The organism is Chryseobacterium wanjuense (assembly GCF_900111495.1).
In the GTDB taxonomy this organism is placed as follows: domain Bacteria; phylum Bacteroidota; class Bacteroidia; order Flavobacteriales; family Weeksellaceae; genus Chryseobacterium; species Chryseobacterium wanjuense.
On the sequence record NZ_FOIU01000001.1, the window covers coordinates 1,959,796 to 2,017,466 of the forward strand.

At 39.9% G+C, this 57,671-nt stretch carries 54 protein-coding genes (2 of these 54 only partly in view); 20 read left to right on the plus strand and 34 right to left on the minus strand.

All coding sequences use genetic code 11. The annotated features are described in order from the left end of the window. The 4 genes from BMX24_RS08785 to BMX24_RS08800 form a co-directional block, all read left to right on the plus strand. Nucleotides 1–255: the end of a hypothetical protein gene (locus BMX24_RS08785; protein ID WP_089791649.1), read on the plus strand. 894 nt of this gene lie to the left of the window's left edge; 255 of the gene's 1,149 nt are visible here — the last part of the coding sequence; its start codon lies beyond the left edge, outside the window; the stop codon is at nucleotides 253–255. 10 nt (nucleotides 256–265) lie between these two features. Continuing rightward, nucleotides 266–982, plus strand: a complete 717-nt coding sequence (locus BMX24_RS08790; RefSeq protein WP_089791651.1) for a PRTRC system protein B — start codon at nucleotides 266–268, stop codon at nucleotides 980–982. After that, the gene (locus BMX24_RS08795) at nucleotides 979–1,776 is read left to right on the plus strand and encodes a PRTRC system ThiF family protein (RefSeq protein ID WP_089791654.1); all 798 of its coding nucleotides are present in this window, start codon (nucleotides 979–981) and stop codon (nucleotides 1,774–1,776) included. Before BMX24_RS08790 ends, BMX24_RS08795 begins: the two co-directional genes overlap by 4 nt. Nucleotides 1,777–3,060: 1,284 nt before the next feature. Next, nucleotides 3,061–3,318 carry a hypothetical protein gene (locus BMX24_RS08800; RefSeq protein ID WP_089791656.1) on the plus strand — a complete coding sequence of 86 codons (258 nt, stop codon included), beginning with the start codon at nucleotides 3,061–3,063 and terminating at the stop codon, nucleotides 3,316–3,318. Between the two features lie 544 nt (nucleotides 3,319–3,862). Here BMX24_RS08800 and BMX24_RS08805 read toward each other — a convergent pair. The 4 genes from BMX24_RS08805 to BMX24_RS08820 form a co-directional block, all read right to left on the minus strand. Further along, the gene (locus BMX24_RS08805; protein WP_089791658.1) at nucleotides 3,863–6,475 is read right to left on the minus strand and encodes an alpha/beta hydrolase family protein; all 2,613 of its coding nucleotides are present in this window, start codon (nucleotides 6,473–6,475) and stop codon (nucleotides 3,863–3,865) included. A gap of 143 nt (nucleotides 6,476–6,618) precedes the next feature. Continuing rightward, nucleotides 6,619–9,255 carry a glycoside hydrolase family 2 protein gene (locus tag BMX24_RS08810; RefSeq protein WP_089791660.1) on the minus strand — a complete coding sequence of 879 codons (2,637 nt, stop codon included), beginning with the start codon at nucleotides 9,253–9,255 and terminating at the stop codon, nucleotides 6,619–6,621. A gap of 52 nt (nucleotides 9,256–9,307) precedes the next feature. Beyond that, the gene (locus BMX24_RS08815) at nucleotides 9,308–10,561 is read right to left on the minus strand and encodes a RagB/SusD family nutrient uptake outer membrane protein (protein WP_170835675.1); all 1,254 of its coding nucleotides are present in this window, start codon (nucleotides 10,559–10,561) and stop codon (nucleotides 9,308–9,310) included. A gap of 190 nt (nucleotides 10,562–10,751) precedes the next feature. Then, entirely contained in the window at nucleotides 10,752–14,090 is a 3,339-nt protein-coding gene (locus BMX24_RS08820) for a SusC/RagA family TonB-linked outer membrane protein (RefSeq protein ID WP_089791664.1), read from the minus strand. A 661-nt stretch (nucleotides 14,091–14,751) separates the two neighbouring features. On the opposite strand from BMX24_RS08820, the gene BMX24_RS08825 reads away from it, so the two are divergent. The 12 genes from BMX24_RS08825 (at nucleotide 14,752) to BMX24_RS08885 (ending at nucleotide 24,613) form a co-directional block, all read left to right on the plus strand. Then, entirely contained in the window at nucleotides 14,752–15,321 is a 570-nt protein-coding gene (locus tag BMX24_RS08825) for an RNA polymerase sigma factor (protein ID WP_089791666.1), read from the plus strand. 55 nt (nucleotides 15,322–15,376) lie between these two features. Beyond that, a complete protein-coding gene (locus BMX24_RS08830) occupies nucleotides 15,377–16,522 on the plus strand; it encodes a FecR family protein (RefSeq protein WP_089791667.1) in 1,146 nt (381 codons plus the stop codon). A gap of 246 nt (nucleotides 16,523–16,768) precedes the next feature. Next, nucleotides 16,769–17,257, plus strand: coding sequence for an RNA polymerase sigma factor (locus BMX24_RS08835; protein WP_170835676.1), 489 nt, complete (start codon nucleotides 16,769–16,771; stop codon nucleotides 17,255–17,257). 59 nt (nucleotides 17,258–17,316) lie between these two features. Beyond that, nucleotides 17,317–17,661, plus strand: a complete 345-nt coding sequence (locus tag BMX24_RS08840; protein WP_089791671.1) for a hypothetical protein — start codon at nucleotides 17,317–17,319, stop codon at nucleotides 17,659–17,661. 567 nt (nucleotides 17,662–18,228) lie between these two features. After that, a complete protein-coding gene (locus BMX24_RS08845) occupies nucleotides 18,229–18,954 on the plus strand; it encodes an ATP-binding protein (protein WP_089791672.1) in 726 nt (241 codons plus the stop codon). Nucleotides 18,955–18,968: 14 nt separating this feature from the next. After that, nucleotides 18,969–19,742: a hypothetical protein gene (locus tag BMX24_RS08850; RefSeq protein WP_089791674.1), complete on the plus strand. Its 774-nt coding sequence runs from the start codon at nucleotides 18,969–18,971 to the stop codon at nucleotides 19,740–19,742. Between the two features lie 172 nt (nucleotides 19,743–19,914). Continuing rightward, nucleotides 19,915–20,691 (plus strand): ATP-binding protein, encoded by a 777-nt coding sequence (locus BMX24_RS08855; RefSeq protein WP_089791676.1) that lies wholly within the window; start codon nucleotides 19,915–19,917, stop codon nucleotides 20,689–20,691. Between the two features lie 48 nt (nucleotides 20,692–20,739). Further along, nucleotides 20,740–21,498 carry a FecR domain-containing protein gene (locus BMX24_RS08860; protein ID WP_089791678.1) on the plus strand — a complete coding sequence of 253 codons (759 nt, stop codon included), beginning with the start codon at nucleotides 20,740–20,742 and terminating at the stop codon, nucleotides 21,496–21,498. 577 nt (nucleotides 21,499–22,075) lie between these two features. Continuing rightward, nucleotides 22,076–22,795 carry a DUF4974 domain-containing protein gene (locus tag BMX24_RS08870; RefSeq protein ID WP_139176798.1) on the plus strand — a complete coding sequence of 240 codons (720 nt, stop codon included), beginning with the start codon at nucleotides 22,076–22,078 and terminating at the stop codon, nucleotides 22,793–22,795. Between the two features lie 9 nt (nucleotides 22,796–22,804). Beyond that, on the plus strand, nucleotides 22,805–23,545 hold the full coding sequence (locus BMX24_RS08875; protein ID WP_139176800.1) for a hypothetical protein: 741 nt from the start codon (nucleotides 22,805–22,807) through the stop codon (nucleotides 23,543–23,545). Between the two features lie 122 nt (nucleotides 23,546–23,667). Beyond that, nucleotides 23,668–24,129, plus strand: a complete 462-nt coding sequence (locus BMX24_RS08880) for a hypothetical protein (RefSeq protein ID WP_139176802.1) — start codon at nucleotides 23,668–23,670, stop codon at nucleotides 24,127–24,129. 31 nt (nucleotides 24,130–24,160) lie between these two features. Beyond that, nucleotides 24,161–24,613, plus strand: a complete 453-nt coding sequence (locus BMX24_RS08885; RefSeq protein WP_089791688.1) for a hypothetical protein — start codon at nucleotides 24,161–24,163, stop codon at nucleotides 24,611–24,613. 152 nt (nucleotides 24,614–24,765) lie between these two features. Here BMX24_RS08885 and BMX24_RS08890 read toward each other — a convergent pair whose 3' ends face one another. The 28 genes from BMX24_RS08890 to BMX24_RS09025 all read right to left on the minus strand — a co-directional run bounded on the left by BMX24_RS08890 (nucleotide 24,766) and on the right by BMX24_RS09025 (nucleotide 53,252). Then, nucleotides 24,766–25,518: a DUF6882 domain-containing protein gene (locus tag BMX24_RS08890; RefSeq protein ID WP_089791690.1), complete on the minus strand. Its 753-nt coding sequence runs from the start codon at nucleotides 25,516–25,518 to the stop codon at nucleotides 24,766–24,768. Between the two features lies 1 nt (nucleotide 25,519). Further along, on the minus strand, nucleotides 25,520–26,182 hold the full coding sequence (locus tag BMX24_RS08895) for an immunity protein Imm33 domain-containing protein (RefSeq protein ID WP_089791692.1): 663 nt from the start codon (nucleotides 26,180–26,182) through the stop codon (nucleotides 25,520–25,522). A 236-nt stretch (nucleotides 26,183–26,418) separates the two neighbouring features. Further along, nucleotides 26,419–26,805 carry a DUF2750 domain-containing protein gene (locus BMX24_RS08900; protein WP_089791694.1) on the minus strand — a complete coding sequence of 129 codons (387 nt, stop codon included), beginning with the start codon at nucleotides 26,803–26,805 and terminating at the stop codon, nucleotides 26,419–26,421. 299 nt (nucleotides 26,806–27,104) lie between these two features. Then, nucleotides 27,105–27,521, minus strand: a complete 417-nt coding sequence (locus BMX24_RS08905; protein WP_089791696.1) for a hypothetical protein — start codon at nucleotides 27,519–27,521, stop codon at nucleotides 27,105–27,107. A gap of 10 nt (nucleotides 27,522–27,531) precedes the next feature. Further along, on the minus strand, nucleotides 27,532–27,765 hold the full coding sequence (locus BMX24_RS08910; RefSeq protein ID WP_089791698.1) for a hypothetical protein: 234 nt from the start codon (nucleotides 27,763–27,765) through the stop codon (nucleotides 27,532–27,534). Between the two features lie 92 nt (nucleotides 27,766–27,857). After that, entirely contained in the window at nucleotides 27,858–28,442 is a 585-nt protein-coding gene (locus BMX24_RS08915) for an SMI1/KNR4 family protein (RefSeq protein WP_089791700.1), read from the minus strand. A gap of 58 nt (nucleotides 28,443–28,500) precedes the next feature. Continuing rightward, entirely contained in the window at nucleotides 28,501–28,884 is a 384-nt protein-coding gene (locus tag BMX24_RS08920; protein WP_089791702.1) for a DUF2750 domain-containing protein, read from the minus strand. 9 nt (nucleotides 28,885–28,893) lie between these two features. Next, on the minus strand, nucleotides 28,894–32,586 hold the full coding sequence (locus BMX24_RS08925) for a DUF6443 domain-containing protein (protein WP_089791704.1): 3,693 nt from the start codon (nucleotides 32,584–32,586) through the stop codon (nucleotides 28,894–28,896). A gap of 8 nt (nucleotides 32,587–32,594) precedes the next feature. Further along, on the minus strand, nucleotides 32,595–35,825 hold the full coding sequence (locus BMX24_RS08930; protein WP_089791706.1) for a hypothetical protein: 3,231 nt from the start codon (nucleotides 35,823–35,825) through the stop codon (nucleotides 32,595–32,597). 9 nt (nucleotides 35,826–35,834) lie between these two features. Next, complete coding sequence (locus BMX24_RS08935) at nucleotides 35,835–37,376, minus strand: T9SS type A sorting domain-containing protein (RefSeq protein ID WP_089791708.1); 1,542 nt, start codon at nucleotides 37,374–37,376, stop codon at nucleotides 35,835–35,837. Nucleotides 37,377–38,230: 854 nt separating this feature from the next. Then, entirely contained in the window at nucleotides 38,231–38,662 is a 432-nt protein-coding gene (locus BMX24_RS08940; protein ID WP_089791710.1) for a TraQ conjugal transfer family protein, read from the minus strand. A 19-nt stretch (nucleotides 38,663–38,681) separates the two neighbouring features. Then, nucleotides 38,682–39,242: a conjugal transfer protein TraO gene (locus BMX24_RS08945; RefSeq protein ID WP_089791712.1), complete on the minus strand. Its 561-nt coding sequence runs from the start codon at nucleotides 39,240–39,242 to the stop codon at nucleotides 38,682–38,684. 24 nt (nucleotides 39,243–39,266) lie between these two features. Continuing rightward, nucleotides 39,267–40,208 (minus strand): conjugative transposon protein TraN, encoded by a 942-nt coding sequence (traN, locus tag BMX24_RS08950; RefSeq protein WP_228404755.1) that lies wholly within the window; start codon nucleotides 40,206–40,208, stop codon nucleotides 39,267–39,269. A 47-nt stretch (nucleotides 40,209–40,255) separates the two neighbouring features. Beyond that, nucleotides 40,256–41,557, minus strand: coding sequence for a conjugative transposon protein TraM (gene traM / locus BMX24_RS08955; protein WP_089791714.1), 1,302 nt, complete (start codon nucleotides 41,555–41,557; stop codon nucleotides 40,256–40,258). Next, complete coding sequence (locus BMX24_RS08960; RefSeq protein WP_089791716.1) at nucleotides 41,544–41,849, minus strand: hypothetical protein; 306 nt, start codon at nucleotides 41,847–41,849, stop codon at nucleotides 41,544–41,546. The genes traM and BMX24_RS08960 overlap by 14 nt, the downstream gene beginning before the upstream one ends. A 26-nt stretch (nucleotides 41,850–41,875) precedes the next feature. Then, nucleotides 41,876–42,289, minus strand: coding sequence for a hypothetical protein (locus BMX24_RS08965; RefSeq protein WP_139176804.1), 414 nt, complete (start codon nucleotides 42,287–42,289; stop codon nucleotides 41,876–41,878). Nucleotides 42,290–42,298: 9 nt separating this feature from the next. After that, nucleotides 42,299–42,922, minus strand: coding sequence for a conjugative transposon protein TraK (traK, locus tag BMX24_RS08970; protein ID WP_089791720.1), 624 nt, complete (start codon nucleotides 42,920–42,922; stop codon nucleotides 42,299–42,301). Nucleotides 42,923–43,028: 106 nt separating this feature from the next. Further along, complete coding sequence (gene traJ, locus BMX24_RS08975) at nucleotides 43,029–44,042, minus strand: conjugative transposon protein TraJ (protein ID WP_089792856.1); 1,014 nt, start codon at nucleotides 44,040–44,042, stop codon at nucleotides 43,029–43,031. 22 nt (nucleotides 44,043–44,064) lie between these two features. Then, entirely contained in the window at nucleotides 44,065–44,694 is a 630-nt protein-coding gene (locus BMX24_RS08980) for a DUF4141 domain-containing protein (RefSeq protein WP_089791722.1), read from the minus strand. 61 nt (nucleotides 44,695–44,755) lie between these two features. Next, nucleotides 44,756–47,257, minus strand: coding sequence for a TraG family conjugative transposon ATPase (locus tag BMX24_RS08985; protein WP_089791724.1), 2,502 nt, complete (start codon nucleotides 47,255–47,257; stop codon nucleotides 44,756–44,758). Next, nucleotides 47,254–47,586: a DUF4133 domain-containing protein gene (locus tag BMX24_RS08990; protein WP_089791726.1), complete on the minus strand. Its 333-nt coding sequence runs from the start codon at nucleotides 47,584–47,586 to the stop codon at nucleotides 47,254–47,256. The genes BMX24_RS08985 and BMX24_RS08990 overlap by 4 nt, the downstream gene beginning before the upstream one ends. An 11-nt stretch (nucleotides 47,587–47,597) precedes the next feature. Then, complete coding sequence (locus BMX24_RS08995; RefSeq protein WP_089792859.1) at nucleotides 47,598–47,903, minus strand: DUF4134 domain-containing protein; 306 nt, start codon at nucleotides 47,901–47,903, stop codon at nucleotides 47,598–47,600. 246 nt (nucleotides 47,904–48,149) lie between these two features. After that, nucleotides 48,150–48,887: a LytR/AlgR family response regulator transcription factor gene (locus tag BMX24_RS09000; RefSeq protein ID WP_089791728.1), complete on the minus strand. Its 738-nt coding sequence runs from the start codon at nucleotides 48,885–48,887 to the stop codon at nucleotides 48,150–48,152. An 11-nt stretch (nucleotides 48,888–48,898) separates the two neighbouring features. Continuing rightward, nucleotides 48,899–50,422 (minus strand): sensor histidine kinase, encoded by a 1,524-nt coding sequence (locus BMX24_RS09005; protein WP_170835677.1) that lies wholly within the window; start codon nucleotides 50,420–50,422, stop codon nucleotides 48,899–48,901. Nucleotides 50,423–51,139: 717 nt separating this feature from the next. Further along, a complete protein-coding gene (locus tag BMX24_RS09010) occupies nucleotides 51,140–51,610 on the minus strand; it encodes a conjugal transfer protein TraD (protein WP_228404757.1) in 471 nt (156 codons plus the stop codon). 164 nt (nucleotides 51,611–51,774) lie between these two features. Further along, nucleotides 51,775–52,065: a DUF3408 domain-containing protein gene (locus tag BMX24_RS09015; RefSeq protein ID WP_228404759.1), complete on the minus strand. Its 291-nt coding sequence runs from the start codon at nucleotides 52,063–52,065 to the stop codon at nucleotides 51,775–51,777. Between the two features lie 7 nt (nucleotides 52,066–52,072). Further along, on the minus strand, nucleotides 52,073–52,480 hold the full coding sequence (locus BMX24_RS09020) for a DUF3408 domain-containing protein (RefSeq protein ID WP_089791736.1): 408 nt from the start codon (nucleotides 52,478–52,480) through the stop codon (nucleotides 52,073–52,075). 4 nt (nucleotides 52,481–52,484) lie between these two features. Continuing rightward, complete coding sequence (locus tag BMX24_RS09025; RefSeq protein ID WP_089791738.1) at nucleotides 52,485–53,252, minus strand: ParA family protein; 768 nt, start codon at nucleotides 53,250–53,252, stop codon at nucleotides 52,485–52,487. Between the two features lie 826 nt (nucleotides 53,253–54,078). Here BMX24_RS09025 and mobA point away from each other — a divergent pair. Continuing rightward, nucleotides 54,079–54,516 (plus strand): conjugal transfer protein MobA, encoded by a 438-nt coding sequence (mobA, locus tag BMX24_RS09030; protein ID WP_449390477.1) that lies wholly within the window; start codon nucleotides 54,079–54,081, stop codon nucleotides 54,514–54,516. 1 nt (nucleotide 54,517) lies between these two features. After that, a complete protein-coding gene (gene mobB / locus BMX24_RS09035; protein ID WP_089791739.1) occupies nucleotides 54,518–55,813 on the plus strand; it encodes a conjugal transfer protein MobB in 1,296 nt (431 codons plus the stop codon). Between the two features lie 23 nt (nucleotides 55,814–55,836). On the opposite strand, the gene BMX24_RS09040 is transcribed toward mobB, so the two are convergent. Further along, nucleotides 55,837–56,295, minus strand: coding sequence for a hypothetical protein (locus tag BMX24_RS09040; protein WP_089791741.1), 459 nt, complete (start codon nucleotides 56,293–56,295; stop codon nucleotides 55,837–55,839). Between the two features lie 235 nt (nucleotides 56,296–56,530). Between BMX24_RS09040 and BMX24_RS09045 the strand changes: the two genes are divergently transcribed. Next, nucleotides 56,531–57,217 carry a nucleotidyl transferase AbiEii/AbiGii toxin family protein gene (locus BMX24_RS09045; RefSeq protein ID WP_089791742.1) on the plus strand — a complete coding sequence of 229 codons (687 nt, stop codon included), beginning with the start codon at nucleotides 56,531–56,533 and terminating at the stop codon, nucleotides 57,215–57,217. A 48-nt stretch (nucleotides 57,218–57,265) separates the two neighbouring features. Then, complete coding sequence (locus BMX24_RS09050) at nucleotides 57,266–57,583, plus strand: DUF6922 domain-containing protein (protein WP_089791744.1); 318 nt, start codon at nucleotides 57,266–57,268, stop codon at nucleotides 57,581–57,583. Nucleotides 57,584–57,665: 82 nt separating this feature from the next. Here BMX24_RS09050 and BMX24_RS09055 read toward each other — a convergent pair whose 3' ends face one another. After that, on the minus strand, nucleotides 57,666–57,671 hold the 3' end of the coding sequence (locus BMX24_RS09055) for a hypothetical protein (protein ID WP_089791746.1). Its footprint extends 198 nt past the window's final position; only the last 6 of its 204 coding nucleotides appear in the window; its start codon lies beyond the right edge, outside the window — the gene reads right to left on this strand; it ends in the stop codon at nucleotides 57,666–57,668.

Below are 57,671 nucleotides of genomic sequence, written 5' to 3' on the forward strand. Positions count from 1 at the left end.
GAACTAGAGGAAGAGGAACAAGACGAAATGGTCGCAATGGACAGGTATGTTTCCTTTTATGCGGATTCAAAGGGATGGCTCAGCGAACAGCTTGAGCAGATGATAAACAATGAATTGCAGGAATACGGGGAACTGGAAGAACCTGCCCTTATAAAAAAATTTGACGGAAACCCGATCACAGAAGGCTCCCTAGATTTTGAAAAAAGACTTTTTGCCCTGATGGAAGAACTGGCATTCCTGCTTAATCACTATTAAATACAAACCCATGAACGATATTACTGAACAATTCACATCACTCTACCACCCCACATCAGCACTGATTGTTTATCAATCTGTCGCAAAATACGACAGTGCCAACACGTATATAGAGCATTTTGATATAGACAGAAACGGAACACTGGTTAATGCCCACCCTTTAACAATCAGGGAAGCAGGGAGGCTTTCCAAAGCACTGAAAATACAACAAGAAAAGGAAACCTTTCTTACCCCAAAGGATATTATAGGGAAACATATTCTGTATCTGGATGCTGTAAAAAGTAAAGCGGTATGGTTTACTCCCACAAAGAAAAGACAGCTTCTTTTTACGGAAAAACTGGGAATTCAACAAGGTGAAGCTTTCCTGCCTTCTTTATTATGGTCAGCAGATAGAAACCACCTCTCAGTATTTGCATTGATCAGTAACCGCAGACCTACGCTAAAGGCAACACTCTACAACGCTCCTTTTTTTAATGTCTATGAAAGCGGGAATGTCTGCATGGGAACAGTGGATATTCGAATACAGAAAACTGCATCCCTTGAAGAGTTTACTACTGCATGGGAAGAGTATTTCTTTAATTCCTATTTCAGTCACCTGATGGGAGATTATAACCCCATTAAAGGGAACTGTGTAAGCCTATGGGAAGAGCTTATCTCTACAGGTAAAGCATTTCCGAAAGAAGTCCTTAAAAAAAGCATCATACCCTTAAAATCTTTATTACAATGATACCCGAAATAACGAAAGTCCATTTTACAGACACAGACCTGATTAACCCGACCAATCCCATTACCATTAATGTTATAGGCAGTGGCGGTACAGGTTCTAAAGTATTGACCGCCCTGTTAGAAATGCACCAAAGTCTCATAGCATTGGGACATGCAGGTCTTTCGGTGCGCCTGTGGGATGATGATACCATAACAGAAGCCAATATAGGGAGACAAAGGTTTGCATCCTGCGAATTGGGACTTTATAAATCTGTTGCCCTTATCAATCGTGCTAACCGATGGACAGGGACAAACTGGAAAGCAGAAACAAAAAAATTTTCTTGGGAAAGACAAAACTATTATCCTGAAAATGTGGAAGCCGATATTTATATTTCCTGCGTGGATAGTGTAAAAGCACGTTTCGAAATTGCCTATATGCTAACCTCCAAAAGAAGGCATAATTCCAAACTGAAATACCTCATTGATTTTGGGAACTCAAAGGATTCTGGTCAGGTTATTCTCTCTACTATTGGGAATATCAGACAGCCAACCTCCAAAAAATATGAAACAGTGGCAAACCTTCCCCTTGTCACCGAGGAATTTGCAGACCTCCTGCAACAATCCGAAGCAGAGGATGATACACCGAGTTGTAGTCTTGCGGAAGCATTAGAAAAACAAGATCTTTACATCAATGGAGCGTTAGCGCAATTAGGATGCTCTCTATTATGGGGGCTGTTTCGTAACGGTCTGACCTTTTACAGAGGATTTTTCCTGAATCTGAAGGATTTCCGTTCCCAACCGATCCCGCTCCCCTGAGCGGGGGTCGGCGCGGCAAAAAGACGCATCCTCCCTCACTGGGGTCGGAACCGTCTTTTTGCCCGAAAAACGGTGCAGCCCTTTGACAGAACACCTTCCTTATTTCTCCAAAGCGTTCTGTCAAAAGGCTGCGGCAAATTTTGACGGAACTTTCGGAGTTCCGTTCTTGATGTCATATTCTACTGCTTCTACAATTCAGATATTTATTTGTAAGCTATTGTTTTTTCCAGTTATTCACTGAATTCTAACGTATATACCCATTATTCAAATTCGCTGTCTCCTAAGTCTAAAACCATGATACAAAGCTACCTTTACAGCATAGAATGAGCACACTCCCAAAAGTGCGTGAATTCTTCTTTAACAATATTAATGGTGTAAATACGTCAACCCTACTTCTGCAGGGTTGCACTTTTTTTTATCGTTTAGAGTTTATGCCTGATAGAGTTACCCTTTAGTTCCCGGAAAACTCTTATATAGAAGAATAGTCATCAGAAAATGCCTTAGCTCACACTGCGTGCCATAATATTCCCGATCTCCTAATTAATTTCTTACCGTACAATCTTACCTTTAAGAACTGCAACTCAGAACGAACGTCCGGTGTAAAAACCGGATCATTTTGCTTTTAATCAACCCTGCGCGAAACAGGGTTGATTTTTTTTTTCGACATAGACGATTCCGGTTCTCCAAAGTTTTACCGTCCATCTCCTAAGTAGTTTTCTACCCATTAATCGATCTTTGTTCTATCAAGAAATCAAGTACCATGTTAACCATAAAATATACATTCAAAAGTAATGCTGAAGGAAAGTCACAATATCAAATACACTTTGTCAAACTTCTATAATAAAAGCCGAACAGAAAAAAGATCATGCTATATGATGCTTCTCATTGTTCAATCACTAGCTAATATTTTAACTATGAATACCTTGCTGAAATTCATACAAATGATTCGCCGCTTTATGGGCAGGAAGTCTGCCTATAATATGGATTCACAGTTTCTTATTTTGACACAATAGGTGGCAGTAAAGCTTTGCCTGAGAAGGTACAAACCCACAAATGAGTTGAGCTATGACAAAACCCAAAAGGATAATATGGACAATGATCATCTTATCTTTCTCAGAAACGCTCAGCTCACTCACTATCTCTTACGTACGAACAAATAATATGGTAAAAATTCTCCATAAAGATATTCTGATCAGAAACAAATGATGAGATCGACCCCGCAGTCTCATTGTTACTATAAAAGCGCGGGTAAAACATTAATCATTCATAAAAAACCTTAAAATTATGAAACGTGCCAAAATCGTTTTAGCAGGTGTAGCCCTGTTTGCAGTAATCGGTGGAGCTTTCGCTTTTAAAGCTTCAAGAGTTCCGCAACCACTGTTCACTGAAAACGCTGCAGGAATCTGTAATGTTCCAACTACGTTGTTCCTTACGCTGACTCCTCCAACTCCTGGACAGCTGCCAATTACTACTACCGATTTGTATTATACAACTCGTCTCACTACATCCTGTCCACTCACTACCTGGTATACAATCAATTGATATAATTGATGAAAAGAAGGGGCTATATTGCTATAGCCCCTTTCTTTTATTACAATAATCAGTTCACTCTTGTTATCTACCCCGGTATCAGACTCTCCTATACAATTCCAGAAGGTCTTCACAAGAAGACCAAAGTAAGCCGCTTCCGCCAATTAATTATTTCTGCCGGCAAAAGTAGATCAACTGCTCATCATTTGTCTTTTACCACAAAAGCATCAAGATTATGAAACGTGCCAAAATTATTCTCTTTGCCACAGTGCTGTTGGCTGTAGTTGGCGGTACTGTAGCTTTCAAAGCAACAAGGATCCCACAACAACTCTATTTCAATAATGCAGCCGGAATTTGTACGCTACCTACTACTTTGCCCTTAACCTTACAGCCTCAGATCCCCGGACAGCCCATTTTTACCGTAACCAATTTATATTACACCACTCGACTCAACACATCATGCCCGTTAACGACCTGGTATACGATCAATTAATTCAATCGACAAAAAGAAGGGGCTATATTGCTATAAACCCCTTCTTTTAATTTCTTGTATAAATCAATTCTCTTTTGTCATCCATTCCGGCATCGGCTTGCCTTTTAGATAATGGTCAAAAAACTCTTGCTGTCTCACACAATAATCCAACGCACTTTCACCGCCTACCCCATGAATCCCTTCCAGATATTCCAAAAACCAAACCTTCTTTCCCTGCCTGCGAAGCGCAGTAAATAACTCGATCGATTGTCCAATCCCAATTAAACCATCATGGGTAGTATTCATCATGAGTAAGGGAGTTTCAATGTTACTGCTTACCATCACGGGGGAGTTTTCTACAAATAAATCAGGTCTTTCCCATAACATGCTCCCCATCCTGTATTGACTAAGCTCATGCTGCGAAAATGTATTTAAACTCAGCGTTCCAAACTGACTGATCAAATCCGTAAGTCCGGCACCTGCACTTGCTGCTGCAAATTTCTTGGTATGAGTCACCAAATAATACGTCAGGTAGCCTGCAAAGCTAAAACCCTCTATCCCAAGCCGTGTACTGTCAACATAAGCAAATTCGCCAAAGTATCCTGCTGCCGATTCCAGCGTTTGAAGCGCACTTTTTCCGGTATATCCCGTCTTAAAATCAATATCAACCAAAGCAACAAGATACCCGCGACTGACATAATAGGGGATATTGATGGATGCTCCATAATATAATGCATCAGGAGTAATATAAGCATGTAATCCATCGGATTTTCTATCGTAATAATGGAAGATAACAGGGTATTTCTTTGTAGAATCAAAGTCATAAGGTTTGTATAATATCCCCTGTGCCAGAGTACTGTCAGGTCTTCGCCAGGAATGGAGTTCTGAAGTATACCAGTTGAATCCCCTCTCAGGATGCAAATCACTTATCTTTTTTAAATGGATAAAGTCTTTTGTCAGGTAAAGGTTTCCAAATTCTGATGCTGTCATTCTCTTTATCAGATACACATCAGCGAACTGAGCCTTTACAGGGACGAAATTACATTCCGCAGGAGGAAAATCGGTTCCGGATTTTACCTGCGAAACATCAAACAAATAAGGTCCGAAAGAGAGTTTTTGCAGATCACCTCCGATGGTAACCTTATAGAACCCGTTGTCTTTGTTGACCGTATTTAGGGCCGTTAATAAAAGCTCATTTCTGTTTTTAAATGGTCGAAGACCGGTCTGATTAAAGCTCAGCGCAAAAACTGTTTTTGTTTTTTCCCCAATTCCGTCAGTCAGACAATATCCATCCTTTTTCCCTGTCGGATCAAAAGCATAAATATCGTACCTGTCGTAGAGTAAAACAAGCTGGTCATCGGGAAGCCACCCGGCCACACCTCTTACCACTTTACTTGCGTGAGAAGTCCAGGTTGCCCCGTTGATACCCTTTGTGACCGGATATATCTGGCCGGTAGAAATACTATATGCATAATATGCTTTCAACCTGTAATCAAAATACAACAGATATTTGCCTTCAGGAGAGGCAGAAACCTGCTGATTATCCAGTGCAGGTATATGGCTTCTTTTAAAATCAGTGGTTGATAAAAGGTAATAACCGTGTGAACATGCCTTATTCCAATTCGCATCACTTACATGACAATCACCTTCCTGCTTTCGGATCAGAATTTTCCCAGGTCCAATCTCTGCAGCCTGCTCATTAGGCTGTTCTATTCTGTGGACTGCCCCGTCAGAAAGGGAGACTGCATATAAATAATATTGTATCCGTCCATGAGTTTGATCACGAACAGTTTTAAGCTGCTGATCCAGATAGCTCCATATTCTTACGTAACGTTGCAGGGTGTCTTTGGTATACCCATTTGTCTCCAACGGATTTCTGGCATAAAAGAATAAAAACCTGGAATCTTTACTCAAACCTTGGATCCGTTCCACCTTCACATTGAGACTATCCAGCCGTCTCCTGAATAAATGGTTTACGGATTGCTCTGTTAATTGGTAAACATCAACATACAGGTTTCCTGACTGATCCTCTGTTCGGGTAAAGAATTGTAACGTTCTTTCATTAGATTCAAAAGACTGAACCTTTTTTCCGCTCCAAATCGTTCTTTGTATTCCATCTCTCAGATTAATATGCTCCAATGTAACGACAGAATCACTCTTTTTTTCGACAATGAGCCTGCGGCCTTCTGCCCAAAAGCGAATACTAGCGATTGAATCATACTCAAAATGCTTACCAGTACTAAGGTTTAATGCTGCCATCACATTCGATAATCCTGATTTTAACATCAACAGCCAGTCATTGGTTCTATCACGGATGAACTGGTAACTCCGTACACTGTCAATCTCCTTTCTATTTTGAGTATTCAAATCAACGATGGTTATCGATTCCTTACCTTCAACGCTATATACCAAAAACCGAGAATTCATTGCAAAATTGAAGTCCCTGACGTTTTCAATTTCAAAAGCAGCAGATTGATCAAAGCTTCTGACACATAGCCTGCTGGTCGGGCCTGCATCCGATCTGATGAGATAGGCTGCATACTGTCCGTCCGGTGAAAGTGAAGGATAATCCAAAACCGGCCAGTTTTTAATATCGGAGAACTCGATAACCTTATGTTGAGCTGAACCACAGAAAAAAGACAATATATACAACAGAAAATGCCAGTTTTTCGCTAATCTGTTAAGGGTTACTATCATATTGAATATTTGTATGAGTAAACAGTTAAAAATTACCGCTCATTGCTGCTATAGGATTTCATGTAAACAGTAGGAGGGCGGACTTCATTAAAAAAGGCACCATACTGCTATAGTGCCTTCTACTTATACAACAGACGAAAACACTACCAGGTCTTTTGACCCAATCTCAGTTTATCCCGGTTGGTGACAAATTGAGCCTGATTATTAGACAGCTTCACCGCCTTTTCTGCCCACCTGATGGCATCATTCTTCATCCCGATCTTAAAGAGGATACCCGCGTAGGTGTCGGCATCATAAGGATTATCCTGTGAAAATTTGTCGATATTATACTTCATCGTCACCAAAGCGGTTTGTAAAACAAGTGGATCTTCAATATGTTCTACCACCGGCCAGCTTATATTATTGATATGATATTCACTCCTTGTGATGGCCGTTTGATAATACAGGGAATAATATTTCCCAAACTTCTCCCAGTTCTTTTTTCCAAAGTAATACATCATCAACTCACCATATAGCTTTTCGGCCCCTACAACACCATACTTATTCGAAATAACAGGGATCATTGATTCCAAACTATCGGAATGACCCGCATCTATTACAGGTTTAATTTCACTTCTGTATACCCACCTTCGAATCATCCCTTCCGCGTAATTGGCGCCGAGGGTAGCATTGATTTGCTGTGTATTGTTGAGAAAGACATTGAAACCCGGATCTTTTACAGATACTGTGACAAACACTAAAAATGTAAGGTTGCCGACTGAGTAAGGATCTCTAATAATACTCAGGTACTCACCGGTCAACTGCCTTGCTTTTACCCAATTGCTGTCTCTAAAAGCTCTCAAAGTCAGTTGCCGGAGAAGAACCGAATCTTTTCTGCCATTCTCATATAGCCTGGAAAGAACTTCATATTTCTTAGCTTCAATATCAGCATCATAAGTAACTGAACCCAAGACCGAGGTAAAAGGACTTTGAGTACCCTCACCGGTTAACTTTCGGTTGATCTCCCATAATTCAGCAGGATGTATTTTGATTACTTTCCGGTCATAGGTCATCAGACCATTCTCTTCACCTTCCACGTCGAATGGTTCAGTGTAGATACTTCCTGAGAGGCCTTCAGATTCCAATCTTTTAACAGAATCAATCATTGCTGAGTATTTGAGTTTGAGATCACGTACTGAAGCCTGGATATATCCCCACCCTTTCAGATCATCCCACTGATGGCCCGTAATGGAAACACCGGTTCCCCCGTATTCTCCACAAACCTGCGCTTTGCCCTCGAGTTTCATACCAAGCTTCGGAAAAGGATAGCTATGCACATCGGTCACATCAGATCCTGTATAGGGTTCTTTGCTGCTTTCCCGCAGCTTATTATCTACATATAAATATTCTCCGGAATGCCCGTTAATAATTCGTGTAGGATCATTGGATCGGATCATATCGCAAACTCTCTTTTGGTCAAACTGTCCCCATCTTTCGTTAAAGACCACCCACATAATAATAGACGGATGATTATACAGTTGATGTACAATTTCGACGGATTGTTTCTCAAATGCAGCTTTAGCACCCTCCGGTAATCCCTGGTTCGGATTCACCATATCCTGCCAAACCAACAAACCAAGCTTATCTGCATAATAATACCACAGCTCCGGCTCTACTTTGATATGCTTTCTGATGGTATTATACCCCATCTGCTTAATCGCTTTGACATCAAACTCCATAGCACTGGCAGTGGGCGCCGTGTATAGTCCCTCAGGCCAAAAACCCTGATCTAACACCCCGTGATTAAAGATGTATTTATTATTTAAAAAGATACGGCTGATTCCGGAAGCATCTTTTGCAATTGAAACTTCCCTGAATCCGAAATAGCCTGATACACTGTCCTTCGTCTTATGGTTTCCAATGAGTTTGATGCTGAGGGTATATAAAAATGGAGCATCAGGCCACCAGAGCTTTGGACTCACCAAAGGGATTCTAATCTGCTGATTACTTTTACCGCGGCCTCTTGCAACAACACTATTCCCGTCCTTAATAATCACTTCCACCACACCATCTTCCGGGCTCTTTACGCTGCATTCAACGGTACCGACGTCCACACGGGACTTAATTGTATAACTATTTATAAAATTCTCCGGAACAGTCTCCACCCAAACCGTTTGCCAAATCCCTGAGCTTGCCGTATAGTAGATATTACCGGGAGTAAGGACTTGCTTTCCATGCGGCCCTTTACCTATGTTTGTAGGATCATAGACCTTAACTACGATGTCGTTATCTCCTTTCACCAGATACTTACTGATATCAAAGGAAAATGAAGTATATCCACCCTCGTGCATGCCCACTTCCTTACCATTGATAAATACCCAGGCTTTATAATCCACCGCACCAAAATGCAGCAGGACTTTATCGGTATTTTGAAAAGAATGCCGGAATTTCCTTCTGTACCATAAGAACTGATTCGGAGACAATTTCTCTTTGATACCTGAAAGTGCCGATTCTACCGGGAATGGAACAAGGATTTCTTTTGTATACCTGGAAGGCTCCTGAGCAGAGGTGTCGGAAAAAGCGATTTGCCATAGTCCGTTCAAATTTGTCCAGTTTCCCTTTCTCACCATCTGCGGCCTTGGATATTCCCGATACACGTTACCGGGAGTCACCGAATCAGCCCATATCGTTTTGACCGCCACATCAGCTGCCCTCCATTCCTTTGCCTTTTGTCCAAAGCAATACCCGGTGCTGCTTGTAGCAATGAGCAGCACCCTTGCAAAATTTCGTACACTAATCATTAGGAATTGTTTGTTTTTTATTTTACTTCAACCAAATACTTACACCCCGCCTTTAATATCCCGGGTTCTGCTGTCCCCGCAATCCAAGATTTATGTTGATATCGGCCTGAGGAATGGGATACAGTTCATCATTGATGGTCCAGCTTGCTCCTTTGACTGGCTGGAGAATAGCCGTGGCTTTTCCTGTCCTCTTCAAATCGAGCCAGCGGTGTCCCCATTCGGTAAAAAGCTCACTTCTACGTTCCTGCAGGATTTTATTCAGAATCTGATCCTGGCTACCAGATTGGATAGAAGCTACACCCGCTCTTTGCCGAATGACATTGAGATCACTGAGCGCCTCAATTGTTTTATTCAGATGTGTACGGGCTTCGGAACGGATCAGGTATAGTTCAGCCAGCCGCATGACTACTGAATACTCTGTAACAGGACTAAAGGATTCGTTATTCTTATATTTCACCGGGAAATAGTAGACCAAACTTCCAACCATTACACTATCCACCCAGCTCCGGCGTTTGTCATCATAAGAAATATACTGGTTGATATTTTCGCTCAAATACACTCGGTAGCTATACGGATCAGGTCCTGTCGGAGGTAGTTTAAATAGGTAAGCTTCGGCAGCATTCGTATAAATATCACTCACAGATTGTATTTGCCAGATCACTTCTTTACTGTCCACCAAAAAAACAGCATGTACAGGTACCGTGTCGTACAGGCCTTTATCTTCTATTACTTCAGACGCTTTATTTTCGGCATTCCCCCAGTCTTTGCCATACAAATAAACACGAGACAGCAAAGCTTTCGCCGCCGCCTTATTAGGAACTACCCGTTTACTGGTGGAGGTTACTTTCGAATTATCAACGTAATTGGTATTGAGTAATGTTTCCGCATTTTTCAGATCAGTGACGATCTGGTCATATACTTTCGCCTTTGGTGATCTGCCTATATTGGAGTTCTTTTTATAATCTGAACTTAAAACCAGCGGAACATCGCCATAAAGATTGACTAAATAGAAGTAGCTGAATGCCCTGAGAAAAAAGCATTCACCCAAAAGCTGATTCCTTACTGCCTCTGAAACCAAGGCATTGTCTGTTAAGCCCTCGATAGAAGAGTTTACAATAAACAGATATGACGAATATATATTCATCCAGAAATCATTACCGGTGGTATTGGTACTGGTCAGCGAATTGGTATAATAGGAAGTATACAACTGGTCTGAAACATTATCAGCAACTTTAAATTCATCAGCAGAAAGGCCTGCAAACTGGGATAAGGACGTAAGGCCGTTATTCATCCCCTGGCTACTCATTGTTGTGTATATCGCGTTAACGGCTGATATGGCCGTAGCATCGGAGGTAAAGACCACGTCACCGCTAATACTGGTTAAGGGAGGATCGACCTCTACTAGCTTTGTACAACCAGTAACTGCAAGAAATAAAGCCAGTCCAACCACACGAATATTATTTTTATAATGAAATGTTTTTTTCATCTTAATTATTTTAGAAGGTGAGTTGAAAACCGGCAGTAAGTACCCGTAAAGGAGGCAGGGAAACCGAAGACTGCGACTCCGGATCTAACCCTTTATAAGAAGTGATCGTCAATACATTTTGCGCATTGATAAATACTCTTCCATTCTCCAGAGATAGTCCCTTTCTGAATGAAGCTGGCAGTGTCCATGATAAAGAAACATTTTTTAAACGGATATAAGACCCATCTACATAAAAAGCATCGCTATTAAACATATTATAATAAGCTCCTATTGTCTTAAAATCAGTAGCCGTGACTTTTTGGAAGGGTTTTATGTCCCCCGGTTTTTGCCATCTGTCAAGAAGCGAAGCCGGTTGGTTGACCATATTAACGCCCGGTATTTCCGGCCAATACCGTGGAGCCACCTGCTTAACAAATTGAAATAAAAAATCGAGCTGTATTCCTTTATAACTGATGGTATTTCCAAACCCGCCGAAGAATTTTGGATCCCTGTTAATCACCACCGTTCTATTGGCGGGATCGGCATTAGGATCATCGGTTAAATCACCTTTCTGGTCAGCATACCGATAATACCCATCTTTACTATCAACACCTCTATACGCATAGGCCTTAAGAATATTAATCGGTTGCCCGATCACAAAATCGGTCGCATAAATCGAAGTACTTAAATCATCAAATCTTTTCAGCCTGTTTCTGGAAACGGTGATGTTAAAAGTGCTGCTCCATTTAAAGTCTTTTTTACTGATATTAACGGTATTAACCAGAACCTCCAGCCCTGAATTACGAACCACTGCAGGTAAGTTAACATCCAAATATCTGGGACCGGCCGTTGAGGGTAATTGTGCAAAGTAAATCAGGTTCGATGAACGATTCGAAAAATAATTGCCGGTTAGAAGAATGCGATCTGAAAAAAGTCCTAAATCAAGACCTAGCGAAAGCTTTTTGGTTTCTTCCCATTGTACATAAGGATTGGAAAGCTTATTCTGAATCAACGAAGAACCTCCCCCATAAGGAACAGGTGGCGTATTATAATTATATAGGCTCAAATAGGTATAATCTCCAATCTGATCATTCCCTGTGATTCCATAGCTCATACGAATTTTTCCGAAATCAATAACCTTGGATAAAGAGCTGAAAAATTTCTCACTGGAGAATAGCCAGGCAGCACCCACAGCACCGAAATTATGAAAGCGGTTCGCGGAGCCGTAACGGCTGCTTCCGTCCCTGCGTCCGGAGAGATTCAGGATATATTTGTCTTCAAGGTTGTAATTAATCCGAAAGAAACCGGCATTGTATTTATACCTGGAAATAATCGTAAAACCAGGAGGTATAGATACTGAAGTCGCTGCCCCAACATTTTCCAGAACGCCATCACTTGCATAGCCTGTACCGTTAATCAGCTTCCTGTTGCTATTCATCTGCTGAACAGTTGCCCCAGCAAGTGCACTCAATTTTGAAGTGCTGAACTGATGTTCGAAACTAAGTTGCGGTTCAACAAGCCATGTTTTAACGGTATTATTTCCATAACTGGCGGTCCGGGTAACATAAACAGCATACTCGGGAGCCCAGACAGATACCGGATTTGTGATCAGCTCATCAGTGGACAACGAATTATAACCGATGTTCGTTTTAAAAGTCAGTGTTCTTAGTATATTGTAATTAAGGGCCGCATTAGCAATCACATTATCCGTTTTGGATTTGTATAAAGCAGTGATCTTAGCAAGAGGATGGCTGGTTCCCAACGTCGAATACCCGCGGTCATTTACTCCCCAATTCAAACTGCCGTCAGGCTTTCTTAAGTCCGGAGCATTGGGAGCTAAAGTCATCGCATTTTTTGTCAGGTCAATGTTAGGCAGTCGATTATCATCATTTAAGAAGCTTCCCGAAAACGTTGCCGAAAACCTCCGGTCGTTTGAAGAAGTACTGACATTAAAATGCACATTGATCTTTTTGTCAGCCAGGTCTGTGGGAAAAACTGTCGTTTCCCTATGGAATCCTGTTCCCACCAAATACTGAACATTTGAACTGCCCCCCGAGAGGCTCACCTGTGCATCATTGTAGTTCGCTTTTCCTCCAATAAGTTCTTTTTGCCAGTCATGTTCCGTTTTGTCACTCCAGGTTCCATTAATATCAAAGTCGTTATCACCTATGGGCTGGCCGTCGTTCATTTTCGTTTCCTTCCTCATTGCGATATACTGCGCGGTGTTCAGGAGCTGCAGTCTGCGTGGAACCTGCCCATAGCCGGTCTGTACATTGAGGGAAACGTGCATAGTACCCGCTTTTCCCTTTTTAGTGGTTATCAGAATAGCTCCATTGGCAGCTCTTGCTCCATAGATTGCCGTAGCATCTGCATCTTTTAGGATGTCGATACTTTCGATATCGGCAGGGTTAATGAATGCTAACGGGTTTCCCGGTATGGCGCTGGCCGATCCCGATGTGCCTAATATACTTCCGAAATTGGGTAACAATTGGGATTGATATGGCACCCCGTCGATGACGTAAAAAGGATCATTTCCCCTGGATATACTATTCTGACCCTGAAGCCGTACTTTGACACCGCTTCCCGCAAAACCGCTCGCCTGTTCAATCATCAGTCCCGGAACCCTTCCCTGTAAGGCCAGCATAGGGTTACCCACGGGCTGATTTTCGATATCTTTAGATTTGATGGAAATCGTATTTTCAGTCGCAAATCTTTTGATCTTTGTCCCATAAGCCACAATGATCGCTTCATCTAATATGCTCGATACAGCTTTAAGGCTGACGGACAAAAAATTGGAACCCGGGATCTGGGATTCAATGGTCGAATAACCCACCATGGAAACTACTGCCGTTCGACTTGATATTTTAACATTACTGATCATAAAGGAACCATCATTTCCGGTTGATGCGCCCTTACCCGTGCCCTTTATAAGGATATTGGCACCGATTAAAGGAGTTCCTCTTTCATCTGTTATCTTACCTCGAACCAGGGCAATCGTATCCATAGGAGCGGCCATAAGATTGGTCTCCGTTTTCTTCTTAATTCCAAAGCTGTTATTCCCCAGATCTGTTACCAAAAAGCCTTTGTTGTCCAGCAGCTGGTGAAGAATTTCGTCGACTGTTTTATTTTTAGCCTCATAACTGATACCCCTGTACGAGGACACATCATCATTCTTGAACCAAATCGTGGTCTCCGCTTTTTTGGCGATCTGCCGCAGGAGATCGGCAAGCGAAGCGTCCCTGACCGATATGGAAATCTTATCTTGAAAAGTACTGCTATAACCCTTCATTTGAAGATCCGGGTACAGGAGGAGCAGTAACAGAATTAATAAGCATAGGCACGTTTGAGCTGGTTTGACAATCGTTTGCATAAATACTTAGTTTGGTTGTAAATGGTTGATATAGCTTCCCCCAAGTCCGACATTGTACACTGCCGGACCTAAGTATAAAACCGGTGACACCAGATGAATATCCGGTGCCGACACGTGAGTCTTTATAAGGTTATGTCAGGGAAATAAAAGTAAAGCCGTTTTTTTAGCGTAGTCTCTTTTATATACTTCAATAGGTATAGAAATTCTTGATTCTCAAAAAAAACATGACGTAAGCGTTATTGTTTCTCTGGCATGAAACAAGTCCCTTTCTATAGCTAATACGGAAAACAATTACTGAGGTACTAATCATTTTGAAAAAAAATTATTGTAAATACAAGTGACTTTTTCTGACACCCTTATTTATATATAGCTATGCCAATAGGTAAAATAGCATGTGGCTGATCAGCCTGATCACTATTTTTTCACAATACCCTTAAATTTTATTAACTTATACTTAATAATAGCTAATTTGGACATTTCGCGAATAATATACCATAAAGACCTTTCACCCATTGCCACATTTCCTGTAACAACACCATTCGGGAGATAAACGCTCCCCTTCAGGCCCATCGCCGGTGAGCATGGAAGGCAGATTTTTCAATCAATTTAAAATTAAAGGGAGGCTTCGGTAAAAGGTACTCCCTACGATGGATGTTAAAAAATGAGTACGAAAGGAGAACGGTACTATACTTATCATGACGACCAGAAAATTCTGCAAGGCATTGCGTCAGGCGAAGAAAAAGCTTTAGAGGCTGCTATCGATCGTTATCAACCAGCAATGATAATCGAAGCCTTTCATCTTTTACAAGATCTTCAGGAAGCTGAAGACATTATCCAGGAAATATTTATCCGAATCTGGGAAAACCGGGACGCATTTTCGAAGAAAGGTTATTCTTCAATCGGTCCGTACCTGCTTCGCGCGACCCGCAATAAATGCCTGGATAAAATTGCCCATAATAAGATTACCAATAAAAGAAAAGCCTTTTTTAGTCAAAACCTCAGCCCGTCTCATCAGTATGACCCATCAGAAATTAAGGAACTCAGAGCCTTGCTCCATTCCGCCATCGAATCCCTACCGCCTAAAACCCGAAATTCCTTTAAGAAACTATATGAGGAAGAGCTGAGTCAAAAGGAAATAGCCAGGCAGGAAGACCTGTCCCTGCAAACGGTGAAAAACACCATCAGCAACGCACTAAGGATACTTAGGGAAAAATTAAAACCGTTTCGGTAAAAAAAATTTCTTTCCCTATTAGTACCTGATCATCAAATTTTAGTATTTACAATAGATGGAGAATCAACTCGAACATATTAGATTTTTAGTGACCAAAGAAATTCTGGGTACGCTTTCCCAGGAGGAAAGAAATTTCCTGATGGAAGAGGTGGCTAAAAATCCTGATGCAGAAGAAACCCGCGAAGACCTGCTTACAGTCGCGCAAAATCCTGAGCTCTTAGCCTATCTGCACTCTGAAAGACCCGCAAAACAGTCCGCTCTTATCTTGGACAGGCTTTTTGCCCGAAGCAGAAAAGTCAGGATCATCTATTCAATCGCCGCAGCAAGCGCTGCCGCAATTGCTTTGTTTTTTATTATTCCCCAAACACTGCACCTTAAATCCGGAAAGTCTAACCCTTCCCTGGTAGAAAATCAAAGCGTTCCTGCAACAGGAAAATCTGTACAGCTCTCGCTCTCTGCAGGGCAGACAATTGATCTGACAGAAGATACCACTGAATTTACTATCGGTGAACAGAAAATGAAGACTACCGGAAAAACGCTCACGTACCAGCCCTCCGGGAGAAACGAAAAGAGCTATGCTACCCTAAACGTACCAGCAGGTAAAGATTATATTCTTAAGCTTCCCGATGGTTCACAGGTTCATCTTAACTCGGTATCCTCTATCCGTTTTCCATTGGCTTTTGATGAAAACTTTCGGGAGATCCAAATAACAGGAGAAGCCTATATCAAAGTGGCTCCCAGTGCTAAAGCCCCGTTCAGGGTAAAGCTCCAGGGGGAAACGATTGATGTACTCGGTACTGAGTTTAATGTTAACTGTTACGATTCCCTGCGCCATACAATTTCTCTGGTTGCAGGAAAAGTAAGGGTACATACGGAAAAGAACCATATTGAACTGACTCCGGGACTGGAAGCAGTAGCTGGTGAGGATGGATTTACCAGCAGAGCCTTTGACCGTTATATAACCTTGGGATGGCTGGATGGACGGTATATATTAAATAACACGACGCTGGAAGAAGTCTGCACGATAATAAGGCGGTTATATGGCGTAGCCTTGCAGGTAGAGAACAAGGCATTGCTACAAAATCGCTTTACCGGAAGAATTATAAAAGGTCAGCCTTTGGAACAGGTATTACGCGGGCTGGCATCAACAAGCGGAATCAACTATGACCAGGATGTCCAGGGAACTTACCACATCAGATAGTGGCTTCCTTTAGGGCTGCAAGGTTCATTTGAGTAAACGCAGGGAGTGACCGGGTTTCTACCTGTAGAAACCGGGGGCATTTTTTGCTGTCACATACGTGTGTCATTTTTTATCCGCTGCATTCGAGAGTATAGCCATAATCTTTATATTGAGGCCTTATCAACCTCAGAATGCATGGTTACCCTCAATCTCGATCATGAAACACTGATACAATATTTGCAAAGTGCCGATCTCACTTTAAAAAGCATGGCATTTCAGTCAATATTCTACTCATATTATCAGCGGGAGATAAACTATGCCTTCCTGCTGCTTGATGAAATCGAAGATGCCAGGGACATCGGCCAGCTAACGTTCTTACAATTCTGGCAGCTGGCTAAGTATAGCCATATTGATTCTTTTACAGGATATATCAGAAGAATGACACATACCAACTGCTTACGAACACTCAAAGAAAGGGCTTCATTTAAATCCAATCAGGCTGAATATCTAAGAAATTCGCCTGCGTATGAAAAAGCATCTTTTGACCAGGCGCCGGAACTCAAAGCTGCCATCGAAAAGGCAATAGACTCTTTAAGACCTTCGCATCGGATGGCGTTTCAACTCTACTATATACAAAATATGAGGCAAAAAGACGGCGCCGAGATGATGGGCGTAACGACCCAGAATTTTAAAAATTATATTCATCTGGCCGTGGCTAACTTAAGGACACAACTGAGCAGCTTTTTCGATTTGTAACATCATACTGATCACCAACATACCTTACTGCAAACTATTGCGGGTAAATGCTTTTACCTATGGACAAGCACCTGTTTGACGAGAATCGTTTTACTGAAATCCTTACCAGGAAACTCAGCGGTACAGCCCTTACCGAGGAAGAAGCCTACTATTTCAAAAGCAATCTGATCTCTGATGACCCTTTTGTCAGCAGACGTTGCCAGGAAATTATTGCCGAAGTGACTGCCAAGCAACCATTACCTTCAACGTCCCCTGCGCATGAGCTGGACATGGAAAAAGAATACGAGCAGATGCTCTCTACACTCCATTCAAAGAAAAATACATCCCACAAGTTTATTATCATAATCGTACTGCTCATTTTCATCCTGCTCTGCATTGCCGCCTTTTTCTTATTTCTGCTGTAATATTTTCAATAGTTCTCTGTCCGGACTTCCTAATTAGTATCCAATGGTATACACATTCTCAAAACAAATATCTGTTTTCGAGACGTTACCTTTTTCCATTTTTTCACTTATTAGATATAGTGACTTTTGAAAAAGGAAAAATAATGCGAGAAATTCAAGGCCCCTTTACGTGCAAGTGAATACGTAAGGCATTCGTCCTTGAAATGTCTCATTGTTGGTAAGATTGTCATATGATATTCGATTTCCCGAACAATCCTTTCCATAACAAGAAGTATTGGTCGGGGTAATATTTCGTGACCTAAAAAGGTCATCAATAAAATGACCTTCGGGCTTGTCAAGGCTCGGAAGTTTTTAACAACGAAGCAGTGATCCCGGAAGAAGTTTCTGTAGGAACATTACTTTTTCACGGGTTGAGTAAAGAATAATAAGCATATAAATAAACAGGGAAATATTTTATCATAACAATGTCTAAGTAATGGTCGCTGGCACGACCACTCATGAAATTACTTTGTCGCTTTTTAGTGACAGACGGATTTCTTATTCTCAAAAAAAAACGAAGTCTCTTTTATGGTAAAAACAACGGAAGAATCCTGCCTCACAGAACCTTATCAGCAGGTATCGAGGCTAATGCATCAGGGTGATACTTTCTCTGATTTGCTGACAACAGCACTTATAGACCTACGGCAATTTCTGGAGCTTTTACGGAATTCGTCGGATAATTCTTCGCGGCAGATCGGCAATATTACTTATGGAAAGGTGACCAATATGCTTCATATGGCCCTTCAAATGAAGGCTTCTATTGGAGATCCCAATAAGGACTGGTATGAAGTCTGCGTAAAAAGGGAATGTAACAGCAAAGAAGAGCTGGAAAGCATCGCAGGAATATTCAGTGAGGCGGCAAAGCTGAAGAACTATCATTTTCACTACTCCATTTCCCAGGAAATTCCTGAATGGATCTATACAGATCAGATACTCTTAGCTCGGATTCTTTTGTCATGGCTTGAAAATATTGATCATTTTTCAAATGCCCATGACCGTATTGCCATGCAGGTATTTATTGAGCATAATGAATATCTATGCATAAAAATCACCGATACTGCCGGAGGTTTGGAAAGGTTAGAAATAGAACAATTATTTAGTGAAAACAGATTGGGAACAAATGGGAGGGCAGCCTACGGTAGGGGGCTTTTTCTCTACCAAAAAATGGCCTCATCCCTGAAAGGAAAAATACAAATTACCCCCACGATTTCAGGACTGGAATTTTACCTGTATCTCCCTTATCAAAAACCATAACAGCCCCACTCTGCATGTTTTTTAAATTTTTATTCGGTTCCTCCGATAAGCAAACAGCTATTCTTAAAAGCTTTGATATTAAGACCTTGCTGCACATCAAGAGGAATATCGTAAAGTGTTCTGATATTTTGCAGTCTGTTACAGCCAATGCAAAAGTCTATAAAGCAGCAGGAATCCTGGCAAAAGACGGTCAGGGAAAGGCAATTGACATTACAGATATAGATCAGATAGGCCTTACCATACTGCTGCTTGAAACTACTGAATATCTTATTGAAACGCGGATTATCCTTTTGGCCGTAAAAACCAATAATCCGCTTTCTCTGGATGACGACCTGTTTGATCTGAAGTTTATGATCATCCGGTTAATGCATCTCTTTGAGAAAGGAGCAGCGGAAAGAGAGGTGGTGATGGAGAAGGCGAGAATTACAGATGTAGAATTTGTTCAGTCCGACGCCAAGAAAATAAGGTATATCCTCATGACCTTACTACAGATTGTGATTCAATATGCTAAACCGGAAGAATCCATAACAACCACGGCATTCAGGCATGATGAATTTTTTTGTTTCTACGTTACCACCAGTTTAGACCGGCAGGAGGTTTCCCATAAAACACCACTCTCCAACGAAGCCATAAAAAAGGATATCCGTGCCCAATTTCAGGACGGAATACAACTTACAGAGAAATATATTGAACTGATAGGAGGAAGGCTTGGCCTGGTTGAATCGAATGCAGAAAAAAACAGTAACGAAGTGAAATTCATCGTTGAATTAAGCATATTCAAAGTGTAGCCTTTAGACATGATGATTTTTCCCTAATGCAATAGACGCCTTACCTGCGAACGTAAGACTGGAACCTTCTCATGCTTAAAAAAATAAAGCCATGGTGAGACTGATACATATTTTCACGCATCTTCGATTTTCAAATAAGTCCAGAAGACTAGCTCTACAGGAGCTTAAAAGGATGCATCTGATAGGACTTCTCGAGATTAAAAAGCTGGCCGAAATAAGCAATAGCACGACAAAAGAAATGGAACAGATTTATGAAAAACTAATGATCGGGAAAAAAGAAAAACAAGATCCATTAGTTTCAATGGTTCAGGGTCATACCACCCTGCTTACCAATTGTTACCGCAGAATCACAGATCTTACGAAAGATTTTATTTCAACATCGCTACTGCATACTTCGTATGAAGCAAACATAATGGCAGATTCTTTTCATTTCGAGCATCTATTGGATTTAGTGCTGGAAGCGGCTAAACCACATGCGCTGGAAAAAAAATTGGTCATCTATACTACCATTGATCGCAACCTCAGAACTATCAGTATAGATCCCATTAAAACCGGCTCTGTCCTGATCCCCATCATAGACCTGGGCATCTTCTATGCTGCCACAGGATCTGCTATAAGAATAACTGCCTCGAAATCTGATCGGCAATTGTCTTTCAGTATTATTTTATCTGTTGATCCGAATCGGCCTCATGCCAAAGAAGAACTTCTTTCTGAAGGCACTTTATTTGAGGCCTCTCCAATATTTCATCTTCATGGAATTTTTCTTGTTAAAGAAGAGCTTAAACTTCACGGTGAATCTTTTACCATCACCGAGTCTGGTTTCCGAACGGGTAAGGAACTGATTTGTATCACAGCAGTAATGAAAAATCAACAAGAAAACACCCCTGCAGGCTCTCAACAACCTGCTTGCAACAATGAATCAGGCAGGTTGTTTCGAAATGGCTTCTGAGGCTGTAAATCTCTGAAAAAATTTCAAGCAGATTCTCAAATCGTCCGTATGCAATATCATAAGGTTATTTTTTTTGTCATTATCGTGAATCTCCAAGTAAGCGTTGTACACTCACAAACTAAGAATCTTAAAGAAACATACCCCAATACTGAAAAGCATTATAAGTCATCTGCTGACAATACTACATGCCTACTCGACGACGATCACTTGTACGGATATTCTGATGACTCTTTAAGATTAGTTGAGTTATCCGGTCGTGCCGTTATTCATATTGAACCGGGTTTAAAGGACTTCGTTATTAGTTTATCTGATCATAAAATCGTTATTCCTGCTAATGAAAAAGCAGACATCTATATCAACTCCAGGGATTTCCGGCTGATCTCTGCATACCTTTTAACTGGTCATGCTTACTGGATCTATCCTCATCACGTATACTACCTCAGCCAGGGTACCGGAATTTACCTTCAACAGAAAGTGTATCATCATGATTCAACGCCGCATATTTTTACAGAATACAAAAAGTGGCTTGAAGGAGTCTATCTGTATGACGATATAACCCTCGAGGAATTAGCTGACGAAATGGCTGGGAAGTACAATATCCAAATTCCTATTGTTGATCCGCCTCTAAAAAGTCAGAGGATATGTATTGGATTTGAAAATTCAACCTCTTTACTAAAATTATTAAACCGCTTATCCCTCATCCTGGACATTGAATATGCCCTTGATGAGAATAACATCATAAGATTTTCTGTAAAAAATAGAAAGAAGGATGTAGGTAAAAGCAAGATAAAATCATCTGCTCAATGATCATTGTAATTTTCTGTACAGTTGTTAATCACTTCGAACGATATGTTTTTTAATACTTTTTTAAGAGGTTCCTTGTTTTCGTTGCTGCTCATCATTTTGCAAGCTTGCAATGACCTCAGGAGTCCAAGGCCAAACAGTGAACCAACAGGTGATACTGCGACAAGGATAATTCATAATGAAGGAGGGACAATTCTTGTCGACAGTTTGCATAAAAACCTCCGAGTATATCTCAAACACCATACTAAACTATCATACCCTCGAAACAATCCGGACGTACAGCATGTATCTGGAGAAGCCTATATTGAAAAAGACAGTACGCCGGCCTCTAACGGAATAACTGTTGTATTTGGTGAAACAGCCGCTCTGCTCACCGGATATTGCTATTTCAATATTAGTCCGCTCACTTGTCTAAAACACGCGCATTCCACGACCCAAAACAAAGTGGACCTCATCACCATATTTCGTGGGTATGCATGGGTTAAGAATCACAAAAGACCTGCCTTTTACCTGAGGGAAAATGAGCAGGCTCTTGTTTACCCTGATACTATTATTATTTCATCAATACGGAAAGACAATCATGAAAAGAATTAGTTTGACTTTACTGCTATGCGCTTCATTAACAAGTTGTTTTAAGATGGAAGGCAGCAGACAAATAGGTACCAGCTCCCGCATTATAAGTTTTCCAATACAGCAGGGAATCAGCGCAACACTAAATACCCACAGCGGTATTCATTATGAATTGGGTGGTAACGGAGTTATTTACTTTGGGGGAGAAGGTCAGTTTATCATTGACAAAGAAAGCGCTGAAGGTACTCCTCTGATTATAGACATAGAAGGAGTCAGGCTGACATGTGAAGATGGTGAATTTTATTTGACGACCTACAACCTTGTGGACGGACCGGGAAACGGAAAGCCTGGCTCAGCGAAGCTAACGGTACTTCAGGGAAAAGTAAGGGTACAGAATGCCGGTCCCGACATCATTGTTGAAAAAGAAGGCGTACGGATCTTTAAAGATTCAGTAAGTACAATGATTAACTGGCAGCCGGAAGAACATACCTATTGGGCAAACGGATTTTATAAGTTTAAGCAAGTTCCGCTGTACGAATGTAAAGGCATCCTAACCCGATGGTTCGATCTGAAAGTTGGTCTTGATGCCAACGATGCGGACTCATTAGTTCGTGATCTCTACCTCAAACCTTATGAGGAAATTGCGCAACAGCTGCATCAACTGGAACAGAATAATAATTACACGTTCACCTTCTACTCAAAGGACTCAATAACCATACGACATAAATAACTTTCCATAATGTACACCAGAATAATCAATCAATATATGAAACATTGTTTTCTTTGGCTAATAGCCGCTTTCTTACCTTTTTTGTTTTTAGGCTGCGAAAAGCCTGACCTGTACAATACCAGCACGGCTGAAAATACTCCCATGATTGCCGCCCTGGATAATGGTTTCAGGATCATGATTAACAAGCATAGTGAACTCCGTTGCAGAGCCAGGGATGCCCGCGTTTTTATAAAAGGAGGAGCTTTTGTTAAAGTGGACAGCGCAGAAAGAGCCCACACACCAGTACAAATTGTATTGGGTGATGTGGAACTGGAAACAACCGATGCAGAACTTAATATAGACTCCTACGATCTAAGTTCAGGGAAAGGAAAGCTTACTATTTTAAAAGGTTTGGTTAAGTTTAAAAACAAGCTTATAGATACGAGTCTAACCAGCGGGGGCTTTTGGTTCGGAAGCAATCGGCTGGATTCAACTATTGATTGGCAGCCGGAACTCGAAATCAAATGGCTGGATAATCTCTATCGCTTTGGCAGCTTAAATGTACATGACCTTGCCTATGGATTGAACCTTTTCTACCGTGTCGAGACAGATTACAAGGAAATTGAAGAAGATCCCTCTGCTATATTTTTAGACGTGAATTTCGACATCAGGGAACCTGTGACAGTATTTCTGGAAAGACTGCAGAAAAATACTGAGTTTAAGATCGATTATACACGTTACTACAGCACCGTAACAATAACAAAGCAATGATTCAGGTCTGCAGTTTCCGATCACGGAATGAGCTTATACCTACAATTGCCATCTCTGATGTTAAATCAGTGAAAGCCACTCTCGGGTGGCTTTCACAATTCTTAAAAAATAATCTTCCTAAAATGAAATACACACCAATACTTATACTATTCATTCTTCTTACAGGAACCGCGTATAGCCAGAGACCAAGGTCACTGGCTAATCCGGAAGACAAAAAGTATTTCCTTGATCAGCTTGAGAAAATAGTATCTAATAAATTGAGCTTCCTAAAAGGTAAAGTCAATAGAAACGCTGAAAGTTTTATGCATCACAAAGATACTTTCTATCTGCACATTCCTACATTACCTGAAAGTGAAGAGGCTATGCTTAAAGAACTGGAGGGGCGGGGATCAACATTTGCTTTTTTATTTTGGAATGACCTTCTAAAAGAATTTCCGGAATTTAAAGTTTTTTCACTTTCAGCTCCTTGTGATCGGGGCAAAACGGTAACCGTTGACTACAACTATAACAAAGACGGAACCCTATCAATATTTAGCAAATTGCAAAAACGTTGGATAACACTGCAGTGTTCGTCCGACAAATAATTCTAAAAATTTCCAGTAAAGCATCCATTCAATGAAACTATTATTTCTCATTGTCTTCACTCTCACCTTTAACGGTATACAGGCACAAAAGAAAAGATCACTTACAAATCCTAATGATAGAAAGTATTTTTATGAACAATTAAAAAAAATATGGGAAGGCACCGAAGCCTTAGGCTCAAATACAATCCAGGATAAAAATGATAAGCTGACATCAGATACCTTTCCTTTGATATTAGATATAACATCACCAAAACCAATTGAGGTAGATCACCATTTTGAAGAGTTTGGAGCTCATTTAGCTTACTTGTTTTGGGCGCAGCTTCTAAAAGACTTTTCACAGTTCCAGTTTTTTTCTTTGCAGTTAACAGATCAACGGGGGCAGAAAACTTCTCTTACATTTCATTACCTGGGAAAAAAAGAACTGGAATACTATAGTCGCTTACAGCAACAAGTGGTAAAGATAAAATTTAACGAAGTGAAATAATCCGTTTAAATAAGTACTAGTAACAATGAGGCTGTCTTTATAAGCGACAGCCTCATTATTGTATAATCAAGACTTGAAACTAATTTCATTTTAGGATTTGTGGAGTGTAAAAATTCAGATGATTTTTTTTGGTTGGAGATCATTATACTCAACTATCGCGTCAGATTAAAATCTTTCAACTCAAAATAGCAGTTCTCACAAATGAGCGTAATCCCTGTATGCTTTTCAGACTCTTCATTCCACCCATCATGCTGGAGTCTTATCTTTTCGCAATCACTGCACCAGGCCTGAAAATCATCTTCTTCACCAAGCTCCATTCCTTTCTCAGTATCAAACGCTTCTTCAAAACCTTTAGGAGTTTCAAGATCCAAATGCTGACAAACAAATGCTGGTCTGGAATAGCCATGTTTACCACATTCAATAGTTTGCTTCTTAAATTTTATTACTTCCGGTGAATCCCTATTCTCAATCTGCATAAGTAACATATACTTCTCTAACTCACCAGAATTTACTTTATATACTCCAATTCCATTGAGAAGATGCAGACAGATTGCTGATAATTCCCAACCATCAAATTCATCGGCAGGGAAAGTGCCTTCCTTAAGCTTTTCGTAATTATTCTGGACTCCAAATTCCTTTATGGCTAAAAGTTGAGACTTACTTTTTTCGATCGAGGATGTATTGAACCAACTCCACATCCATGTTCTTAGTTTTAATGAAAAAGTTCCTATCGGAACATATCTAAAGTAAATCTCATCTTCATCACTGTTATATAATCTCAAAAGTTCTGATTCTCCATCATAAAACCAGTTCTTGTAAGAATCCAAGTTAATTTTTTCTTTAAACTGCTCCTGAATGTGAAGCAGGCTTTGACATTTCTCTGCGCTAAATTCTTCGTAATTCATATCATAGTCTTTTGTTAATTAACCACGGATCTTCCTCTTCATCTTGAGAAATTTCAACCCTTCCATTATCCATTAAAAATCTGTAATCAAAAGGTAAAGCCAGGTATTTCAGAATATCCGGACGGTTAAAAGCGACATGGTGATAGTGAACTGTCTTTAGGGACTCAATATTATCATCATATTCGTCAGCAATGAGCCACCAGCCGGACATATGCTCCGGAGATTCATACCTGATGGCCTCCAGGTCCTTACCTTCATAGACTCCATCTGAAATAACCACCATTTGATTGAAGTTAGGAAACATTGGGATCAGACCATATTTTGAACATAATTCTGATTGGCTCTTCACTACGGAAATTGTTAGGTCACAGCCTCTATTGAAACCGCTGCCATCGGCATTTACTTCGTATAAGTCAAACTGGTTTTGTTCATTGATTTTAAACTTCAATAACCATGAATAATATCCTATTGTTTGATTTTCTACTATTGTTGGATGACTCCCGATAATATAGTCAATCATGTACCTCATAACTTCCACATAATCTTCTTGCAGTTGACCGCCAAGATTAATTCGAATTTCTTTTCCAATGAAATTGCTTAACCCTTTGGTAGATAAATAGCTTTCACTTACCTTAATATCAATTTCTTTGTATTGTATTCTCATTTGATTTGTGCTCTATCAAAAATAGCGTACCAATTGATACGCTATTCAGCATTTTTAATTTGAAATTATTTATTCTATCTTATCTAATTCTTCACGAAGATCTCTGCTAAATTCTAGTACATTCACTACAAAACCAGTCCGATTATCTACAGGAAAAACATTTAATAGGCAATTTTTTTTCAACGAGAGAATCGATGATTTCATTTTCCAAATTGATACGCTAATTAATCCCACATTTATTCATACTGTTCTAATTCCTCTTGTAGATCAGAATTAAGATCGTCAGGAGAAATTACTATACCTTTACCATTGGGAATTAAAAAAACATTTATTAATGTTTTATCATTTAACATTCCTGGAATCCACTTTTCAATAAAATTATCTAACTGTATTACTTCAGGTTTATATCCTTTCCATTGATCTATAGCACATAATTCTGCAAATTCTTTTTCAGGCCATAATGGGAGTATTTGATTTCCGGCGTTATCGCCTAGTAAAGCCCAACCATTATCGCTAAGCCCCCAAATTTCCTCAAAATCTGCAACTTTTCTGATGAAATAATCATACCTTTCATCTTCTGACATTTTCAAAATGTTTTCAATTTTTTTACTTGTATCCGCCATATTTATGTTCTAATTTATGTAAATCTGCATCTTGTAATTTTGCATCCTTGTGGCTATTACCATCTTTTGCCCTTTTTCCTCGTGGATGTGCTAATTCAGTTCCTCTAGTTTTAGAGTTTCTAGAATTTCTAGGGTTACGTATTGTTTTACATTTACAATTTCATTTATGTCTTCTAATTGATTAGTGTCCAAAGCTCTTCAAAGTCTGCTATTCTTTAAATAAAATGTCGATACCGATGAAATGGTTCCAATTTTTTAACATTCTCTATTGCTTATGGATTCATTCTTTAAGATAGTTACTATATTTTACATACTTTAGAAATAAAGTTATCTCCCTCAACATTAGTTTGGACAGTCGCGCAATTATTGTCAATTTTTTTTATTGAACATTTATATCCCCCCTTTGAATTTATGTAAAGATCAATTTGGTCATGTTCACTTTTTGAAGTATCAAGTATTAAACTATACTCACAATCATTTATCCAAAATATTTTATAATATCTATCTTTTCTTATTTTCTTGTTGGTGCTAAGATCAAAAGTTTGTTCAATTTGAAAGTCTTTAGTTCTTTCTATTAGATATTTCTTTTTTGAATCCTTATTAATCAATTGAAATTTTCCAATCTTAAAATCAATACAGTTTAGTCTTTTATTACCTATTGCTTTTTCGCAATTAATAAAAACGAAAGAAGCTAGAAAAATAATTACAATTTTCATTTTCAGTTATTTACCCAGCATCTTCTCTCCAAACATGACTCCTATTTTTTATCGCTAAAATATCTCCAATACTTTTATCTATTCTGAGTATTTCTTCTAATTTTATAACTCTTGCATCTTCTTCTAAAATACCTTTTTCTTTTCCAAAAAATTGCCAATCTCCTTCTTCGTCCTTGAAAACAGATACAATAGGCGAATTATCTTCTAAAACAAACTTCGTTGTTATGACAGCTAAATTTTCCATATTTCCTTTGTTGTGATTTTTAAACCACTGCCTTTCGGCAGTGATTTTTTTTATTTTTTGATGAACATAAAATTCTCCTCTATCAATATAATTTAATATGGAAGTGTTGATCGATCCTCATCAATTTCTTTTCCTTCATCATCAAAATATGAATACAGTCTTTTCAATTCGGTTAATAACATCTCTTGAAAAGAATTCCATTCTATCCTTGATGTTGCATCCCACCTCTCACAGCAATGGACCTTATTGGTATTCTTATCTATATACAGGCGAGAACCATCCCAATTATATCCTCCAATGAAGAAAAAGCTATTTTTTGCGTTGTCAGGTCTTTCAGGAATATTAGATGTGATTATTGAATATGGTTGACGAGAATCTACACTAGATCTACGATTCAACTGTCTTCTCAATCCATATAAACTTAGTGTGGATGATAAGAAAATAAGACCATTACTAAAGTTCATTAAAAAATTCTTATAGTCTTCAGGTATATCAGTTTTTAATTGTTCTTCTAGGATTTTAATCTCTTTACTATCTAGAACTGGGAAGATTTCATTCAACCATGCTTCAGGTGCTATATGAGGCGCTTTGCCTATCAAAATGGCGCCGTCACTAGAATTTTCAATTCCTAAATTTTCGAACTTATATATAAGTCCATTGATTTTTTTGTATTTCATTCGTGACGTGAAAAATCAGCGTATCAAAATAATACGCTGATTTTTTTTGTGTAATTCTTTATTCTATTTTCTCCAATTCTTCATCAAGATCACGTCTAAACTCATTAAGACTGACAACAAAACCCGACTTTCCATTAATAGGAAATACATTGATTAAATAATTTTCAGAAGCAATAATATCAAACAAATCATCCTGTAAATCCTCTAATGTCAGCTTTATGGGCTTACAATTTTCCCAACCTTCATTTAAATTAGAAATTACAAATTCTTCTGCCGTCCAAAATGAAATAAGAGTAAAATTATCTATATCAGAAAGTGCATAACTACCATCTTCATCTATAATTGTCCATAGTTCTTCAAAGTCGGCAATTTTCTTTATAAAATACTGATACCTTTTTAGAGGCTCTAGTTTCAAAATATTTTCAAATTCTTTACTGTTCATAATGTATATTTAATCTTTTTTTACTGGTCTTTCTTTATTTTTTCTACCACCATTATCATACTTGTGTTGTCTTCTATGTAAAACTCTATCTTGAAGATTTGAATATTCATAAGAATAACCTTTGGCAGCTTCTCTACCCCTTTCATGAGCTAAATCTTTTCCCGGAGGATTTCTAATGGTTGTCCTTTTTCCTTTTGTAACTTTATTTATGTCGGACTTTAACCATCCTTTATCTGCTTTTCCCAACTTAGGATCAGTTGATAATTCTCTTAATCTCGCCTGTTTCCCGCTTCTACCTTTATTTGAACTTGCTGAAGAATTATTCTTATCACTCTTCATGTGATCGATGGTATTCTTCAGAATAACACCAGCTCCTGCAACTTCAATAGTTCCTTTTAAAATAGCACCACCACTTATTGTAGCTCCTGCAGCTCCCGGAATACTGCCTACTCCCGTGCTAGACGCTGCTCCCGACACTGCTAATCCTGCTGTACCACCTCCGATACTTGCACCTCCGTCTACTGCCATGATAGCACTTAACGCGATAGTAGCACCATGACCATTATTTACACCATCTCTATACTCCTTAGAATTGACAGCGTATTTATTACGAAGGTTAGTTCCTAATATATTGTCAGTAACAGTAAGGGCGAAACCTTTCAAATGCTGACAACAATTCTCTACCGTTTCTTCAGGCGCATTACCGTCAGGATCGGTAAATTTAATAGGATTGTTAAGCCCAAAAGCATACGGTGAGATATACGGCATTTCCTCTGCCTCTGCGTCTATCTGTCCAAATCGCTCAACTTCCTGCCAGTAAAGACGTGCCTCAAAATCGTATGCCCCAAATTCCTGTAATTCTTTCTTACCAAACTTGTAATTTTTAAAACTACTTTGTCCGAAGTAAGCATTCCCTGTTTTCAGGTGATTCATCCCAAATGGGTAATAATCGTTGCTGTCAACAATGGTTAGAGCTCCTGCGCTGTTTCTTGCAAAACTTACCCTTACATTTCCTAAGTGGTCTTTGTACTGGTAAATATATTGATTTTTTACATAATCATAAAAGCCCTCTTCCGTCGGGAAAAATTGCAGATCAGGAGTTTTTGTTGGCGTCAGACTTCCCGTCCATTCACCACCGATAGGTTGTATCGTAGGATCAGCAATTTCAATTGGTGTAAAAGCCTGCGGTTCGAAAGCTCTTGTTATCATTCTACTTTCCGAACCACCGCCACCATCATTTCCTCCTGTTATGTTGTAATACTGGAAGCCATCTAAATAATCTGTTGTTTCTTTTGAGGAGGTTGTTCCACCAATACCGATAGATGATTTCGTAGTTTCTTTTCTTACTTTAATTCCGTCTGCACGGTATTTTGTTGCAATATCTGTGGTAACCTGGCCAAGATTAATATTTACAGAATTAGGACGATTCAAATAATTATAACCGATGCTCGCAATGCTTTTATCGATCATATTTTTCATGTTTCCGTTTACATCAAAATCAATCGGGTTTCCGGCTGTTCCTTCGTAGCCTGTAGAGTTTCCGCTGTTATCCTGTATTTTAATAGCCTGGTTTCCTAAGTACGTGTAATCAAGGTTGTCAATTACCGTCGCGGTATTGCCTCCGTATTCCATTACAGAAGTCCTGTAAAGGTTAGCAATATTCCCGTTTGGATCATAGCTCAGGGATTCTGTGTTTTCCTTGCTGTAAGGATTGTTTGGATTCTGATAAAATCCTGCAGTCAATCTATCCAGTTTATCATACGCGTAACCGTATCTTTTTGGTGTCGCAGATGGATTTACGCCTAATGTTTCAACCGCTCTCCAGTCTACCTCAGCAATGTTTCCGTTGTATTTTGGTAACACATTCTTTCCTGAGAACTGAGCAGGATCAGGGTTTTCGATTCCGTCTCGGTTGGTGTATTTGATCTTATAGGAGAATAATTTTCCGCTCAGATCGGAAACGCCCATCTGATTTTTATTAACGTCTGTCAACCATCCACGAATATTATAATCATAATCAATACTCTGTAAAGGTGCAGATCCGGAAACAGCACCCACTTTTTTATTAATCAATTGGGAAAGATCATTGTAAGAGTTTTCAGCCAGTAATTCCTCAGGATTGCTGTCTACCTGATGAAAATGTTGCAGAAGCCTATTCTGGCTATCATATACAAACCTTTCCTGTACCGTTACTCCTGTCTCTCCTTGCTTTCTCAGGTGATACGTATTTTTCTTTTGTGGAACTCCAGCAAAATCAAGCTCTGTTTCAGTCTTTGTGTAACCACCTAAATGATTAATAGTGCTGGTGGAAATAAGCCTACCCATCGAATCGTAATAATTATAGGCTTTCGTCCAATTATTGTCTTCAATATTCTTTACATAAGAAGCTGTTAAAATGCCGTTTGTGGAAGCATCATTATTAGCATCTAATGTCTGAGGGAGTACATATTGTCCTAAAATAGTCTGAGGGATCGGCGGAGCTTCAGACGGATAGCTGTCGTAATAATTAACCGTTAAAAGGGTAATCCCCGCCGAAGGAAAAGCCAAATTCCTGTAATATAAATTCGTACCACTTAGAACAATAGGGTTGGTAATTCTGGTTTCATTGTTCAATGAGCTGGTCGTGATCGTGTTTACCTGATTCTGTATCGTTTGCCTCGAATCGGAATTAGGATAAAACCCCGTATACACAACACGCCCCGACTCATCATATTTATTGAAAATCCAGCCTTTTGAATTAAAGTTATTATTTACGGTTCTTAAAAGTCCATCCTGCGTTAGCACCAACCTGTCCTGTTTATCATAGACAGAATACTCCCAATCTTTACCAGGTAATTTCTTCTCAACCTGCCTATCAAGTCCATCATATCGGTATTGATAGCAGAGTTCATTTAAAATGTTATCTGTGATAATATTATTATTCTGCTCAATCTGCTTTACGGCTTTGGGCGGAATGATAAACGCCTGTTGATTGTATTCATTGAAAACGTAGTAGGTATCAATATTCTGCGATCCGTCATTTCTGCGGATTAAAACCGTTTGCCCTCTTCCATTTTGATATTGAACAACAGCATTCCCATCTTCATCCGTTACTGTGTTTTTATACAATGTCCCAGCAGGATAGAATCCTGAATTAGCAGAAGATACAGACAATGCAGAAACCGTATTGGAAACACCATTTACGGTATTCGTAGAGGTCGTTGTGAAAAATGCCTTAACTTCATTTCCCGTATTGGCTTCGTACTTGAATTTCTGCGTTTTCCCCGAACTCATTTTCCATGCTTCACCAGGATTTGCCTGTTGCAATACTCTGTCTAATGGGGAATTTTCAATTTCTTTTTCTGTAAAGGCATTGGATACTCCATAATAGGAGTTCGCGGTACTTTCATTGGTTATTCCCGAATGAATCAATGAGTTTTGGGTAGCCACCGGAACAGGTAAAATATTTTTAACCTGTCTTCCGAAGCCGTCGTAGGTAACGGGAGTCACCAAATCTTTTCCGGTCGGCGTGCCTTTAACATTAATAATCTGTTTTGCTCTTCCTAATCCATCGAAATAGGTTATGGTTTCTGATTTCTTAGTACAATCATCATTCAAACAGGTGATAGACTGCACATAATTATCATTGGACTGCGCATAACTCATTCCTGCGACTAGTAAGCCGAGAAATGAAAATGCTTTCGTTATAATATATTTTTTCATATTCGTGATTACTGCTTGTATTGGTATTTATTCTTTTTAACCGTTTTTATAATATTTGTTCCTGAGGTATTCTTCATCCTGACATTTCCATCCTTAAGCGTGCCGAACGAATCATATACAAATATTTGTCTGATTCCCGATGGTGGTGTAATGCTGGTTACTCCAATCAGAGGATCATAAGTGTACGTCGATACCTGCTTACCTGCCAATGCTGATTCTTTTCTGAAACCGTTTAAAGCATCCAGTAATAGATTTTCCTTAGTCGGATCAGATGCATCACTATCGGAAGCCGATATAATAGCTGAGGTTGAAGACAAAGCACTAACCTGAGCATAAGTCAATCCTTCTACTTTTACAATGGGTTCAGTTTTATTATATCCCCAGATGATGGTTACAGGAACTCCATCTTTAGTGGTGTACTGAACAATATTTCCTTTATCATCGTACTTGTCAAAAGTTACATCTGTTGATGAGATGTTACTTAACACATCATAGGATTTTTTGGATAACGGCAATACTAAATTTCCGGCTTGGGTTGTAGGAAGTGATGTTGGGTAAATCGTTTCCTCCCGCTCTAATGTTTTCGTAACGCTTCCATTTGTTTGGGTTTCTGTAGTTTCCAATGGAATACCGATCATGTTTCTGTCGATCATGAGCTGGTTACTTTTTTCATGGGCGTAGCTGTAGCTGGTTTCGTTTACGACAGCATCGGGTTGAATATTTTTTTCTTTAGTGATTCCAAAATGTAGCGGGTTATTGTAGAAATAATGCAACTCTGTTTTTATCGGATTGAGCCCGTTCGTATCATATTCAAAGATTTTCTTTGAAGACAAATAATTAAACTCACTACGTGTCTGGTAACTGTTTACCGAATAAGAATTCTGATCCGGCATCTGAGTTCCGTCAGAGGTATCGGTGTCCGTAATTCTTTTATACAACTTTCCTACAAAATTGTCTATCTCTTTATCAAAAACAGGATTTCGGGAATATAGATATTCCTCTGATCTAAGGGTAATAAACCCTGTCCCTTCTTTTCTTATCGTATTCTTTTTTAATGGATTCCCTGCAACTAAAGAATTGGTAAAGGCTGTTCCTCTTATTAGTTCCTCACATATTGGGACTGGGACTCCATCCTGAGCTGCATTGAACTCATTTACAATTCCTCCTCTTTCAAAATTTTCTCCGAAACTTTCTATTACGGTCGGGTACATAATAGAGTATCCGTCCAAAGAGAATACACTGGTCTTGAAATTAGAATACATAACGTACTTTTCTTGTGAATCTTTAATTGTATGGTCTACATTACGCATATAATTCGGATCCATCGTTGCCGGAATCCCTGAGCTTTGTTCAAGGTTTTGCAGGGTTCCGTAATAATATTTTTTGGTGTGGATGTTTCCTGAATTATCATAGTCCAGCGTTTTTGCTACCCTTACCCCACCAGCAGGTTCGTTAACCTTAATCGCGTAGGGTGCACCAGCCGGAGCCTGTACAAAAGCATTCGCCCCCAAACATGGTCTCAGTACCTTGCTTTTAATTTTGTAGTTTACCCCTGCAACTAAATTAACTGCCGTATTTGCGGGTGTCTCGTTAGTGGATAAGCTTTTTATAATCGCCCCTGTATCTGCATTAATGATAGTAGCAGTGACCTGTGGCGGGTGAACGGGATCATCTTCTCCGCAGTCTCTCCAAGCCACAGCGTACAGCGTAGCGGTAACACTTCCTGTTACGGTAAAGACCTGAGAAAACGCCTCGTATCCATATCCTACGGATTCCGAAATCGTAACATCGGCTAAATTCTGCGCGGGAGGGGTAATCGTTTTATCTCTTAAAATAGAGTTTGCCTCATAAATAAACTCAGTTCTTCCTTTTGTGGGGTAATAAATATTTTTCAACATCCCTTTTCTGGTGTACTCAAAATCCGGTTTTCTATTGGAAGATATATTTTTAAAAGCGTGATAAACAGCATCTGTATTATTAATGGGATCAGTATTTACAGCATTATTATAAATGATGTTTTGATTATTTGCACCGTTTAAATACCCGTAAATATCCTTAGCAAAAGAATGTCGCGGGGCTAACTCATCAGGCGAGTAATAATCAAATGAATACCTTGTAATACTTTCATTACTCGGTGTTATCTCCTTTATATCCTTTAGGAAAATATGCTTTTCATTCGCATTGGTATAAGCATTAAACAAAGATGTGCTTACCGCAGGAGATACAAACGAATCATAACTGAAAGTATATGTTTTTAAAAGGCTCAAACCATTGTAAACCTCAACAGAGATGAGCTGTTTGGATTCAGTTGAATTAACATCAATTTTCTGGTAATTAAATTTTAGCTTTTTATTATTGATCATAACTTCCTGCAAAAATGGGACTTCATGGCGAAGTTCATTATAACAAGGAGTCTGCAAAACAGCATTGGAAAGAGAAAAGGAAGTTCCACCTGCAATGGCTGTCTGATAATAAGATTGTTTATACTGAAAGTTCTCTTTCAGGTAGCTGAATGATACTTCCTGTCCTTCTACTGTTTTTATTTTTGTCAAGTACCATGAAGTATCGTTTAAAACCGGAGGGACAACACCTCCGCAGTAACTCCTGTTAAAAGAACTTTCAACAGCGCTTTCCCCTCCATAATAATATTCTGTTCCATCTGTATCGGTAATTTTAAATTTGGGAGTACTGTTGTTGGGAGAAGCCAGCTTTTCTATTTTAATATTGGAAGGATTGATTTGTATAATACTATTTCCGTCAAAGAAAAATTTCCCAGCACCACCCGAAAAACTAAAGCTGAAAATATCTTTTTCCGTATCTGCCGTTCCCGTCGAAATTAGGGTAGCTTCAGGACTGTTTACATTACAAAGATCATTGGTATTTACATTGTAAAAAGGAAACTGTAAATCGTCCAGATCGTTAACCTGTCTTGAAATGACACCTCCTGCTATTAAATTCCAGTCGATCCCCAGTTGTTTTGAAACACCATCAACCTGAACCCCGTTAGAATTGTAGGTAGCATTGACAGGAACAGAGATTCCTCCTTCTTCCAGTGTATATATATTTAAATTGATATTCGGTGATCCGGTAAACATCCCGATCGGGACATTTCCGTATTTTCCAAGTTCGGAAGCCTGTGGCGAAGATGGAACTATTTTAGGTAAAAAATCTTCGTCTTGTGTTTGGGCATAGCAGAATTGCGTAGCTATTAAACCAATAGCTATTATTATTTTTTTCATAATTGTATTTTACTTTTTGATGAGTTTGGCGTTTGCCGTTTTGTTCGTGTCTGTTTTGATGGTGATGAGGTATGCGCCCTGGATGAGTGACTGAGTATTAATTTTAGTCACCTTATTTTTGGTTTTCAAACTTTGAAGTTGTCGACCTGACATATCGTACAGCAGAATATCTGCATCTTGAAAATCAAAACCTATCTCTACATAACAATAATCAGATACAGGATTCGGATAAATCTTTATATCTTGTTTTTCGATTAATTGATCAATCTGTTTATCTCCTAATTTTACGATTTTCCAATTCTCTTTTCCAAGCTCCTCTGCACTGGTGCCGGCCAGAATGATCGATCCGTCCCTGTTTAATTTGAGGTCTGAAAGCCTTTCTTCACGCTTACTCGACTCACCTTTGACATATTTTCGCCATTGTTCCTTTCCGTCCTGATCCAAATACAGCATCCAGAATTTCTCATCATCAGTTTTAATATCTCCCTCCGCTTGCGTGTAGCCACCTAATAACATTCCTTTCGAGGTTTTATCATCCGAAGAATGTAGAACACTCATTCCCATTAAAATATCTCTTCCGCCAAAATTGTAAGACTTTTGCCACTGCTCGTTACCTTTTTCATCAAGTGAGATTATCCACAAATCCGTACCTTCAGTGATACCGATAGATTTATTTCCTGATCTTTCAGATCTTGATTCTCCGCCGATTACATATCCTGTGGATGTTAAGGCTAAGGTTCTTAAATGGTCATCCTCTTTTCCTCCGAAATTCTTTTCCCATTCAAGCTTTCCATCTTTAGAAATTTTTATCACCCAAAAATCTCCTTCACCATAATTTTCCGTTTTCTTTGTGCCTCCAATATTCCCTCGGGAGTATATCCCTAAGAGTGCTCCACCATCTTTTGTTGGAATCATTTTAGTGACTTCATCAAGCGCTTTAGAACCTAAGATAACCTGTGACAATTCTTTTCCATCCTTATCCAGTCTTATAACCAAAACATCTTTTGAACCATAACCTTTGGATGAATTCTGTACATTACCCGCTACAAAGAATCCTAAATCTGTTGTTTGAATCACAGAACGCGCTTCTTCATCAGCTCTGGTTCCAATGGTCTTTTGCCACATTTCGTCTCCAAATTCATTAACTCTTACGAGCCATAAATCTGAACCTCCTTTCGAATCCTCCTTCTTGTTATGATTTTTTCCGGAAAACGAAGTTCCCGATAACAAAAAGCCACCATCCTGAAGAGCCACGGTTGCAGTAACGTAGTCATGATTATTTCCAACGAAATACTTTTCCCAGACTTGCTCTCCTTGCTGATTCAATTTTATCAAATGATAATCGAAACCATTATTTTGTTTGTTATCTCCTTGAAGCTTTTCGGATTGGATCGAACTTCCTGTAATTAGGTATTGTCCGTCAATTGTGGTGGTAACCTGGCTTAGAAAATCCTGTGTCGAGGATTTAATATCTTTTTGCCAAACCACTTGTTGTGAATAAAAGTTGGTCATAGCACATATTATAAATGCACCAACGTAATTTTTTTTCATAGGCGTTTGAATTATTTTGAGGTTGCTAACTTATATTTTTCATTTTTTTCTCACAATGGGTAAAATCCCCATATTTTACATGGGATTTTTACGGGGGTGTAAATTTTAAACTACATCAACATAACGTTATCTTATAGTTGCTTGTTTATTTGTATTGCAAAACTACAAAGGCAAGGCGTCAGAACTTGTCGTATTAAAAAAGAAGCATAAAAATTTCCACATAGAAATACCATTCAGACACTACTGTTAATGTACAACTGCTTTTTTCCAATAAAAATTTGGTTATTCACTCTGACACATCCAACAAAAGTTCAGAAATTATCTTTGGGGTTTACCAAAAAATGTCACGATATAATACATGCTGACAATTTCAATCCAACGGAAACCAGTAAGCTGCAGCCATGAACCCAGATTAGATAATAAACTTAAAGATTGTATTCTTTTTGCGAAATTGACGATATAATTTAAGGGAGGAATGTTCTTCCGAATATTGTAGGGCTATATAGAATACCCACAATAAAGTAGTCATTTTTTTTATTCATCTGTGTGTTGTTAAAAATTATCGAGTGTAAAAGTAATAATTCAATTATTTATATCACCCTCATTTGAACTAATTTTGTATGCTAAGAATAGTATTTGTTAAAAAATTCAGTTTTTTTTTAACTATGAATCCACGTTCGATGCCCTATTTTTCTCATCATTCTTGTTACACGAACAACATGCTTCGAAATCCCAACTAAGACTTCAATTATGTCGTAATGTGATAGGGAAAATAAAAAGCCGGAGTAAAAACTCCAGCCGTTTCATACCTGATCTCGATCAGGCTTCATTTAACCCCAACCTTCAAGTATTTGCTAAAAATCAAATGAAAATTCCATCGTCTTTTCATTCCCAAAATTATCGTAGACCCATATCTGGAATTCATGAGATCCTTTTGACTTTGTTTTATAATAAAGTGTAAAAGTATCTTCAGGGATAAGGTAGGAGAAGTTAGGTTTAAAGGGTTTGTATGAAGGAAACATGAGCGCTCCTTGACCTTCATACTGAAAATAGCGGATCGAATATTGTACGGCATTATACTGCCCTTCTCTTTTGATGTGACAGAGGATCTCTACTGTCTCCTCACCGCCAAGCTCCGTAGGAACTGGCATAACTTCCAGTTCAAAGGGAAAATTAGTCTGTATTTCGAGCTCCTTTTCACAGGAACTGGTGAACATCACTGTAATTAGGAAGAAGAGCAAAAGCTTTAGCTTTCCTATGCTACATGTTTTGATATTTATTCTCATTGTTTTTTATTTTTTTGGGTTAAAAAATATACCGAATGCCGAGTCCTAGTCCCGGTCTTACGTGTTCAACCGAAGTTCCAAGCAAGTATTTTGCATGACCTCGAAGCAGAATAATCACCCGATCTCCAAGATAGGTTTCTATGGACAGGTTCATACCTCCTCCGTAGACAAAGCGATCGTCATTGAGGATCAGTGCCCCATTGGAAAGCAGCTTATTACTTTTGTTAATGACCTCGTAACCGCCGACAGCGAACAGACCCAGATTTACGGAGAAGGTCTTTCTCCAATCTCCCAATACATACAGGATATAACCTCCTTCCAGGGTATAGGTTTCAATAGGAATACCAATCGTTTCAAAAACCTTTTTCTTATGATTATATTCTACCGCCAGGAACTGATAGTTCCCTTTTCTTTTGTTAATAGTCATTCCCACGCGGGCAAATAAGAAATCATGCATAGGTTTTCTTCCAGAAACAATTCCTGCCGAAAGTTCAAGTCCTTTTTGACCTGGCAGCAGCCGTTGCGCATGAGATATAGCGGAACTCATAGTAATCAAGAATATTAAAAGTATTTTCTTCATAGTATAATGATTGTATAGTTAATACTATTTGAAATCAAGGTGCATCTGTTTAACAGGACGTGCTTTAACCAAATCGGCATTTTCAATTCTTAGGAACTGGTGCCGTCCTCCGTTTTTCTCATAAATTTCAATTACAAGCAGCTTATCATCCGGGATGGTCATCTGTTCCAGCAGGTACACATTTTTTTGTACTGAAGTTCCATCTACCTGGCTGAGCTCCAAGTACTCCCTCAGAGGCTTAATGACCCGCTCCTGCATGACGGTACGTTTGGCTATTTTTTTATCCAATACTTTAAAACTGATAAAATCAATAGCAAAAGGAATATGCGTTGCGTTTTTAAACTGAAGAACGAAATAGAGCTGTCCGTCCAGTGTGAAGATCCCTTTAAGAAGTATCTGGATACCGAAGCTTTCGGAACCGATGTGACGAATAATGGCCTTGCTCTGCTGATATAATGTCTTCATCACAAGTCCCGGAACTGTTGCCTGTCTGGTTCCCAGTTCTTTAAAAATAACAGTATTCTGTCCTTGCCTTTCGACCTGGTCTTTATTCAGATGCTCACCGGAAGCAAAATTCAGGGTAAGTACATCAGGATATTCACTAAACCATACATTGAAATTGTAAAATTTACCGTCTTCGGTAATGACTGAGAGATTGCATCCGTTCTCAAAATTCTTGACTGCTGCCTTTACACGCAGTACATTTTCAGCTTCTTCGGCTTTTCCCGCCGTAATGTTCTCACTTCCCAGATCAACATAGCGTATGGCAGAGGGAAAGATAATGTGAGTAGTTTTATCATAGGTTACCAGGAGCTCATGAGAAGCTATTTTACCGTACGCTGTATCTGGTGGTGCAGCTACTGTATCTGCCGGTACCCTGATCGTGTCTGTCTGAGCTTTCAATCCGATGGGTACCATCAGCAGAAGGATCAGAATAAGCAAAATCGTTGTTTGAATTTTTTTCATTGTTACATTGTTATATTGTTGCATAATTTGATTGGTATACCGATTTATTATTTCTTCGGCACCAGGAAAAGGAGATACCCCGCTTTGACCGTGACCTGAGAGGTTCCTATCCGTTTTGAGATATAGCCCGTAGTTCCCTGTACAATGCCTTTCGTCAAATCTGAAATGAGTTGCTGGCCTGTCGAAGAACTCAATACGATATTGGTTCCTGCCGACGTGCTCATTCCGGAAGCGATTTCTTTCATTGCATTCACATCTGGGGAATACAGAAGATTAAGGCCTGCTTGTCCATCCAGATCGTATGCGGAGAGATCAACAGGTACAATATTGCCTTTGAACTCAACAGAAGTAATCTGCAGCCCTAGTCTTCCGTCCTGAAGCTTTGCCATCGCCGTGAGCAATGTTCCTGCAGGAAGGGTCATCCTGGCGATCCTTGCGCCTTCTAAAAGGCGTAAGGAAACGCTGCTCCCCATAGTAACGGTCTTTGTCTGGTGTACACAGGCACGGATACTGTTTCGTAAAATCTGTGACTGAAAACTGGATTCGGATGAGTGACCATCAAAGAACCGTTTCTCAGCTCCCTGTAAAACTGATGCTGCAAAGTCCTGGTCACTTTGTTCGTTAGCTCTGTATAGTGACGATACCACATTTTTTTTTGCAGTATATACCGGTTCGACATAACGCTCGGTAGGAGGGGTGGCTTTCTTCACTGTATCTGTGTTCGTTTTTTGCGGCATTAATTGTGGAAGGTACTTGGCAGCCATCTGATAGGATTTTTCCATCATCAAAACAGGGTCCTGCACCAATGTATTTTGGGAAGAGGCATCATTGGCCCTGTTTCTTTCCTTAAGCTCCCGTAGTTCTCTGCGTAGCTTCTCATTCTCAGGATCAGATTGATAAAAACTGCCCAATGTCTGTTGTATCTCGCGATAATTTTTCACACCCTGCGAAGTGGGATTAGCGTTTTCCATTTCTGCATCACCTTCGATATATCCGTTGGATGTGTCGGTGCCGTTATTTAAATAATCAGATAATGAAAGCATGGCTTTACGTCTTTCGCTCTCTTTCTTTTCCAAAAGCTCCTGCTCGTACGCTTTTTCCTTATCACCCGTCAGTACCTGGTCATCAGCCTGGGGAACAGAATTATTGAGTCCTGCGTCTGATAGTTCCTTTGCATCTTTATTAGGACGGAAGATAAGATACAGGCAGCCCACGCAAACTACTGCCATCAGTGCATAGATGATTAGCTTTTTGAGTTTTTGCCGACGTTCCTCGGGTGAACGTTCTTCCTTCACCCTGCCTTCACTCGCTTCCCGTACAAAAACTCCTGTGCTTTTATTGTTTTCCATAGTCTATTTTTTTAAAGGTTGAAACACTGTCAACTTCTGGTGGAATCACTATCCTTAGGCTTTGTCTAAACATCGGAGCAGGATTTTGGATATGCTTGATAACGATCTCTTTTTTTTCGTCTTCATCGAAGTATATCCATGTGAGTACTGTTACGGTCATGAGAAAGTAGATGGCTGAAAGAAGCAGGATCAATCTAATTCTCTGTCGCTCATTAAGAGTATTGCACCAGGCATTGATTCTCGATGGCAAATTGCCTATCTTAATTTTTTTGCTGATATTCTTGTTATTCATTTTTATTCGATTTAAATGTGTGATGTCTACAGTCTTCGGGATTTCCCTTTTTTCTGATAAGAACTCTCTACTAATGCCATCAGCTCTTTAGTCGTAGGCAAAGAATCAATGGAGATATTAATGAGTTCCGATTTGTTCAATGGAGCCGCCTGACCATTCTTTTTTTCAGTAATCATTTTGCTTATAACCGGATTTTCTTTTTGTAAGTTCATCCACAGATTACATACGATATAAGACTGATCTTCCCCATTCCAATGGAGATACGTACTCAGCCATAAATCCGGGATCGTTTCTGCTTTAGTATCTTTAATACTTTTCAAATAGTCGTCAATGATCTCCTTTAAAGTTCCCGGCGAATCCCTTTCGGACATAAACATATTGGTAAAGCCTTTTCTTTGAAAGGCGTCAATCAGTGCGTCTCTATGTTGTGTACTCTTCATGATCATTTTTTATCGTTCGACAACACGGAGATCCTTATTCTCGAGTACATTGAATTTCTCAATGATAAATCCCTGAGGATTGGATTCGGATTTCACCGAATTAACCAGAAAGCAGCTGGTGATAAGGCTTCGCTCGGTAATATTGCTGCTGCGCGTAATGTACTGTCTGGCATACGTTTTAACAGCATATGGATACGTATTAAACTGGCATTGAATACTGTCAATCTCGATCCGCTGCTGAACATTCCCCGAGATCAGGCTATTGTAATAGCCTTTTTCCGAAAGGTCTTTATAGTAGTTGAAAGCACTTTGATCCGAAAGCAGAAAAGCCCTTTTCATATTACTTTCAATTGCCGTCTTATCGGGCGCCAGAGTGAAGAAGAGTTCATGAAATCTTTTGACATGCTCATGAGCTTCTACCGGGCGGTTGATCTTAGCATCCTGTGATAAGGCCAACATCAATGACTTTCCTTTATCGAGCACATAGATCTTCTGGCGCTGTGCCTCAGCGAACTGATAAGATTTCCAGATGGCAAAAACGCTAACTGAGAAACAGAGTCCTGCAAATAGAAACGCAAAGAGCCTGGTCTGTTTAAAGCTGTTTTCTATATTTCTTAAGATTTTAAATTCCATTTTGTTTTTCTTTTGATTGATAAAAAAGCCGGTCAGGCGGAATCTGGAATATTACAAATCAATAACGCTTTGCGTTTCCGCCCTTCCGGCATTACTAACACCAAGACTACTCTTTATCCATTAAGCCTCCTTTAATTCTTCCCATCGCATTACCGGCAGCAGCCCCTGCTGCACCGCCGGCCAAACTTCCTGCCTTCATTGCTGTCTGGTTGACATTGCGTCCAAAGTTACCCACACCGCCTCCGGCCTGGATAACCCAGCCTGTAACGGTTGGAATAGTGAAGTATCCCACAATGCCTATCAGCATGAAAATGATGTACGCGCTATTTGAACCGTCCGGAATAAAATTGGGATCGGAAAGCTGCTCAATATCATTCTCCACCATCAGAACCTGTATCTTCGCGAGCATACTGCTAAAGAGGTCTGCAACAGGCAGCCAGAGATATACACTAACGTACCTGGATATCCACTGAGTCAGGGTGGATTGAAAACCATCCCAGATGCTGAGTGCAAATGCCAGCGGTCCCAGAATCGACAGTACAATCAAAAAGAATGTCCGTATCGTATCGACGACCAACGCAGCTGCCTGAAACAAAATTTCTACCAATTCCCTGAACCAATCGCGGATACCTTTCTGCATGCTGTACATTCCCCTTTCCACATACATACCTGCCATCGTCGCAATATCAGAAGGAGACCATCCCAGTTCTTCCAGTTTCTTATCAAACTCTTCATCTGAGGCCAGGAAAGCAGTTTCTGGACTCCGCAAGAGTGCTTCCTTTTCCAGCTCATCTTTCTGCGCCTGCAGCTTTTGAAGATCCAAAGTCTGTCCTTCCAAGATCTGGTGTGTACCACTTACCACAGGACTCAACACCGAATTAATGGTACCCAGGACAATGATGGGAAAAAACATTACACACAAACCCACAGCAAAGGGGCGGAGTAATGGAAACACATCGACCGGTTCAGCGCGGCTCAGGGACTGCCATACCCGGTAGGCCACATAAAACAATGCCCCTAATCCTGCTATGCCTCTTGATACTCCGGTCATTTGTGAGCACAAAGGCATCATTTCGTCATACAGAGAGCGCAAAACCTGATGCAGGCTCTCAAATTCTATTTGTAGTACCATAAGAGATTTTTTACCAGTATCTTAATTTGTCCGTACCATAGAGCTTCAGCACCCTCGATGCGTCATTCTGTTTTTTGGCTCTCAGATAACTTACCGAAATATTTTTATTGGTGTAGTATCTCACCAGGTTGTAATATTCCTTTACCTCTTTATAAGTCTGGTCAATCAGATCCATACGCTCCTTATCGTTCATTTCCAATCCTGAGCCGCTGACAATTTGTTTCAGGTCTTTGAGAAGACCCGAGCTTTCTTTTAGCAATTGCGAATACCCAAAAGCAATGGCACTGACTTCCTGTGGTGAGAAATTAGGATCACTGAGCATTTTCTTGAAATTGGTCACATACATCTCTGAGATGTCTCCCACCATAAGTACCGTCTGCTGGACTTTTCTGGCATCTTTCACGAGGTTGTTGACTGATTTAAGCTTGTCATAATATTCTTTACCCTGTGAATACACTTTTTCGACTTCCTTAAAGTTTTTCACCACATTTGAAACTGTGGAAGAAGTCTGCACGATCTCGTTGGCAGAGTTAAGGATGCCGGAGATGAGATTTCCCGGATCAGTCACTACAAACTGCGCTTTTACTTGGGAGATGCTCAGTAGTACTACTGCAAAAAGCATCATCATTAATTTTTTCATTGTCTTATTTTTTTAAATTCTTTTAATTTTATTCAAATACACTTAGGGTTACTCACCATGGTTACCCACTACTCTTCTTTTCCGCAGCTATCCGCTTGATGGCTCCCTCCACATCACCGCCCAGCTCCGAAGCAAGCTGCATCACTTCATGCTTTTCTGCTTCTTCAGTGGTGTAGGCTAAATAACATTCAAGACCTACTTCAGTCGCATAGACCGCAGAATGGGTTCCACCCAGACCGATCCAAACTTCTTTATACAACCGCCTCGGATCATTATTCTGATTGATGGAAAGAATCTCACCCCGTTGCTTATCGGTAAGTCCCAGCATACTTTGGATCTCATCAAACCTGTTCATATATTTACGCTGATCCAAAAGGATTTTGCAGTCAGAATTATTAATAATCGACTCTTTGACGATTGGAGAATGAATGATGTCATCCACTTCCTGCGTTACAATCACCATTTCGCCAAAAAATTTGCGGACGGTTTTCACCAAATACTTAAGATATTCGGCCATACCTTCCCGCGCGATGGCTTTCCAGGCCTCTTCAATTAATATCATCTTTCTGATGCCTTTGAGTCTTCGCATCTTATTAATAAAGACCTCCATAATGATGATTGTGACCACGGGAAATAGAATTCTATGATCCTTAATGGCATCAATCTCAAATACTATGAAGCGTTTGGAAAGAAGATCGAGCTGCTTATCAGAATTCAGCAGGTAGTCATACTCCCCGCCTTTGTAATAAGGTTCCAACACATTGAGGAAGTTCGCCAGGTCAAAGTCCTTTTCCCTTACTCTTTTTTCTTCCAGTATTTTGCTGTACTCTTCACTTACGAATTGATAGAAGCCATTAAAACATGGCTGATGTGAAGTATCTTTCTTAAGGAATTCGATATACAGGTTCACTGCATTTGACAAAGCCACTTCCTCCGCCCTTGTCGGGGGCTCATCATCACGTTTCCATAAGGTCAGGATCAACGTTTTGATGCTTTCTTTCTTCTCAATGTCGAATACGCGGTCATCTGTGTAAAAGGGATTAAAGGCAATAGGATTCTCTTCCGTGTATGTAAAGTAAATCCCGTCTTTCCCTTTGGTTTTTCCTTTTATGAGTTCACACAACCCCTGGTAGCTGTTTCCCGTATCCACCAGCAGTACGTGGGTTCCCTGCTCCCAGTACTGCCTCACCATATGGTTCGTTAAAAAAGACTTGCCACTACCACTCGGACCCAAAATGAATTTGTTACGGTTGGTAATGATCCCGCGTTTCATCGGAAGATCGGAAATATCCAGATGGACAGGCTTGCCGGTTAACCGATCGGACATTTTAATGCCAAATGGAGATGGGGAATCCTGATAGTTTGTCTCTGCGGTAAAAAAACATAATGCAGGTTCTATAAATGTGTAGAAACTTTCCTCACTTGGAAAATCTCCCGCATTGCCAGGAATACCGGCCCAGTACAAAGTGGCTGTATCAACGGTATTGTGTCGTGGCTTACATTCCATGAGTGCAAGTGCACTGCCCACATCATTTTTGATCTGTTTTAATTCTGCAGGCTCGTCTGACCATGCCATCACATTAAAGTGTGCGCGAATGGAAGTCAGGGAAAATGAGTGCGCTTCATTCAGGTAACGTTCAATCCATTCCTTATTGATCTGATTCGCGCGGCTGTATCGCGAAAGCGAATGCATGTTTTTTGCCGAGCGCTCAAACTTTCTGAGGTTCTCTTCGCTGTTATCGATAAACAAATACTGGTTATACATATGATCACAGCTTAGCAATAGTCCGACAGGAGAAGCAAAGGATAACATACAGTCGCTTCGGTCGGTAGACAGCTTATCGTAAACTGATGCCGGTCCAACTTTGGAAGGCAGATCATCAGTATCGGAAAGTGTGTGCAGGCATAGCCTTTTATTGCCGATACGCATTTCTTCAGCGCCCAGGCACAGATCTTCCAAAGTGCCTGTGTTAACAGTCGATAACGTCAAGTACTCTGAAAGAAGACCTTTTTTATCTTCTGTTCCTAATACTTCTTCTTCGTTCATCCTTGTCAGCATTACAAAACCGCTGTCATTCATAATTCTTTCGAACTGCGCTACTGCTTCAGCAAAGCGGTAGGCAGATTCCCTATTCATTTTTTCTTTCGGAATTAAAACCCCTTTACACAAGCTTGAAAAGTTACTCTGCCTGCGCATGCGTTCTTTCGAGGATTGTGTAATGAACAGGTAACAGTGGTGGTTTAAAAACGGACGCTCATTAAAGTGTTGCTGATAGCTTCGATGTAAAAAGCTTGCATCTTCCTTATCCATCTCAGGCTTATACTTCTCACTGATAAACCAGTCCTGCTTGTGAACAATACAGTATTCAGGCAGCGTCATTACAGCCTTCTGCCATGCTGAATGGATGATGATATACTCGTCGGATGCTGCAGTAAAAATCTCAGGTAGCGTGACTTTAAAGCATGCTGTAATATCCGCTTCTTTGGAAATGAGAAAACCGTCTTCCATAGCCATCAGCGGAAACTTGCTTTCCAGGGTCGTTATTTTCGCTGTATTTCTCATACGTCCTGGTTTTTCATATTGGCATGGAAATACCGATATACAGCCTTTCGCGAAGTAATATATTTCGGATGCTTTTTTCTTCCTGCCAGCTTCATAAGTCCGTGCTGTCCATACTTTCTGTTTAGATGGAAAGTCTGCCAGACGATACAAGATGATCCGATACAACCGATGCTAATGCACAGGTATGGAGAAACTCCGGCCATGTAAAGGATCATAACCAGGATCAGTGTTCCAAGCAGTCCACCTGCGAATACAAACAGATACTGGGCTTTTAATCCCTGGAACTCTACACTTCGTCCAATGCCTTTATTGATGTTATAACTACTCATTTCGTAAAGGCTTATAGGAAAAATGATCGTAAAATGGTCGCTGCCACAATCAGGAAGATGCAGGCGCCGAACCAGCTTCCGGCGGTTTTCCCTGTGTCCGGGTCGCCACTACTGAATTTGTTGTACACCTTTACCCCGCCAATGAGTCCGACGACCGCCCCGATGGCATAAATTAATTTGGTCGCGGGGTCAAAGTAGGAAGTGACCATCTGGGTTGCTTCATTAATACCGGCAGAACCGTTTCCCTGTGCCATCAAGACTGTGGTTGCCAGCAGCATCGTTCCCGTTAAAAGGGATTTTTTCTTTCGTTTGTCCATGATTGTAAATTTTATTGGGTGAATCATGGAACAAATGTATCAGGCATGAAAACGCGCACTGGAAGCTTGTCTTCAGGGAGTCGTGTTTGGCAGTACTATTCATAATAGTCAGTAGCCATCATTATGATATGAGGAAATGGGAGGTTAACTTGAGAACATAAAAAAGCCCTTTTAACATGTAAAAGGGCAAAGTGGTTTCTGGATTATTATTTAGGATGTGCACATGGTAAGAGACATTGTAACCTACTATCCGATTTTGTGGAGAAATTCCCTTACCAGTATTTTCTTTCTGGCAGAAACGGGAATCAAAGTCCCGTCGATGAGCTCTATATATCCTTCCTGAAAGTACTTTCTGATGCAATCAACATTGATAAGATAAGACTGATGGCAACGCAGGAACTGACCGGGTGGTAGCAAAAACTCATATTCCCTGATGACCTTAGAAACCATTAAGGGATTTTCTCCCTTGATGTAAAAGGTTGTATATCCTTTATCACTGTGACAATATATAATATCATGGGTGTTGACAATCTGCGTGTGGGCAGTACTTTTTAATGCCAGTCGCAACGGCGGGTTCCTGTCGGTAAAGTATCCGGCAGAAAGCTGCAATTGCTGCCGCGTAAACCGGTATTCTTCCGCTTTTAGAAAACAGCGGTCTATACTATTTTTAAATATTGTTTCATCAACCGGCTTTAAAAGGTAGGCGAAGGCACCCAGATTGAGGGCATCAACGGCAAACTGCTCATAGGCAGTAATAAAGATAATAGGTACCGTAAGATCCATATCCCTAAAAACTTCAAAGCTGCTTCCATCCTTAAGCTTTATATCAGCCAGGATCAACTCTGGCTCCAACTCCCGGATTTCTCGTCGTGCCTGTGCTACAGTAGTGCTGTAGCCAACGATCTTCAGATAAGGAATCTCCTGAATTAGGGTGATCAAGTGTTTCAGAATATTGGTCTCGTCTTCGAGCAGGTATACTTTCATGATTAACGGATTTACGATTGCAGTAATGGCAGGTAAAGATTGACCAGATAACCTTTTCCATTTTCCATTATCTCAGGCCTTGCCTCAAAATAAGCCAAACGCTTTTCCTGATTAAAAAGCGTATCCAGGCGTTCCTTTATAATCGACTGCGATAATGATTTTTTAAGTGATGTTCCCGCTTTTTCTACTCCTGTTCCGTTATTGTAAATGCTGATATGCAGCTGATCTTCCTTCTGTATAAAGCTAAGACGTAGGTTCCCTTTATAATCAATATTTCTAAACCCATGTTCGATGGCATTCTCCACAAAGGGCTGTAGCAACATGGGAGGAATCAATACCGCTTCCATAGCAATGTCTCCGGTTTCGATGATATATTCAAAAGCTTCTTTAAAACGCATCTGCTGTAGATGAATATAATTTTCCAACGCTTCAATCTCTTCCTTTAGGGGAATTACATCTTCCCGGTTAAGTTCCAGTGTTGAGCGCATGACATGTGAAAAAGCCCTCAGATAGGCAGCAGCCTCCCGCTTGTCTCCACTGCAGATAAGCCCTTGCAAATTGGCAATGGAATTGTAAACAAAATGAGGATTCAGCTGCAGCTGCAGAACCCTTTGTTCTAATCTCAGTTTTTTGTTTTCTATCAACAGCTTTTCGTTCCTTTCCTGAAGCAGCTTACGGCGGTACCGGTTGTATAGATACAAACCAATCATACTGGTGATCACCAAACCACCCGCAAAAAACCACCGCTGTTGGGAGATGATTTTTCTATTCAACCGACCGGTGGCTTGTAAAGAGGCAATGGACTGGTCTTTCTTCTCGGTCTGAAATTGTGTTCTGAGTTCCTCAATCTTCTCAGCTTGTGCATTATCCACATTACGCCCGAAAATTCTAATGGAAGAATCCAAGGCCCAGGTTGCGTTTTTATAATCCCTTTCTTTTTGATATACTTCGGCAAGACTCTCATACACCCACAACAGATCGGTGTTTGGATGTTGCCTGGACCAGGTAATCGCTTCCTTGTAATAATGGATGGCAGAATCCATCTGCCCGTTGTATTCAAAACTTGTAGCCAGGTTATTGAAGGCATACATTTGCAGTATATCATGGGACTTTAGATAATTGAACAAAAGACGGCTATTTTCTACCGCTTTCCCGAACTGACCCTCACTTGAAGAGATCTGCGACTCATAATCATAGGTACGCATCAGGGCTAAGCTGTCCCCTATATCCTGAGCCAGTGTACGAGCGCTGTCCAAATATCGACGCATAGCCTCTTTTTTACCAGTACTAAAGGCCAGCATACAAGATATATCAAAGTACCGCTGACGGATTATTGGGCTGTAACGAAGGGGATGATGAGCAAAATACAAATTCGTGTATTCAATACATGGCCCGATATTTCTTTGTGTATAATATGATTTGGCTAAAAGATCATAGAGCCTATATAGGAAAATGCTTCTGTGTTTTTCAGCCTTCCTGATAGCATGTAAAATTCCTGTGACGGTCTCCGAATTAACTACCCTGCCATTCCCCATACCAGCATCAAATAACAGAAATTGCTTCAATACTGCCAGATCGTTTTCTGATGTATCAGCAACCATCTGTCTGTAATGATAAAGTGCAGAATCGTTATATTCTGATAGCTCTAATTCCCTACCCTTGAAATAATGATAATATGGATTGCCCGTATCACCGGATCGTTGGAGCTTGAGCAGTTCTTGCTTGACCAAAGCATTACGTTCTTCTTTATCAAGGGTATCTTCCGAGAGGATTAAAGGCAGGTAGTACCGGGACCCTTTGTTGGAGAAACCGTTAGACGAATTTGAATTAGAACCGGCTTGCTTCTGACAGGAAGTGCCAACGAAAAAAAGAATGAATATTTGGAGTACAAAGGGCTTACAATACCTGAACATACCATTGAGCTTTGCAAATGGTGAAGAAATAGGATTTTTATTTTATCTATTGTTCTTCTTCAAATGGACTGCCTCTAAGATTCCGGCAGAAGTATTTCCATGCCTGAGAGTATCGCATTGAGGGGTAAAGGTATTTATATGTATACACGGTTATCTGATGCAAAACAATATACCTTTTTTGGCCGAGTATTTCATGGTAAAAATGGGCTATTTCATAGTGTTTTTAGACATCGGTTTCGCCCGTGTTAAATTAGTGACCATCATCAAGAAGCATGTTGTATTCAACCCCCTTTTTCTTATATAGACCTGTATTCTGGTTAATCAAAAAAGGACTTCGCTTTACACGAAGTCCCCGATGTTAAAATCCATCAAATCACTTTTCCGCACATTGGATGAACCGGAATCCGCACCCTCAGAAAGTCTGTTGTCTAACAATTCTGCCATTCTCTTAGAAGCTCCTTCCATTGAATTTTCTAAAAGGCTGAATAATTCGGTTCCCTGAATCTTGTGAACTATCCTGACCGCTATATCTTTGTCGGATGCTTCCAGCACGTCCTGCTGAATGATCATCCCCACGGCACTGAGTTCTTCAAAGGTCACGCCTGTCGCAAAACCGTTTTCGCCTTCGAAAATTCCATATCCACTCCATTCTTCTTCCTCTTCTTGTAAGTCGACGCCTTCGTCGTATACATTATCCGGTTCTTCCTGCGGAATTTGAATATCGACGCCCTCCCCGTCGATTTCTGAACTAAAATTATTGACTTCCGGCTCAGTATCTTCATGATGGCTTTGTACAGTTGGCTTTGGCACCAGCTGGCGGGATACTGCACCGATTTCACCCATAATATCTAGTTCTACCACAGGGGGTTTCTCAGGATCTTTCTTCTTATTCAGTCTCTTCCTAAAAGTGACATTGTTTTCCAACAACAGAATAATAACAATCACTAGGCATATCAGAATCAGTGTTTCCATAGCTAAAAAATAGGCTTGATCTTACTGTTGTAATCTCTTATGATTTCCTGTTTAAACATTTCAAAATGCTTCACTAAGATATTATCCAGATAAGCGTACAAAGGGATTTTATCACCTCCGATGACATATGCAATACGCGACAGACGCTCATGAAATTCAGGACGGACATAAATTGATTTATCACCCCTTTTCTTCATCGAATCCTTTTGTAAAAACATTTCTTCGTAGCTCTGCAATTCACTGGTACCGCTTTTCTCAAAAGCCTGTACATTTTTTTTTGTATTATCTTCCATAATATTTTTATAATATTGGTTTATACTTATTGTTAAAACTTCCTGTGATCTGATCTCCAAATTCCTGAAAATGGTATTCCAATACATTATTCAGATAGGCATAAATCGTGATCTTATCTTCACCGATCACCTGAACAATGCGGGTAAGCTTTTCATGGAAATCGGGATGTATATAGACCGATTTGCCATCACGGGCATTGGTTTCGGCTTTTTTGAAAAATATTTTCTCGTAGTCCCCATCACCTCCTTTCTTCCCGCGTCCCCTTTCTTTGCCTGCAGGCTTTTCCGGAACTTGTTCGGCCGGTATTTCACCTGGCTGCTGCATACCTTCTTTTTTTACTCCATCAGCCATCATCGACATCATCATCTGTTCATCGATTTCCGGGATTATTTTTTTCCTCACTTCTCTCTCCATAGCACTATAATTGAATTGTTCTTAAAAACAGGTTCATAAACTGATCCAGCCGGCAGCCTTTCATCAGCTTTTCATCGGGCGGTAGCAAGGTTGACCGGAATACAGCTTTAGCATCACCTTCACTTTCCTTTCGGAAACGCATGCTGCTGGTAATTTTACACGACATCAGAGTTAATCCCAGTTCCTCAATGAGTTTATCATAAACATCATATAAAGGAGAACGTTCCCGTCCATCAACCTGGTTCCAGAACAGGTTGATCGACTTAAGAGAAGTGTCTCCCTTTTTCATAACAACATCCTGCATCAGCTGGGTGAAAACTAGGGTACTTTCCATGACCACACGGTCTGCGGTAATGGGCGTAAAAATGTGATTCATTCCCGCCAGGGTCTGTAGGATTCCCGGTGTATTAACTGTTCCTGGTAAATCAAAAAAGATTACATCAATAGGAACAGCTGATGATTCCATAAAATCATAAGCGCTCTCCAATACTCCTTCAGCTTTATGCTGCATGATCGGATAGGCCTTCTTGTTAATGGTTGTAAACTGCTTGTAAGCAATTCTTTTCAGTGCTTCATTTTCCATCACCGAAGCCAGATCACGGCTTCGCATTTTCATAATGCTGTGCTGGGGAAAGTCACAGTCATAGACGGCCACATTGTAACCAAGCCTGTAATGCAGGGTACTTGCGGCTAATGCCGTGAATACACTTTTGCCTACGCCTCCCTTCTGAGACGAAAAAGCAACAAATACTGTTTTGTGTTCTCTTGTCATTGTTGTGATTACTTTTAAATATGTATTTATGTATGTTTATTTATCCATACCCATGTATATCCATGCTTCTGTGTGCTGAGCACTATGTAAGGATCTATGTTTCCAATTCTGTACAGCATTATGCATCTACCTATAGCTAAACATTTTCATCTACATAACTGCATACTGCTCCATCTTCGGATGTATCCTTCCACATACCCAATTAGGTGCTCACATCTATACCCATGTACTCCAATACTGTCATCCATATTCATTCACCTGCATACCTTTGCGCAACTGAATGTATTTTTCTCCATACTTCGATAGATGCTTACACTTAAAGCCAAGTACTTAAATACCTGTATTCATATTTATTCATATGCATACCCCTGAACTTCTGTCTGTATCTGAATAATGTAATAACCATATATAGCCGTAAGCAGAAATGTTCGTCCATACATGTGTATATCTGTTTGCCGATACAAAGGAGATAATTATTTGATTAGGTTGTTGCCGTGTGGAAGTGCTTGGAACTCAGGTGTAATGTTTGGCATTATGAGGTACAATGACCCGCTCAACATTTCGCTTTTACTTTGTGATATAGTAACATGAAGGGGTGTATGGATAAGGAGGGAGGTATACTACAAAACAGAAGCGACGGCCATAGGCCGTTTTCCCTGCTTACTATAATCCGTCCCGAAGGGCGGATTTTAATGGACACCCGTCCATAGCAAGTTGTGTTCTGAGCTGCTCCAAATTCTTTCCGCAGCTCAGAACCACTTGCCTTGCCGGGGGCTGAAAATCCCTCCGAAGTCGGGATTTATTAGCATATTAAAAAGGATAAAAGATGATGCAAGACAACAGGAAAAAAGAAAAGAAAGGCGGGCGTAAGCCAAAGAATGATCCGGCGAAATTCCGTTATTCCATATCATTGAATGCTGAGGAACACGCCCGTTTTCTTTCTCTTTTTGAAAAATCGGGAATGAAAGTAAAAGCACATTTTATTACGGCATGTATCTTCCAAAAGCCCATTAAGACCATCAAAGTTGATAAAGGAGTAATGGATTATTATATGAGACTGACCAATTTATATGGTCAATTTCGGGCGGTTGGAGTCAATTACAACCAGATTGTCAAGCTCTTGTACCGTCATTTCTCCGAGAAAAAAGCCGCTGCATTTCTCTTTAAACTGGAAAAGCAGACCATAGAAATGGCAGCATTATGCAAAGAAATCATCCGGTTGACCCAGGAATTTGAAGCAAAAAATATGAAAAAGGAAGACTAAAATGATTGCGAAAATTGGCAGGGGAGAGAGCTTATATGGAGCGCTTTCGTACAATCACGTTAAAGTGCAGCAGGAAAACGGACAGGTACTCTTTACCCATAACATGATGGAAACTCCTGACGGGAACTATTCTGTTTCCCAGTTATCCCGTTCATTTGAACCTTATCTTATCGCCAACCGCAACACAGAAAAACCGGTGCTGCATATTTCCCTTAATCCTGATCCAAAAGATCAGGTCAGTGATGAAAAATACAAAATGATGGCACAACAGTATATGCGGGAAATGGGCTACGGCAACCAGCCCTTTGTCGTATTCAAACATACGGATATTGAACGTACTCATATTCATATTGTATCGGTATGTGTAGATGAAGATGGAAAGAAAATTTCAGATAAGTTTGAAAAAAGACGCTCCATGAAAGTGTGTCGGGATATGGAACAAAAATACGGACTGATCCCTGCTATCGGGAAAGAGGAGCCGGAGACCCGTGTACTATTTCGTCCGGTAGATTATACAGAAGGAAATCTTAAAAGTCAGATGGCATCGGTTCTGAGGCATCTGCCTGAGTACTACCGTTTCCAAACCTTAGGGGAATATAATGCCCTTCTTTCTCTATTCAATATTACTACGGAAAAGGTGGAAGGTGAGCTGCATGGAAAACCTAAACACGGACTCATCTACTCTGCCTTGGATGAAAACGGTAAAAAGTCGGGGCCTCCTTTCAAAGCTTCTTTATTTGGTATAATCGCCGGATTAGAGACGTTGGAAAAGCATTTTTCAAAGTCAAAGGAATCCCTTAAGGACAGTGAAGCTAAACTCCTTATCAGCAATGCCATTGCTTTGGCAATGAAGTCTTCAGTTGGTGAACTGGATTTTAAGGAATTATTAGCAAGCCAAGGTATTAATGCTGTGATCCGGCGCAATGATGCCGGAAGAGTTTATGGAATGACCTTCATTGATCATAACTCTAAAACAGTATGGAATGGTTCACGATTTGGAAAGGAATTTTCTGCCAACATATTTAATGACCTCTGGCAGAACGGAGTTAAATCGGAGATGGATAATCCGCACGGCACCTCCGCTTTATTACCAACTCTATCAGGCGATTTTCTTCCCGCCGAAAAGCCTCATGACCTTTTCGGTTTTCTGGAAACTATAGGTTTGGAAGCCGTTTATGATATTTCAGGATTCATAGAAACCACCGGTTCCCTTTTCCCCAATACACATGGTGAGAATTATGAGGAATTTGCTTTTCAAAAACAGATGAAAAAAAAGAAACGCAAAAAAAGATTGTAATTATTAATCTCTAAAACAAACGATTATTCTTTTACCTCACCCCAGAAGTACTTTTCCCATCGTTTTGAGGATTGAATAACCCTATCAATAATTTCAAAATTGAGAGGTTGCCTACGTAAATTTTCATCAATAATTACCAAATCCTTTGTACGGAACAACCATAAAAGTTCAAATAAAACTTCTACATATGAAACACCGAAGTCAATTCTAAGTTTTACCGAATCTATATAGTTATCATCATCGAAACATACCTCCAAGCAACTGGATTCCTGATCACCATATAAATCTCTCTGCTGATCCCAGGATCTTCTTTTTTTTAGAATCTTATCTACTTCAGCAAAAAGACTTTTGTGCTTATAACTATAGATCCAGAAAGGCTCTGCATTGAAATATTTTTCTTCTATAAACTGATTTGCGACTGCTAAATCCTCGAAACTTTGTCTTTCAATAACATGAAATTCATATTGATGTTCTGATGGCATTATTATTTTGCTTAAAAAATCGGTGATGAAATTTACAATAAAAGTAGTAACCGTACGTGAACGTAATTTGAATTTAATCCTTTGGGTATAATATAATTACTTATCTCTCTCAGATTATCCTTTCATTTACAATAATCTTCTATTATGACAATGGCAGCCAATCCCCGTCAAAAAACACCTCCATGAAGGAAACCCATAATGACCTAATTATCTTTTTCCGAAAAAGAATCAGATTATGTTATTTAAGGAAACGGTGAGTAAGGAAATGTGGGAACTTATTCAAACATTAATGAAAGATGAAATGCTGAAGAATTTCTTATTAGTCGGCGGAACGGCACTTAGTTTAAAAATCGGTCATCGAATTTCCGTTGATGTCGATTTGTTTACAACTAAAAGTTTTGATGCAGGAAATATGGTTGAGTATTTAAAAAAGAATTACAATGCAGAGCACAGCAGGCATAATAATAACTCGATATTTACATTTATTGATGATATCAAAGTAGATCTCATCACTCATGATTACCCGATCATAAAACCTATTGAAACTACAGACAATATCCGTATGATCTCCAATATTGATATTGGTGCCATGAAACTTCATGCGATGATGCAAAGTGGACAGAGATTAAAGGATTTCGTAGACATGCATTTTCTTCTGGAGCAGAATCCGTTAAAAGAGTATCTAAATGCTTATGAACAAAAGTATGGTGGAAATTCTAAATTGGCAGGGTATGCACTGCTCCACCATGAAGATATTAATAGGGCAGTAAGTATTCAACTAATGAAAGGCAAGGAAAACAGCTGGAAAACCATCAAGGATCGGTTACAAAAAGCAGTGGTTAGTCCTGATCTAAAATTCGGAGAAATAAAGAGCAACAGTATACAGCAATCTATTAAGAAAGGAAAAGGATTTCGAAGATAATACTTGTGATACTTGCCTGGTTCTCAGAAAAGTGGTAAATTTATTTGTATGAAAAAAGTCAATAAAAACAAACGGGTTCCTAATATTCATAAAAGATATTTCTGGGATATTAATGTATTGAAACAGGATTGGGATAAAGGTTATTTATTTGTTATTGGCCGCATTATTGAACGTGGTGGACAGCAGGAGGTCGATGAGCTGATCCGGTTTTATGGACGGGATAAGGTGATCAAAGCGCTGCGCGATGAAATCACCTTCCTTCCCAACTACGGAATTGACAATGCCATTGGCTTTTTTCCTGAACTAAAAAAGGAAGAAATACTCTGTTATCTCAACAGAAAAGATAAGCCTTATCATTGGTTATAAGGTCCTGATATTCTTATGCCACCCGACATCACCTGTGATCGAAAGATCAGTAGTAAATCCTCTCTATATTCTCTACAAAAAGCTAATT

Bases quoted from the DNA above. Each gene is read 5' to 3' on its own strand.
- BMX24_RS08790 (WP_089791651.1), top strand. From the start codon at position 266: ATGAACGATATTACTGAACAATTCACATCACTCTACCACCCCACATCA.
- BMX24_RS08795 (WP_089791654.1), top strand. From the start codon at position 979: ATGATACCCGAAATAACGAAAGTCCATTTTACAGACACAGACCTGATT.
- BMX24_RS08800 (WP_089791656.1), top strand. From the start codon at position 3,061: ATGAAACGTGCCAAAATCGTTTTAGCAGGTGTAGCCCTGTTTGCAGTA.
- BMX24_RS08805 (WP_089791658.1), bottom strand. From the start codon at position 6,475: ATGATAGTAACCCTTAACAGATTAGCGAAAAACTGGCATTTTCTGTTG.
- BMX24_RS08810 (WP_089791660.1), bottom strand. From the start codon at position 9,255: ATGATTAGTGTACGAAATTTTGCAAGGGTGCTGCTCATTGCTACAAGC.
- BMX24_RS08815 (WP_170835675.1), bottom strand. From the start codon at position 10,561: ATGAGTAGCCAGGGGATGAATAACGGCCTTACGTCCTTATCCCAGTTT.
- BMX24_RS08820 (WP_089791664.1), bottom strand. From the start codon at position 14,090: ATGCAAACGATTGTCAAACCAGCTCAAACGTGCCTATGCTTATTAATT.
- BMX24_RS08825 (WP_089791666.1), top strand. From the start codon at position 14,752: ATGAGTACGAAAGGAGAACGGTACTATACTTATCATGACGACCAGAAA.
- BMX24_RS08830 (WP_089791667.1), top strand. From the start codon at position 15,377: ATGGAGAATCAACTCGAACATATTAGATTTTTAGTGACCAAAGAAATT.
- BMX24_RS08835 (WP_170835676.1), top strand. From the start codon at position 16,769: ATGGCATTTCAGTCAATATTCTACTCATATTATCAGCGGGAGATAAAC.
- BMX24_RS08840 (WP_089791671.1), top strand. From the start codon at position 17,317: ATGGACAAGCACCTGTTTGACGAGAATCGTTTTACTGAAATCCTTACC.
- BMX24_RS08845 (WP_089791672.1), top strand. From the start codon at position 18,229: ATGGTAAAAACAACGGAAGAATCCTGCCTCACAGAACCTTATCAGCAG.
- BMX24_RS08850 (WP_089791674.1), top strand. From the start codon at position 18,969: ATGTTTTTTAAATTTTTATTCGGTTCCTCCGATAAGCAAACAGCTATT.
- BMX24_RS08855 (WP_089791676.1), top strand. From the start codon at position 19,915: ATGCATCTGATAGGACTTCTCGAGATTAAAAAGCTGGCCGAAATAAGC.
- BMX24_RS08860 (WP_089791678.1), top strand. From the start codon at position 20,740: ATGCAATATCATAAGGTTATTTTTTTTGTCATTATCGTGAATCTCCAA.
- BMX24_RS08870 (WP_139176798.1), top strand. From the start codon at position 22,076: ATGAAAAGAATTAGTTTGACTTTACTGCTATGCGCTTCATTAACAAGT.
- BMX24_RS08875 (WP_139176800.1), top strand. From the start codon at position 22,805: ATGTACACCAGAATAATCAATCAATATATGAAACATTGTTTTCTTTGG.
- BMX24_RS08880 (WP_139176802.1), top strand. From the start codon at position 23,668: ATGAAATACACACCAATACTTATACTATTCATTCTTCTTACAGGAACC.
- BMX24_RS08885 (WP_089791688.1), top strand. From the start codon at position 24,161: ATGAAACTATTATTTCTCATTGTCTTCACTCTCACCTTTAACGGTATA.
- BMX24_RS08890 (WP_089791690.1), bottom strand. From the start codon at position 25,518: ATGAATTACGAAGAATTTAGCGCAGAGAAATGTCAAAGCCTGCTTCAC.
- BMX24_RS08895 (WP_089791692.1), bottom strand. From the start codon at position 26,182: ATGAGAATACAATACAAAGAAATTGATATTAAGGTAAGTGAAAGCTAT.
- BMX24_RS08900 (WP_089791694.1), bottom strand. From the start codon at position 26,805: ATGGCGGATACAAGTAAAAAAATTGAAAACATTTTGAAAATGTCAGAA.
- BMX24_RS08905 (WP_089791696.1), bottom strand. From the start codon at position 27,521: ATGAAAATTGTAATTATTTTTCTAGCTTCTTTCGTTTTTATTAATTGC.
- BMX24_RS08910 (WP_089791698.1), bottom strand. From the start codon at position 27,765: ATGGAAAATTTAGCTGTCATAACAACGAAGTTTGTTTTAGAAGATAAT.
- BMX24_RS08915 (WP_089791700.1), bottom strand. From the start codon at position 28,442: ATGAAATACAAAAAAATCAATGGACTTATATATAAGTTCGAAAATTTA.
- BMX24_RS08920 (WP_089791702.1), bottom strand. From the start codon at position 28,884: ATGAACAGTAAAGAATTTGAAAATATTTTGAAACTAGAGCCTCTAAAA.
- BMX24_RS08925 (WP_089791704.1), bottom strand. From the start codon at position 32,586: ATGAAAAAATATATTATAACGAAAGCATTTTCATTTCTCGGCTTACTA.
- BMX24_RS08930 (WP_089791706.1), bottom strand. From the start codon at position 35,825: ATGAAAAAAATAATAATAGCTATTGGTTTAATAGCTACGCAATTCTGC.
- BMX24_RS08935 (WP_089791708.1), bottom strand. From the start codon at position 37,376: ATGAAAAAAAATTACGTTGGTGCATTTATAATATGTGCTATGACCAAC.
- BMX24_RS08940 (WP_089791710.1), bottom strand. From the start codon at position 38,662: ATGAGAATAAATATCAAAACATGTAGCATAGGAAAGCTAAAGCTTTTG.
- BMX24_RS08945 (WP_089791712.1), bottom strand. From the start codon at position 39,242: ATGAAGAAAATACTTTTAATATTCTTGATTACTATGAGTTCCGCTATA.
- traN (WP_228404755.1), bottom strand. From the start codon at position 40,208: ATGAAAAAAATTCAAACAACGATTTTGCTTATTCTGATCCTTCTGCTG.
- traM (WP_089791714.1), bottom strand. From the start codon at position 41,557: ATGGAAAACAATAAAAGCACAGGAGTTTTTGTACGGGAAGCGAGTGAA.
- BMX24_RS08960 (WP_089791716.1), bottom strand. From the start codon at position 41,849: ATGAATAACAAGAATATCAGCAAAAAAATTAAGATAGGCAATTTGCCA.
- BMX24_RS08965 (WP_139176804.1), bottom strand. From the start codon at position 42,289: ATGAAGAGTACACAACATAGAGACGCACTGATTGACGCCTTTCAAAGA.
- traK (WP_089791720.1), bottom strand. From the start codon at position 42,922: ATGGAATTTAAAATCTTAAGAAATATAGAAAACAGCTTTAAACAGACC.
- BMX24_RS08980 (WP_089791722.1), bottom strand. From the start codon at position 44,694: ATGAAAAAATTAATGATGATGCTTTTTGCAGTAGTACTACTGAGCATC.
- BMX24_RS08985 (WP_089791724.1), bottom strand. From the start codon at position 47,257: ATGAGAAATACAGCGAAAATAACGACCCTGGAAAGCAAGTTTCCGCTG.
- BMX24_RS08990 (WP_089791726.1), bottom strand. From the start codon at position 47,586: ATGAGTAGTTATAACATCAATAAAGGCATTGGACGAAGTGTAGAGTTC.
- BMX24_RS08995 (WP_089792859.1), bottom strand. From the start codon at position 47,903: ATGGACAAACGAAAGAAAAAATCCCTTTTAACGGGAACGATGCTGCTG.
- BMX24_RS09000 (WP_089791728.1), bottom strand. From the start codon at position 48,887: ATGAAAGTATACCTGCTCGAAGACGAGACCAATATTCTGAAACACTTG.
- BMX24_RS09005 (WP_170835677.1), bottom strand. From the start codon at position 50,422: ATGGGGAATGGCAGGGTAGTTAATTCGGAGACCGTCACAGGAATTTTA.
- BMX24_RS09015 (WP_228404759.1), bottom strand. From the start codon at position 52,065: ATGGAAGATAATACAAAAAAAAATGTACAGGCTTTTGAGAAAAGCGGT.
- BMX24_RS09020 (WP_089791736.1), bottom strand. From the start codon at position 52,480: ATGGAGAGAGAAGTGAGGAAAAAAATAATCCCGGAAATCGATGAACAG.
- BMX24_RS09025 (WP_089791738.1), bottom strand. From the start codon at position 53,252: ATGACAAGAGAACACAAAACAGTATTTGTTGCTTTTTCGTCTCAGAAG.
- mobA (WP_449390477.1), top strand. From the start codon at position 54,079: ATGATGCAAGACAACAGGAAAAAAGAAAAGAAAGGCGGGCGTAAGCCA.
- mobB (WP_089791739.1), top strand. From the start codon at position 54,518: ATGATTGCGAAAATTGGCAGGGGAGAGAGCTTATATGGAGCGCTTTCG.
- BMX24_RS09040 (WP_089791741.1), bottom strand. From the start codon at position 56,295: ATGCCATCAGAACATCAATATGAATTTCATGTTATTGAAAGACAAAGT.
- BMX24_RS09045 (WP_089791742.1), top strand. From the start codon at position 56,531: ATGTTATTTAAGGAAACGGTGAGTAAGGAAATGTGGGAACTTATTCAA.
- BMX24_RS09050 (WP_089791744.1), top strand. From the start codon at position 57,266: ATGAAAAAAGTCAATAAAAACAAACGGGTTCCTAATATTCATAAAAGA.